Source organism: Allokutzneria sp. A3M-2-11 16, assembly GCF_024213555.1.
GTDB lineage: Bacteria > Actinomycetota > Actinomycetes > Mycobacteriales > Pseudonocardiaceae > Allokutzneria.
Genome location: NZ_JANAVO010000001.1, coordinates 393,042 through 449,004, shown reverse-complemented (window position 1 = coordinate 449,004; position 55,963 = coordinate 393,042). Strand labels below are relative to the sequence as shown.

57 protein-coding genes, 2 tRNA genes and 2 pseudogenes (1 of these 61 running past the window's edge) are annotated in these 55,963 nt (G+C 70.2%); 37 read left to right on the top strand and 24 right to left on the bottom strand.

Annotation, left to right across the window (positions count from 1 at the left end; genetic code table 11):
* Positions 1-653 carry the 3' portion of a fumarylacetoacetate hydrolase family protein gene (locus tag NLX83_RS02300; protein ID WP_254233190.1) on the top strand. Its footprint begins 127 nt before the window's first position, so 653 of the gene's 780 nt are visible here — the last part of the coding sequence; its start codon lies off the left edge, out of view; its stop codon occupies positions 651-653.
* 62 nt (positions 654-715) lie between these two features.
* On the opposite strand, the gene NLX83_RS02295 is transcribed toward NLX83_RS02300, so the two are convergent.
* Positions 716-1,954, bottom strand: a complete 1,239-nt coding sequence (locus NLX83_RS02295; RefSeq protein ID WP_308209262.1) for an FAD-dependent oxidoreductase — start codon at positions 1,952-1,954, stop codon at positions 716-718.
* Between the two features lie 365 nt (positions 1,955-2,319).
* On the opposite strand from NLX83_RS02295, the gene NLX83_RS02290 reads away from it, so the two are divergent.
* The 3 genes from NLX83_RS02290 to NLX83_RS02280 all read left to right on the top strand — a co-directional run bounded on the left by NLX83_RS02290 (position 2,320) and on the right by NLX83_RS02280 (position 3,403).
* A complete protein-coding gene (locus NLX83_RS02290) occupies positions 2,320-3,057 on the top strand; it encodes an HAD family hydrolase (RefSeq protein WP_254233188.1) in 738 nt (245 codons plus the stop codon).
* 171 nt (positions 3,058-3,228) lie between these two features.
* Positions 3,229-3,300 (top strand) — tRNA-Gln (locus NLX83_RS02285).
* Between the two features lie 30 nt (positions 3,301-3,330).
* Positions 3,331-3,403: transfer RNA gene (locus NLX83_RS02280), tRNA-Glu, on the top strand.
* A gap of 729 nt (positions 3,404-4,132) precedes the next feature.
* Here the strand turns inward: NLX83_RS02280 and NLX83_RS02275 are convergent.
* Positions 4,133-4,834: an IclR family transcriptional regulator gene (locus tag NLX83_RS02275; protein ID WP_168200852.1), complete on the bottom strand. Its 702-nt coding sequence runs from the start codon at positions 4,832-4,834 to the stop codon at positions 4,133-4,135.
* Between the two features lie 96 nt (positions 4,835-4,930).
* Between NLX83_RS02275 and leuC the strand changes: the two genes are divergently transcribed.
* From leuC to NLX83_RS02260, 3 genes are all read left to right on the top strand, one after another.
* Positions 4,931-6,334 carry a 3-isopropylmalate dehydratase large subunit gene (leuC, locus tag NLX83_RS02270; RefSeq protein WP_254233187.1) on the top strand — a complete coding sequence of 468 codons (1,404 nt, stop codon included), beginning with the start codon at positions 4,931-4,933 and terminating at the stop codon, positions 6,332-6,334.
* A gap of 18 nt (positions 6,335-6,352) precedes the next feature.
* Positions 6,353-6,955 (top strand): 3-isopropylmalate dehydratase small subunit, encoded by a 603-nt coding sequence (leuD, locus tag NLX83_RS02265; protein WP_254233186.1) that lies wholly within the window; start codon positions 6,353-6,355, stop codon positions 6,953-6,955.
* A 218-nt stretch (positions 6,956-7,173) separates the two neighbouring features.
* On the top strand, positions 7,174-7,803 hold the full coding sequence (locus NLX83_RS02260) for an HU family DNA-binding protein (protein WP_254233185.1): 630 nt from the start codon (positions 7,174-7,176) through the stop codon (positions 7,801-7,803).
* Positions 7,804-7,896: 93 nt separating this feature from the next.
* On the opposite strand, the gene NLX83_RS02255 is transcribed toward NLX83_RS02260, so the two are convergent.
* From NLX83_RS02255 to cofC, 4 genes are all read right to left on the bottom strand, one after another.
* Positions 7,897-8,811, bottom strand: coding sequence for an NUDIX hydrolase (locus NLX83_RS02255; RefSeq protein WP_254236051.1), 915 nt, complete (start codon positions 8,809-8,811; stop codon positions 7,897-7,899).
* A 5-nt stretch (positions 8,812-8,816) separates the two neighbouring features.
* Entirely contained in the window at positions 8,817-10,985 is a 2,169-nt protein-coding gene (locus tag NLX83_RS02250; protein ID WP_254233184.1) for an RNA degradosome polyphosphate kinase, read from the bottom strand.
* 85 nt (positions 10,986-11,070) lie between these two features.
* Entirely contained in the window at positions 11,071-11,289 is a 219-nt protein-coding gene (locus NLX83_RS02245) for a hypothetical protein (protein WP_254233183.1), read from the bottom strand.
* 81 nt (positions 11,290-11,370) lie between these two features.
* Complete coding sequence (gene cofC / locus NLX83_RS02240; protein ID WP_254233182.1) at positions 11,371-12,021, bottom strand: 2-phospho-L-lactate guanylyltransferase; 651 nt, start codon at positions 12,019-12,021, stop codon at positions 11,371-11,373.
* Between the two features lie 161 nt (positions 12,022-12,182).
* On the opposite strand from cofC, the gene NLX83_RS02235 reads away from it, so the two are divergent.
* From NLX83_RS02235 to NLX83_RS02220, 4 genes are all read left to right on the top strand, one after another.
* Complete coding sequence (locus NLX83_RS02235; RefSeq protein ID WP_308209261.1) at positions 12,183-13,037, top strand: lysophospholipid acyltransferase family protein; 855 nt, start codon at positions 12,183-12,185, stop codon at positions 13,035-13,037.
* Positions 13,034-14,044: an NAD(P)H-dependent glycerol-3-phosphate dehydrogenase gene (locus NLX83_RS02230; RefSeq protein WP_254233181.1), complete on the top strand. Its 1,011-nt coding sequence runs from the start codon at positions 13,034-13,036 to the stop codon at positions 14,042-14,044. Before NLX83_RS02235 ends, NLX83_RS02230 begins: the two co-directional genes overlap by 4 nt.
* The gene (locus NLX83_RS02225) at positions 14,041-15,147 is read left to right on the top strand and encodes a cystathionine gamma-lyase (protein ID WP_308209260.1); all 1,107 of its coding nucleotides are present in this window, start codon (positions 14,041-14,043) and stop codon (positions 15,145-15,147) included. The genes NLX83_RS02230 and NLX83_RS02225 overlap by 4 nt, the downstream gene beginning before the upstream one ends.
* Positions 15,148-15,361: 214 nt before the next feature.
* Positions 15,362-15,838, top strand: a complete 477-nt coding sequence (locus NLX83_RS02220) for a cysteine dioxygenase (RefSeq protein WP_254233179.1) — start codon at positions 15,362-15,364, stop codon at positions 15,836-15,838.
* Here the strand turns inward: NLX83_RS02220 and NLX83_RS02215 are convergent.
* The 3 genes and pseudogenes from NLX83_RS02215 to NLX83_RS42205 all read right to left on the bottom strand — a co-directional run.
* A complete protein-coding gene (locus tag NLX83_RS02215) occupies positions 15,828-16,010 on the bottom strand; it encodes a hypothetical protein (RefSeq protein ID WP_254233178.1) in 183 nt (60 codons plus the stop codon). The two genes, NLX83_RS02220 and NLX83_RS02215, sit on opposite strands and share 11 nt — an antisense overlap.
* A gap of 6 nt (positions 16,011-16,016) precedes the next feature.
* Positions 16,017-16,145, bottom strand: a pseudogene (locus NLX83_RS41720) (nitroreductase family deazaflavin-dependent oxidoreductase); the annotation flags it as partial.
* Between the two features lie 164 nt (positions 16,146-16,309).
* Positions 16,310-16,648, bottom strand: a pseudogene (locus NLX83_RS42205) (FAD-dependent monooxygenase); the annotation flags it as partial.
* Between NLX83_RS42205 and NLX83_RS41715 the strand changes: the two are divergent.
* Positions 16,605-16,772, top strand: a complete 168-nt coding sequence (locus tag NLX83_RS41715) for a hypothetical protein (protein WP_254233177.1) — start codon at positions 16,605-16,607, stop codon at positions 16,770-16,772. The pseudogene NLX83_RS42205 and the gene NLX83_RS41715 overlap by 44 nt on opposite strands.
* A gap of 131 nt (positions 16,773-16,903) precedes the next feature.
* Here NLX83_RS41715 and NLX83_RS02200 read toward each other — a convergent pair whose 3' ends face one another.
* The gene (locus NLX83_RS02200) at positions 16,904-17,575 is read right to left on the bottom strand and encodes a pyridoxamine 5'-phosphate oxidase family protein (protein ID WP_254233176.1); all 672 of its coding nucleotides are present in this window, start codon (positions 17,573-17,575) and stop codon (positions 16,904-16,906) included.
* Positions 17,576-17,645: 70 nt separating this feature from the next.
* On the opposite strand from NLX83_RS02200, the gene NLX83_RS02195 reads away from it, so the two are divergent.
* Complete coding sequence (locus NLX83_RS02195) at positions 17,646-19,091, top strand: aminotransferase-like domain-containing protein (RefSeq protein WP_254233175.1); 1,446 nt, start codon at positions 17,646-17,648, stop codon at positions 19,089-19,091.
* On the opposite strand, the gene NLX83_RS02190 is transcribed toward NLX83_RS02195, so the two are convergent.
* Positions 19,009-19,476, bottom strand: coding sequence for a GAF domain-containing protein (locus NLX83_RS02190; protein WP_254233174.1), 468 nt, complete (start codon positions 19,474-19,476; stop codon positions 19,009-19,011). The two genes, NLX83_RS02195 and NLX83_RS02190, sit on opposite strands and share 83 nt — an antisense overlap.
* A 69-nt stretch (positions 19,477-19,545) precedes the next feature.
* Between NLX83_RS02190 and NLX83_RS02185 the strand changes: the two genes are divergently transcribed.
* Entirely contained in the window at positions 19,546-20,652 is a 1,107-nt protein-coding gene (locus NLX83_RS02185) for a D-alanine--D-alanine ligase family protein (protein WP_254233173.1), read from the top strand.
* A gap of 35 nt (positions 20,653-20,687) precedes the next feature.
* On the opposite strand, the gene NLX83_RS02180 is transcribed toward NLX83_RS02185, so the two are convergent.
* Positions 20,688-21,326, bottom strand: coding sequence for a DUF3515 domain-containing protein (locus NLX83_RS02180; RefSeq protein ID WP_254233172.1), 639 nt, complete (start codon positions 21,324-21,326; stop codon positions 20,688-20,690).
* A gap of 76 nt (positions 21,327-21,402) precedes the next feature.
* Positions 21,403-21,636 (bottom strand): Lrp/AsnC ligand binding domain-containing protein, encoded by a 234-nt coding sequence (locus tag NLX83_RS02175; RefSeq protein WP_030430580.1) that lies wholly within the window; start codon positions 21,634-21,636, stop codon positions 21,403-21,405.
* Between the two features lie 97 nt (positions 21,637-21,733).
* Here NLX83_RS02175 and NLX83_RS02170 point away from each other — a divergent pair, with 97 nt between their 5' ends.
* A complete protein-coding gene (locus NLX83_RS02170; protein ID WP_254233171.1) occupies positions 21,734-22,702 on the top strand; it encodes a thiamine-phosphate kinase in 969 nt (322 codons plus the stop codon).
* Between the two features lie 62 nt (positions 22,703-22,764).
* Complete coding sequence (locus NLX83_RS02165; protein WP_374118756.1) at positions 22,765-23,247, top strand: GNAT family N-acetyltransferase; 483 nt, start codon at positions 22,765-22,767, stop codon at positions 23,245-23,247.
* On the opposite strand, the gene NLX83_RS02160 is transcribed toward NLX83_RS02165, so the two are convergent.
* Entirely contained in the window at positions 23,248-25,368 is a 2,121-nt protein-coding gene (locus NLX83_RS02160; protein ID WP_254233170.1) for a DUF4132 domain-containing protein, read from the bottom strand.
* Between the two features lie 127 nt (positions 25,369-25,495).
* Between NLX83_RS02160 and NLX83_RS02155 the strand changes: the two genes are divergently transcribed.
* From NLX83_RS02155 to NLX83_RS02140, 4 genes are all read left to right on the top strand, one after another.
* Entirely contained in the window at positions 25,496-26,017 is a 522-nt protein-coding gene (locus NLX83_RS02155) for a gamma carbonic anhydrase family protein (protein WP_254233169.1), read from the top strand.
* Between the two features lie 98 nt (positions 26,018-26,115).
* On the top strand, positions 26,116-26,829 hold the full coding sequence (locus tag NLX83_RS02150) for a hypothetical protein (RefSeq protein ID WP_254233168.1): 714 nt from the start codon (positions 26,116-26,118) through the stop codon (positions 26,827-26,829).
* 25 nt (positions 26,830-26,854) lie between these two features.
* The gene (locus NLX83_RS02145; RefSeq protein ID WP_254233167.1) at positions 26,855-27,529 is read left to right on the top strand and encodes a uracil-DNA glycosylase; all 675 of its coding nucleotides are present in this window, start codon (positions 26,855-26,857) and stop codon (positions 27,527-27,529) included.
* A complete protein-coding gene (locus NLX83_RS02140) occupies positions 27,514-28,695 on the top strand; it encodes an MFS transporter (protein WP_254233166.1) in 1,182 nt (393 codons plus the stop codon). The genes NLX83_RS02145 and NLX83_RS02140 overlap by 16 nt, the downstream gene beginning before the upstream one ends.
* 36 nt (positions 28,696-28,731) lie before the next feature.
* On the opposite strand, the gene rpmB is transcribed toward NLX83_RS02140, so the two are convergent.
* Positions 28,732-28,923 (bottom strand): 50S ribosomal protein L28, encoded by a 192-nt coding sequence (gene rpmB / locus NLX83_RS02135; RefSeq protein ID WP_030430573.1) that lies wholly within the window; start codon positions 28,921-28,923, stop codon positions 28,732-28,734.
* Between the two features lie 160 nt (positions 28,924-29,083).
* On the opposite strand from rpmB, the gene NLX83_RS02130 reads away from it, so the two are divergent.
* Together NLX83_RS02130 and recG are read left to right on the top strand one after the other, a co-directional pair.
* On the top strand, positions 29,084-30,751 hold the full coding sequence (locus NLX83_RS02130; RefSeq protein ID WP_308209259.1) for a DAK2 domain-containing protein: 1,668 nt from the start codon (positions 29,084-29,086) through the stop codon (positions 30,749-30,751).
* Between the two features lie 34 nt (positions 30,752-30,785).
* A complete protein-coding gene (gene recG, locus NLX83_RS02125) occupies positions 30,786-33,005 on the top strand; it encodes an ATP-dependent DNA helicase RecG (protein WP_254233165.1) in 2,220 nt (739 codons plus the stop codon).
* 74 nt (positions 33,006-33,079) lie between these two features.
* Here the strand turns inward: recG and NLX83_RS02120 are convergent, their stop codons facing one another.
* Together NLX83_RS02120 and NLX83_RS02115 are read right to left on the bottom strand one after the other, a co-directional pair.
* Positions 33,080-33,367 (bottom strand): DUF6355 family natural product biosynthesis protein, encoded by a 288-nt coding sequence (locus tag NLX83_RS02120; protein ID WP_254233164.1) that lies wholly within the window; start codon positions 33,365-33,367, stop codon positions 33,080-33,082.
* Positions 33,368-33,444: 77 nt separating this feature from the next.
* Positions 33,445-33,717 carry a DUF6355 family natural product biosynthesis protein gene (locus NLX83_RS02115; protein ID WP_254233163.1) on the bottom strand — a complete coding sequence of 91 codons (273 nt, stop codon included), beginning with the start codon at positions 33,715-33,717 and terminating at the stop codon, positions 33,445-33,447.
* A gap of 144 nt (positions 33,718-33,861) precedes the next feature.
* Here NLX83_RS02115 and NLX83_RS02110 point away from each other — a divergent pair, with 144 nt between their 5' ends.
* Positions 33,862-34,212 carry a hypothetical protein gene (locus NLX83_RS02110; protein ID WP_254233162.1) on the top strand — a complete coding sequence of 117 codons (351 nt, stop codon included), beginning with the start codon at positions 33,862-33,864 and terminating at the stop codon, positions 34,210-34,212.
* Here NLX83_RS02110 and NLX83_RS02105 read toward each other — a convergent pair whose 3' ends face one another.
* On the bottom strand, positions 34,213-35,265 hold the full coding sequence (locus NLX83_RS02105) for a hypothetical protein (protein WP_254233161.1): 1,053 nt from the start codon (positions 35,263-35,265) through the stop codon (positions 34,213-34,215). It lies immediately after the preceding gene.
* Positions 35,266-35,486: 221 nt separating this feature from the next.
* Between NLX83_RS02105 and NLX83_RS02100 the strand changes: the two genes are divergently transcribed.
* Both NLX83_RS02100 and NLX83_RS02095 read left to right on the top strand, forming a co-directional pair.
* Positions 35,487-38,864, top strand: coding sequence for a pyruvate carboxylase (locus NLX83_RS02100; protein WP_254233160.1), 3,378 nt, complete (start codon positions 35,487-35,489; stop codon positions 38,862-38,864).
* A gap of 49 nt (positions 38,865-38,913) precedes the next feature.
* Entirely contained in the window at positions 38,914-39,669 is a 756-nt protein-coding gene (locus tag NLX83_RS02095; protein ID WP_254233159.1) for an arginase family protein, read from the top strand.
* On the opposite strand, the gene NLX83_RS02090 is transcribed toward NLX83_RS02095, so the two are convergent.
* Together NLX83_RS02090 and rsmD are read right to left on the bottom strand one after the other, a co-directional pair.
* The gene (locus NLX83_RS02090) at positions 39,654-40,964 is read right to left on the bottom strand and encodes an MFS transporter (protein ID WP_254233158.1); all 1,311 of its coding nucleotides are present in this window, start codon (positions 40,962-40,964) and stop codon (positions 39,654-39,656) included. The two genes, NLX83_RS02095 and NLX83_RS02090, sit on opposite strands and share 16 nt — an antisense overlap.
* 207 nt (positions 40,965-41,171) lie before the next feature.
* Positions 41,172-41,726, bottom strand: a complete 555-nt coding sequence (gene rsmD, locus NLX83_RS02085; RefSeq protein WP_254233157.1) for a 16S rRNA (guanine(966)-N(2))-methyltransferase RsmD — start codon at positions 41,724-41,726, stop codon at positions 41,172-41,174.
* Between the two features lie 116 nt (positions 41,727-41,842).
* On the opposite strand from rsmD, the gene coaD reads away from it, so the two are divergent.
* The gene (gene coaD, locus NLX83_RS02080) at positions 41,843-42,325 is read left to right on the top strand and encodes a pantetheine-phosphate adenylyltransferase (protein WP_254233156.1); all 483 of its coding nucleotides are present in this window, start codon (positions 41,843-41,845) and stop codon (positions 42,323-42,325) included.
* Here coaD and NLX83_RS02075 read toward each other — a convergent pair.
* Positions 42,322-42,804: a GNAT family N-acetyltransferase gene (locus tag NLX83_RS02075; RefSeq protein WP_374118628.1), complete on the bottom strand. Its 483-nt coding sequence runs from the start codon at positions 42,802-42,804 to the stop codon at positions 42,322-42,324. The two genes, coaD and NLX83_RS02075, sit on opposite strands and share 4 nt — an antisense overlap.
* A 44-nt stretch (positions 42,805-42,848) precedes the next feature.
* On the opposite strand from NLX83_RS02075, the gene NLX83_RS02070 reads away from it, so the two are divergent.
* The 6 genes from NLX83_RS02070 (at position 42,849) to mutM (ending at position 46,653) form a co-directional block, all read left to right on the top strand.
* Complete coding sequence (locus NLX83_RS02070; RefSeq protein ID WP_254233155.1) at positions 42,849-43,277, top strand: ribonuclease domain-containing protein; 429 nt, start codon at positions 42,849-42,851, stop codon at positions 43,275-43,277.
* A 96-nt stretch (positions 43,278-43,373) separates the two neighbouring features.
* Positions 43,374-44,135, top strand: a complete 762-nt coding sequence (locus NLX83_RS02065; protein ID WP_254233154.1) for an ATP synthase F0 subunit B — start codon at positions 43,374-43,376, stop codon at positions 44,133-44,135.
* A gap of 98 nt (positions 44,136-44,233) precedes the next feature.
* Positions 44,234-44,821, top strand: coding sequence for a YceD family protein (locus tag NLX83_RS02060; RefSeq protein WP_254233153.1), 588 nt, complete (start codon positions 44,234-44,236; stop codon positions 44,819-44,821).
* Between the two features lie 2 nt (positions 44,822-44,823).
* Positions 44,824-45,006, top strand: a complete 183-nt coding sequence (gene rpmF / locus NLX83_RS02055) for a 50S ribosomal protein L32 (RefSeq protein WP_086825420.1) — start codon at positions 44,824-44,826, stop codon at positions 45,004-45,006.
* 21 nt (positions 45,007-45,027) lie between these two features.
* Positions 45,028-45,792: a ribonuclease III gene (gene rnc, locus NLX83_RS02050; RefSeq protein WP_254233152.1), complete on the top strand. Its 765-nt coding sequence runs from the start codon at positions 45,028-45,030 to the stop codon at positions 45,790-45,792.
* 15 nt (positions 45,793-45,807) lie between these two features.
* The gene (gene mutM, locus NLX83_RS02045; protein WP_254233151.1) at positions 45,808-46,653 is read left to right on the top strand and encodes a bifunctional DNA-formamidopyrimidine glycosylase/DNA-(apurinic or apyrimidinic site) lyase; all 846 of its coding nucleotides are present in this window, start codon (positions 45,808-45,810) and stop codon (positions 46,651-46,653) included.
* Between the two features lie 106 nt (positions 46,654-46,759).
* On the opposite strand, the gene NLX83_RS41610 is transcribed toward mutM, so the two are convergent.
* Positions 46,760-47,074, bottom strand: coding sequence for a LysR family transcriptional regulator (locus NLX83_RS41610; RefSeq protein ID WP_030430557.1), 315 nt, complete (start codon positions 47,072-47,074; stop codon positions 46,760-46,762).
* Between the two features lie 304 nt (positions 47,075-47,378).
* Complete coding sequence (gene asnB, locus NLX83_RS02035) at positions 47,379-49,208, bottom strand: asparagine synthase (glutamine-hydrolyzing) (RefSeq protein WP_254236046.1); 1,830 nt, start codon at positions 49,206-49,208, stop codon at positions 47,379-47,381.
* A gap of 349 nt (positions 49,209-49,557) precedes the next feature.
* Here asnB and NLX83_RS02030 point away from each other — a divergent pair, with 349 nt between their 5' ends.
* The 5 genes from NLX83_RS02030 (at position 49,558) to NLX83_RS02010 (ending at position 54,999) form a co-directional block, all read left to right on the top strand.
* Entirely contained in the window at positions 49,558-52,161 is a 2,604-nt protein-coding gene (locus tag NLX83_RS02030; protein WP_254233150.1) for a sensor histidine kinase, read from the top strand.
* Positions 52,158-52,841, top strand: a complete 684-nt coding sequence (locus NLX83_RS02025) for a response regulator (protein ID WP_254233149.1) — start codon at positions 52,158-52,160, stop codon at positions 52,839-52,841. Before NLX83_RS02030 ends, NLX83_RS02025 begins: the two co-directional genes overlap by 4 nt.
* A 123-nt stretch (positions 52,842-52,964) precedes the next feature.
* Positions 52,965-53,303 carry a hypothetical protein gene (locus NLX83_RS02020; RefSeq protein ID WP_254233148.1) on the top strand — a complete coding sequence of 113 codons (339 nt, stop codon included), beginning with the start codon at positions 52,965-52,967 and terminating at the stop codon, positions 53,301-53,303.
* Positions 53,300-53,905, top strand: a complete 606-nt coding sequence (locus tag NLX83_RS02015; protein ID WP_254233147.1) for a DUF3558 domain-containing protein — start codon at positions 53,300-53,302, stop codon at positions 53,903-53,905. Before NLX83_RS02020 ends, NLX83_RS02015 begins: the two co-directional genes overlap by 4 nt.
* Complete coding sequence (locus NLX83_RS02010; protein ID WP_308209258.1) at positions 53,905-54,999, top strand: PPE domain-containing protein; 1,095 nt, start codon at positions 53,905-53,907, stop codon at positions 54,997-54,999. The genes NLX83_RS02015 and NLX83_RS02010 overlap by 1 nt, the downstream gene beginning before the upstream one ends.
* Before the next feature lie 135 nt (positions 55,000-55,134).
* Here the strand turns inward: NLX83_RS02010 and NLX83_RS02005 are convergent, their stop codons facing one another.
* Positions 55,135-55,911 carry a maleylpyruvate isomerase family mycothiol-dependent enzyme gene (locus NLX83_RS02005; RefSeq protein WP_254233145.1) on the bottom strand — a complete coding sequence of 259 codons (777 nt, stop codon included), beginning with the start codon at positions 55,909-55,911 and terminating at the stop codon, positions 55,135-55,137.
* Between the last annotated feature and the right edge of the window lie 52 nt (positions 55,912-55,963).

Here is a 55,963-nt window from a genome sequence, read left to right as displayed (position 1 = left end):
GCTGGCCGCTGGCGGACACCCGGCTGCTCGCGCCGATCCTGCCCTCCAAGGTGATCTGCGTCGGCCGCAACTACGCCGACCACGCCAAGGAGATGGGCAACGAGGCCCCGGCCGATCCGATGATCTTCCTCAAGCCGTCCACCTCCGTTGTCGGCCCGAACGCGGAGATCCGGCTGCCCGCCAGCTCCGACCACGTCGACTTCGAGGGCGAGCTGGCCGTGGTGATCGGCCGCCCCTGCAAGGACGTGCTGGCCGAGCACGCGTTCAGCGCGATCCTCGGCTACACGATCGCCAACGACGTGACCGCGCGCGACCACCAGAAGCAGGACGGTCAGTTCGGCCGGGCCAAGGGCCACGACACGTTCTGCCCGCTCGGGCCGTGGATCGAGACCAAGCTGGACGTGGCGGACACCCGGCTGCGCACCGAGCTCGACGGCGAGGTGCGGCAGGACGGCCGGACCTCGCAGATGATCCACGACGTGCCCGCGCTCGTGGAGTGGGTCTCGCACATCATGACGCTGCTGCCCGGCGACGTGATCCTCACCGGCACCCCGGCGGGCGTCGGGCGGATGGACCACGGGCAGACGGTCTCGGTCACCGTCGACGGGATCGGCACCCTCACGAACCCGGTGGTGGCGAAGAAGAAGCGGTGAGGTTGGCCGCCGTGCGTTCGAGCACGGCGACCGTCCTCGGGTGCCGGGCTGCCGGCCGTCGATCAGCGGCGGCGGGCGAAGTCCGGCGCGTGCTCGGGAAGAACACCGATGCCGACCAGCGTCGCCGGGATCGCCTGGAGCCAGGGGAACCGCCGGACCAGGCGCAGCGGCAACGGCGGCCTGGTCGCCCGCAGCGGCGCTGCCTGGTTCTCGGCGGCCAGCGTCTTGCCGAGGATCTGCTTGTGGATCACCCGCTGCATGCCCTGCGTGATCGCGGTCGGCAGCCACCGCCGCCGCTGCACCCTGGCGAGGTCCTTGGCCCGCAGCGTTCCCCGGCGCAGCGGTTCCGCGAGGATGCGCGCCGCCGCGACCGCGTCCTGCACGGCGAGGTTGATGCCGACGCCGCCGACCGGTGACATCGCGTGCGCCGCGTCGCCGATGCAGAGCAGACCGTCGGTGTGCCACCGGGTCAGCCGCTCCAGCTTGACGTCGAGCAGCTTCACGTCGTCCAGCGACTCCACCGTGTCGATCCGGTCCCCCAGCCACGGGATCAGCCGCACGACGCGGCGGCGGAACGCCTCGATGCCCTCGGCGCGCACCTTCGCGTCCGAGCCCTTCCTGATCAGGTAGGCGCTCTGGAAGTACTCGCCGCGGTCGATCAGCACCGCGACCTCACCCCTGGTGAACCTCCCGAGCCCGCCCGTCGGGTCGTCCGCCTCGCGCGGCAGCCGGAACCACCACACGTCCATCGGCACACCGAACGACCGGCTCTTCAGCCCCGCTCCGGTGCGCGCGGTCGAGTGCCGGCCGTCGCACGCCACGACGAGATCCGCGTGCAGCTGCCCCGTCCGCCCGTCCGCCGCGCGGTACTCGACGCCCACGACCTTGCTGTCCCGCTTGATGAGCCGGGTCACCGCGGTGCTCATGCGGAGCGTGAACGTGGGCTCCTCCTTGCCCGCGTCGGCGATCAGGTCGAGGAAGTCCCACTGCGGCACGAACGCGATGTGCTTGTGCTTGCCGGGAATCCGGCTCATATCGCCGAACGGGGCGATGCCCGAGTCGAGCATCACCTGCATCCGGTCGACCTTGCGGTGCGGCACCTGTTCGAACCGCTCGCCGAGGCCGAGCTCGTCCAGCAGCGTCAGGGTCGACGGGTGGACGGTGTCGCCGCGGAAGTCGCGCAGGAAGTCCGCGTGCTTCTCCAGCACCGTGACCTCGACGCCCGCCCTGGCCAGCAGGAGTCCCAGAACCATGCCGGCGGGACCGCCGCCGGCGATGACGCAGGTCGTGTGCTCGGTCACCGTGATCACCCCTAATTTCAACAACGGTTGAATAAGTTCAGGGTGCACCCGGCCGAGGGTGGAGTCAAGGTCGGTCGCACGTGAGGAGGAGCCACATCTGGGTACCCCAGGGGTCCGGCGCGCCGAGATCGCGGGAAAGCGCGGTGGGGGAGACGCTTGCCGATGGGCTCGAATTGAAGGGGCGCAAGGCTTTCGCGTGACGCGGGTTGTGGTCACCGGTCGTACGGTTTCCCGGTTACTGCGCGTGCCCAGGGCAGGTTAAGCACTAACCGTTGTGCTCCGCTGGCTCTTGACCGAGCCAGCGAACATAACAATCACCTCCTTAGCCGAGTCAGAATCGGTTGGTAAGCGCGTAATCTCACCGGGTGACATCCGCCTTAGCTCCTATCGCCTCCTCCGAGAAGGTCGGACAAATCCGTGCTGTGTGCTTCGACATCGACGACACGCTGGTCGACTATGTGACTTCCTCACGGCGCGGGCTCGCCGCGCTGGTCGGTCACGACGACGCGTGGCCGTTATGGGAACGCGTTACCGAAATGCAGTTGGCGCGTTATCTCACCGGCGAGGTCGACTACGAAACCATGCGGCGTGAGCGGACCAGGGCCTTCTTCGCCGAGCTGGGCGTCGAGCTGGCCGACTCCGAGCTGGCGGGGCGGGAGGAGCTGCGGGTCGAGGCCATGCGGGCCGCCTGGGAGGTCTACGAGGACGTCTGGCCCTGCCTGGACTGGCTGCGGGCCGCGGGCCTGCGCATCGCCGCCATCACCAACGCCTCCGGCCCGCTGCAGCGGATGAAGATCGCCGACCTCGGGCTGGCCGAGGTGTTCGACCACGTGATCATCGCCGGTGAGCTGGGCGTCGCCAAGCCGGACCCGGCGATCTTCCACACCGCCACGGTGGCCCTCGGCCTGTCCCCCGAGCAGGTCATGCACGTCGGCGACCGGCTCGACCTGGACGCCGTCGGTGCCCGCGACGCCGGGCTGCACGGCGTCTGGCTGGACCGCGGCGACACCCACGCCCAGGTGCCTCCTGGCGTTCTCGCCATCACCAGCCTGGACGAGCTGCCCGAGGCCCTCGTCTGTGACGTGGCCCCCGTCGCCACGTGATCATCCCCTGATCAACTCCCCGGCCCCCTTCTGGCGCACTGACCTGCGGGTATGTGCGTGAAGGGGGCCGATTTGGAGGATCGTGGGGGCGTGGTCTAGTATTCATTTCAGCACGAGGGACGGCGCGCCGGAGACCGAAACCAGGTCCCCGGCACACCGCCTCGAATGCTGTGGGGTATGGTGTAATTGGCAACACAGCAGATTCTGGCTCTGCCGTTCTAGGTTCGAGTCCTAGTACCCCAGCAGGGCAGGATAAACACCTCCCTAGTTCAAGGCCCCGTCGTCTAGCGGCCTAGGACGCCGCCCTCTCAAGGCGGTAGCGCGGGTTCAAATCCCGTCGGGGCTACAAAGCGGGGAAGCCCGTACTCACGGAATGCGTGAGTACGGGCTTTTTCGCATTGCCCTGTGGGGGCCGGGCCCCCACGCCCCCACGCCGGCGGGCTTCGCCCCCGGACCCCCGGTCTGTGGTTCCGTTGGGCGTTACTCGGCTGCGCCTTCGTGGTGTTGGCTTCCAGCTTTTCTTTGTGCTGCTTGGGTTTTGTGGGCGTACTTGTGGGTAGTTCATTTTGGGGCTGATGGGCGCATTCAGGTTGCGTGGGGAAAAGGCGTAAATTTGTATGTCGTTTGTTGGGGTGGGTCTGTTACGGCGTATGCGGGTTCGTTATGTGGGGGTCAAGCTCCGCGCTGCGGTCGCATAGCGGGGTCCTAGGTGCCCGCTGAGCCCCGATAAGTGGCGAGAACGCCAGAAGCGCAACCCCGCTGGGACGGGAGCCGAGGTCGGCTTTACCTGGGGTGCGCGTGCCATACGCTCGTCGCGAGGGCCGGGGTTTCATCCCGTGCCCCTGAGAGGCCCAAGGGCACGCGCGAGGGGCCCCAGGTCAAGCCGACACCCAACGCGACCACCGGTCCCTGGACTCGGCCACCCTGGAAGCCCGGCCTGCTCGCCCTGGAAGTCCAGCGTGGTCCCAGTCTGAGTGAAGCGAACGGGAAGACCGGCGGCCGCGCGTGAAGAAGCCCGGCTTCCGCTGGGAGCGGGAAGCCGGGCCGGGATGAGCGGGAGTGGGTGCGGCGGGGGCTACATGCGGGACTGGAGGGCCTCGGCGGCGGCCAGGAGGTCGGCGGCCCAGCGGGCACCCGGACGGCGCCCTATGCGGTCCACCGGGCCCGAGACGGACACGGCGGCGACGACCGCGCCGGTGGCGTCCCGGACCGGAGCGGAAACGCTGGAGACGCCGGGCTCGCGCTCGGCGACGCTCTGCGCCCAACCGCGGCGGCGGACGTCCAGGAGCGTGCGCTCGCCGAAAACCGCGTCGGTCAGCACGGCGCGCTGGGTGGCCGGATCGGCCCACGCGAGGAGAACCTTCGCGCCGGAGCCCGCCGTCATCGGCAGGCGCGCGCCGACGGGAACGGTGTCGCGCAGACCGCTCGGCGGTTCCGCGCTCGCCACGCAGATCCGCGCGATGCCGTCCCTGCGGTAGAGCTGAACGCTCTCGCCGGTGATGTCGCGCAGCCGGGGCAGTACCGAACTCGCCGCGTCCACAAGGGGATCGGTCGCCCCGCCCGCGAGCTCCGCGAGCGCGCCACCCGGACGCCAACGGCCGTCCGCCCCGCGCTGCAACAGCCGGTGAACCTCAAGTCCCACAGCGAGACGGTGCGCCGTCGCACGGGGAAGACCCGTCCTGCTGCACAGCTCCGCCAAGCCACACGGGTCCTTCGCCACCGCGTGCAGCACTGCCACTGCCTTGTCCAAGACGCCGATGCCGCTATGCTGTCCCACAAGCCGATACTAACTTCCCATATTGCGGGAAGTCCAGCAGTGGTTCCCGCGCGGTCGCCGGGACCGCTCGCCAAGAAACCACCACGGAGAGAAGCGATGGCACGCACGCTCGCGGAGAAGGTGTGGGAGGCGCACGTCGTGCGCCGGGGCAGTGGTGACGAGCCCGACCTGCTCTACATCGACCTGCACCTGGTGCACGAGGTGACCAGCCCCCAGGCCTTCGAAGGCCTGCGGATGGCCGGGCGCCCCGTCCGCCGCCCGGATCTCACGATCGCCACCGAGGACCACAACGTCCCCACCGTCGACATCGACAAGCCCATCGCCGACCTCGTGTCCCGGACCCAGGTGGACACGTTGCGGCGCAACTGCGCCGAGTTCGGCGTGCGCCTGCATCCCATGGGGGACGCGGAACAGGGCATCGTCCACGTCGTCGGTCCGCAGCTCGGCCTCACCCAGCCCGGGATGACCGTGGTGTGCGGCGACAGCCACACCTCGACGCACGGCGCGTTCGGCGCGCTGGCGTTCGGCATCGGCACCTCTGAGGTCGAACACGTGATGGCGACGCAGACGTTGCCGTTGCGCCCCTTCAAGACCATGGCCATCACCGTCGACGGCGAACTCAAGCCGGGCGTCACCGCGAAGGACGTGATCCTCGCCGTCATCGCGCAGATCGGCACCGGCGGCGGACAGGGCTACGTCCTGGAGTACCGGGGAAGCGCGATCCGCGCGCTGTCCATGGAAGCGCGGATGACCGTCTGCAACATGTCCATCGAGGCGGGCGCGCGGGCCGGGATGATCGCGCCGGACGAGACGACCTTCGCCTACCTGAAGGACCGCCCGCACGCGCCGCGGGGCGAGAACTGGGACACCGCGGTGGAGTACTGGCGCACGCTGGCCACCGACGAGGGCGCGGAGTTCGACCACGAGATCCGGATCGACGCCGACGACCTGACGCCGTTCGTCACGTGGGGCACCAACCCGGGACAGGGCCTGCCGCTGCACGCCTCGGTCCCCGACCCGGCGCAGATCGCCGACGAGGGCGAGCGGCTGGCCGCCGAGAAGGCCCTGTCGTACATGGGCCTGGCGCCGGGGACGCCGCTGCGGCAGATCTCGGTCGACACGGTCTTCCTCGGCTCGTGCACCAACGGCCGCATCGAGGACCTGCGCGCCGCGGCCGAGGTCCTCAAGGGGCGCAAGGTCGCCGGCGGGGTGCGCATGCTCGTCGTACCCGGGTCGATGCGTGTGCGCGCACAGGCCGAGTCGGAGGGGCTGCACGAGGTCTTCCTCGACGCGGGCGCGGAGTGGCGCCAGGCGGGCTGCTCGATGTGCCTTGGCATGAACCCGGATCAGCTCACCCCCGGTGAGCGCAGCGCGTCGACCTCCAACCGGAACTTCGAGGGGCGGCAGGGCAAGGGCGGCCGGACGCACCTGGTCTCCCCGCTCGTCGCCGCCGCCACCGCCGTGCGCGGCACCCTCGCCTCCCCCGCGGACCTGGACTGAGAAGGGCGATTCACAACCATGGAACCGTTCTCCACCCACACCGGTGTCGGCGTCCCGCTGCGGCGGTCCAACGTGGACACTGACCAGATCATCCCGGCCGTCTACCTGAAGCGGGTCAGCCGCACGGGATTCGCCGACGGCCTGTTCGCCGCGTGGCGGGCCGACGAGCACTTCGTGCTCAACGACGACGTGTTCCGCGCGGGCAGCGTCCTGGTGGCAGGGCCGGACTTCGGCACCGGATCCTCCAGGGAGCACGCCGTGTGGGCACTTGCCGACTACGGCTTCCGGGTCGTCATCTCCTCCCGGTTCGCCGACATCTTCCGCGGTAACGCGGGCAAGGCCGGGCTGCTGGCCGCCCGCTGCGAGCAGTCGGACGTCGAGCAGCTGTGGAAGCTGCTGGAAACCGAGCCCGGGACGGAGATCACCGTCGACCTCACGGCGAAGACCGTCCGTGCGAAGGACTTCACGGCCCCCTTCGACATCGACGACTACACCCGTTGGAGGCTCCTGGAGGGCCTCGACGACATCGGCCTCACCCTGCGACACGCCCAAGAGATCGACTTTTTTGAACGTGATCGTCCGGCCTGGCTTCCGGTGACACAGCCCGCATCCGGGGCCTGAAACCGGGCGGATCTGCTACTGCCAAAGGGGATTGAGCAGCACTAATCCGTTTTTCCCTCCCAGGACAGGCCCCCCAGGGGTTGTAGCTCGGAAGGGCGCAATTCTCGCGTGCCGTAAAGGTTTTTGGGCGTGGCGTGTGGAGAATGCGCTCTGTTGGGCCTATCTTGGGCCAAGTAGTCGGCCCGACTGGGCCGTGACTGTCCTGGGAGGGACTGAAAGTGAACAAGGCCCAGCTGATCGAGGCGCTCGCGGAGCGCCTTGGTGACAAGAAGACCGCCAACACCGCTGTGGACGGTCTCGTGGACGTCATCGTCCGCACCGTCAACAAGGGCGAGAAGGTCACGATCACCGGCTTCGGCGTCTTCGAGAAGCGCGCCCGCGCCGCTCGCACCGCGCGCAACCCGCGCACCGGTGAGACCGTCAAGGTGAAGAAGACCAACATCCCCGCCTTCCGCGCCGGTACCACGTTCAAGGACGTGGTGAGCGGCACGAAGAAGCTGCCGAAGGTCGCCGCCGTGAAGAAGGCGACCATCGCGAAGGCCGGTACCCGCGCCACCGCCGCGGCCGCGAAGACCACCACGCGTGCCAAGACGACCGCGGCCAAGGCGCCGGCCACCAAGGCCGCCGCGAAGCCCGCCGCCGCCAAGAAGGCGACGACCAAGGCCGCCGCCAAGCCGGCAGCGAAGCCCGCAGCCAAGAAGGCGACCACGGCCAAGGCCGCCGCCAAGCCGGCCGCCAAGAAGGCGACCACCGCGAAGGCAGCTGCCAAGCCGGCCGCCAAGAAGGCGACCACGGCCAAGGCCGCGGCCAAGCCCGCCGCCAAGAAGCCGGCGCGCGCCAAGAAGTAGGACAGCTCACCGCCTCGCGCGGTGCCTGCTGACGAAGCGGGGCCCGGTCCGTCACGGACCGGGCCCCGCTTCTGCGCGTCCACTCAGGACAGATCAGTCGAATTCTCTGGGTAGGGGGCTGGCGAGGTAGTCGGCGGCGACGAGCGCCGGAGCGCCGCCGCCCGCGGTGGTGAAGGACAGCACCCACAGGCTGCCCTTGCGGGCGGCCAGCGCGGGCGTGACGACCCCGCAGGAGCGGGCCAGGTGCTCCACCACGTGCGGGATCACCCCGCCCTGGCTGCAGACAACCGGGGTGCCACCCTCCGCGGCGATCTCCAGCAGCCTGCCGACCCCCTCGGAGGGGTGCGGCCAATAGCCTTCCTCGCTCAGCAGTGGTTCTTCCCGGATCGCAACACCAAGGTCTTCTGCGACACCTTCGACGGTTTGCGAGCACCGTGCCCGCGGCGCCGAGAACACGCGGTCCGGACCGTAGAGCGGCAATAGCTCGCGAAGTGCCGCGGCCTGTTTCACACCGTTCTTACTGAGCGGCCGGAGGTCGTCGTCGCCTTCCCACTTCTCCCGCTTTCCGGCTTTGGCGTGCCGCACCAGGAGCAGGGTCGTGGTGTCCGGCGGAAGGGCGGTGAACGCGTCCAGCACGGTGCGGTCGGTGTCCCGGCTCAGCAGCGCGGCGGCCTGTTCCGGGCCCAGCCAGCGCAGCGCGTCGACCTCGTCGTTGGGCACGAACTCCCCGCCCGACACCCTGGCGGAGTAGTAGTCGACGACCTTCTGTCCACTTCGGCCGTCCACTGTGGTCACTGGGTAGCGGACCCGGCCGAGGCTCCTGCCCAGTACCGGGGCGAACCCGGTCTCCTCAAGGACTTCCCTGGCCGCCGTGGCCGGGGTGGTCTCGCCAGGGTCCTGCTTGCCCTTGGGCAGCGTCCAGTCGTCGTAGCGGGGACGGTGCACCACCGCGACCTCGGGCTTGCCCGAAGGGTCCCGCCGCCAGAGCACGGCCCCCGCCGCGTGGATGTCGTTCACGCCTTCGCCCCGTAGCGCCGCAGCATCTCCATCTGGAGGTCCAGCACCTTCTCCCCCTCCGCGGGGGACGGCGTCCAGCCACCGCCGGGGCCGAGCACCCAGCAGCGGGTCCCCTCGTCCATGGAGATGTCGAACATGGCCGAAAGGTCCCTGGTGAGCTTGGGATCGGTGACCCGCACCAGCACCTCGACGCGGCGGTCCAGGTTGCGGTGCATCATGTCCGCGCTGCCTATCCAGTACTCGTCGCAGCCCGCGAAGTGGATGACCCTGGAGTGCTCCAGGAACCGGCCGAGGATCGAGCGCACGCGAATGGTTTCGGACAGACCCGGAACCCCTGGTTTCAAAGAGCAGATACCGCGCACGACGATCTCCACCGGAACCCCGGCCTGGGATGCGCGGTACAGCGCGTCGATCACCTGCTCGTCCACGACGGCGTTGGCCTTGAGCCGGATTCCCGCGGGGCGCCCGGCCGCGGCGTGCCCGATCTCGCGCTCGATCCGCTCGACGATGCCGCGCCGAACCCCCTGCGGCGCCACCAGAAGGCTCCGGTAGGTGCTCTGCCGGGCGTACCCGGTCAGCACGTTGAACAGGTCCGTGAGGTCCGCGCCCACCGAGGGTTCCGCCGTCAGCAGGCCCAGGTCCTCGTACAGCCGCGCGGTCTTCGGGTTGTAGTTGCCGGTGCCGATGTGGCAGTAGCGGCGGATCGTGGAGCCCTCCTGGCGCACCACGAGCGCGGTCTTGCAGTGCGTCTTGAGACCGACGAGCCCGTAGACCACGTGCACGCCCGCGCGTTCCAGCGCGCGCGCCCACTTGATGTTCGCCTGCTCGTCGAAGCGCGCCTTCAGCTCGACCAGCGCCACGACCTGTTTGCCCGCCTCGGCAGCGTCGATGAGCGCGTCGACGATGGGGGAGTCACCCGACGTCCGGTACAGCGTCTGCTTGATCGCGAGCACGTGCGGGTCGGCTGCGGCCTGCTCGATGAAGCGCTGCACGCTGGTGGAGAACGCGTGATACGGGTGGTGCACCAGCACATCGCCCTCGCGCAGCGTCTTGAAGACGCTCTTCGGCGTCTCGCCCTCGCCGAAGGCCGGGTGCGTCGCGGGCACGAACGCCGGGTTCTTCAGCTGCGGCCGGTGCAGCGCGTAGAGCTGCCACAGGCAGTTGAGGTCCAGCAGACCCGGTACTTCGACGACGTCGTGCGGGTCCACGTCGAGCTCGCGGAGCAGCAGCTCCATCATGTGCTCGCTCATCGACTCCTCGACCTCCAGGCGGACCGGGGGACCGAAGCGACGGCGGGAGAGCTCGCGCTCCAACGCCTGCAACAGGTCCTCGTCCTGGTCCTCCTCCACTTCGAGGTCGGCGTTGCGGGTCACCCGGAACACGTGGTGCTCGCTGATCTCCATGCCCGCGAACAACTTGTCCAGGTGCGCGGAGATGAGGTCCTCCAGCGGCAGGAACGTCGCGGTGTCGGCGTCCTTGTCCAGCTCCACCCGCACCAGCCGGTGCACGTTGTCCGGGACCTTGATGCGGGCGAAGCGTTCCGTGCGGTCCTCGGGGTCCTTGACGGTCACCGCGAGGTTCAGCGAGAGCCCGGAGATGTAGGGGAACGGGTGCGCCGGGTCGACCGCGAGCGGGGTCAGCACCGGGAAGATGTGCTCGGTGAAGTAGGTGCCGAGGCGCAGTTTGTCGGCGTCGTCGAGGTCGTCCCAGCCGACGATGCGGATGTCGTGCTTCTCCAGCTCCGGCCGCAGCTCGTTGAGGAAGACGCTCGCGTTCTGCTCGACCAGGTCCTGGGTGCGGGTGGAGATCCGGGCCAGCTGCTCGCGCGGGGACTGGCCGTCCGCGCTGCGCACCGAGAGGCCGGTCTCGTCCCGGCGCTTCAGCCCGGCGACCCGCACCATGTAGAACTCGTCCAGGTTGGACGCGAAGATCGCCAGGAACTTCGCCCGCTCCAGCAGGGGTTCGGACGGGTCCTCGGCGAGGGCGAGCACCCTGGCGTTGAAGTCCAGCCACGCCAGCTCCCGGTTGAAGTACCGGTCGTCGGGGAGGTCGGTCGGCACGGCCAGCCTGGTGGCCGCGGGCGGGGGCGGGACGGAGCGCTGGTGCGCCGGGTCGCCACCCGCGGAACGGCCTACTGGTCTGCTCTCGCTGCTGTCCGGGCTCACGTTGTGCCATTGTTCCGCACCGCGGGCACAACAGCGCTGTTCGAGGCACTCGGAGTGGTGAACCTGTCACAGCGTCGAGATGAACTCATGGCTGTGCGGGCGGCAGGACGGCGACGATCGCGCCGTTCTCGTGCCGCAGAGCCACTCGCTGCCCGGCGCGAGGGGCGCGCCAACCACCCGCGCGCACCGCTTCGGCGGTGGCGTCGTGCAGCAGGCCGTTGTCGTCGAGCACGGTGACCGAACCGTCCGGTAGCACCGAGTGCACCGTCGCCTGGCGCGGGACCGCCTGGTCAGAAGCGCTCACGACTCGCACGATAGCCGTTGCGCGGCCCGCCAGGAAGATCATGTTCGCGGTCGTCCGATGTGGACGGCGCAGGGGAACCCACTACGGGCAGGGGCGGGGTGCGAAGAGGCGGTCGGAGGTGCGGGGGCCGAGGCCCAAGGAGGTCGCGATCGCCAGGTCCTCCTCGGTGTCGACGTCGCAGCGGAGCGAGGGCCACGCGCCGAGGAGCGGGCGGGCGCCCGTGGCGGTGTGGGCGGCCGAGGAGCCGGGGCCGAAACGCGGGTCCAGCTCGCCGCCGACACCGGCCAGCAACAGCGTCGTCCCGGTGCCCTGGCGGTCCGGGCAGTGCGCGCGGCCGCCGTCGGACGCGGCGATGGCGGCGCCCAACTCGGCTGCGCGGAGGGCGGGCAGATCGGCCTGGAGCGCCCCGAGCCGCGCACGGGGATCGGCCTCGCGGAGCACCCGCGCACCGTGCCGGAGCGCCTCGTTGAGGCCGATATCCGGGACATCCGGGATGGACTCGACGCCGATATCCCGCACGGCCGCGGCGACCCCGGCATCCGATGTGACGGCCACCACGCGGCGTACGCCCGGTGCCTCGGCCGCGGCGCTCAGCGTGTCCAGCGCCAACGCGAGCGCGAGGGCGGCGTGGGCGCCGGGATCACGGCCACCACCGTCCGCCGCACCGAGCAGCCGCGACTTCGCCCGGTGCAGCGACTTCACCGGGACCACCAGATCGACCTCATAGGACACGGTTCATCCTAGGACGTGTTTCACAGGTCCGTGTTCGCGATAGCCGGGCCGAGCCCGCCCCTGGCGGCGTCGTCGGAAAGCCCACGTACAACACCGGTACGCGGCCTTCCCGCCGTCTTGCCAGGAACGACCTCGATCCCGACTCTCATCGAACGAGACCTGTGAAACACGTCCGCCCCAAGTCCCGGTTCTGCGTCCGGCTGGACCTGACGGCGTTGCTCCGGGAAGACTCACCTCACCCCGCGCTCGGCGGGGCTGTGGACGGGAGGCAACGCGTGGCCAGGGAAAAAGGCGGCTTCTGGGTGGGCGTCGCCGCGGCGATCTTCTATCCGGGCACCAGGTTGCTGGCCAGGCGGAGCTTCGACGGCCGGGACAACCTGCCTCGCGAGGGCGGGGTGCTGCTGGTCGGCAACCACATCTCCCACCTCGACCCGCCCTTCGCGGCGGTGTTCGTGCACAAGGCCCGCCGGGTGCCGCGCTTCCTGGCCAAGGACAGCCTGTGGAAGATCCCGGTGCTCGGCCGCATCCTGCGCAACACCGGTCAGATCCCGGTGAGCCGGGGCAGCGCCGACGCGCGCAACAGCCTCGAAGCGGCCGACAAGGCGCTGATCGACGGCAAGGTCGTGACGATCTACCCGGAGGGCACGCTCACCAAGGACCCGGACCTCTGGCCGATGGTGTCAAGGACCGGGGTGGCCCGGCTCGCCGTCGAGCACTGCGTCAACGGCTCGATCCCGGTGCTGCCGCTCGTGCACTGGGGCACCCACCAGCTGTGGGACCACGAGCGCAAGCGGCTGAGCCTGTTCCCGCGCAAGACCGTCGTCGTCCGCGTCGGCGAGCCGCTGGACCTGTCGAAGTTCCGCGGCCGCGCGCTGGACAACGAGCTGCTGCGTGAGGTTACCGACCACCTCATGGGCGAGGTGCGCGATCTGCTCGCCGAGGTCCGCGAGGAGCAGGCGCCGACCGAGTTCTACTCGCCGCGCAAGGCCCGCAAGGACAAGCAGGAGGGCGAGTGAGCGCGCAGCGCATCGCCGTTCTCGGCGCGGGTTCCTGGGGCACGACCTTCGCCAAGGTGCTCGCCGACGCCGGCCGGGACGTGACGCTGTGGGCGCGCCGGGCCGAGGTGGCCGACGCGATCAACCAGCGCGCGGAGAACCCCGACCGCCTCCCCGGGATCACCCTGCCGGAGCGGCTCAAGTCCACTGTGGACGCCGAGGCCGCGCTGGACGGCGCCGAGGTGGTCGTGCTGAGCCTGCCGAGCCAGCACCTGCGGGAGAACCTGGCGGGCTGGCGGGAGCTGCTGCCGCCCGGGGTCACCCTGGTCAGCCTCTCCAAGGGCGTGGAGCTGGGCACCCTGAAGCGGATCAGCGAGGTCGTGCGCGAGGTCGCCGGGGTGCCGGAGGAGCAGGTCGCGGTGGTCTCCGGGCCGAACCTGGCGATGGAGATCGCGGTGCGGCAACCGACCGCCACGGTCATCGCCTGCCCCGACCACGACCGCGCCGTGCAACTGCAGCGCGCCTGCGCCACCGGGTACTTCCGGCCCTACACGATCACCGACGTGGTGGGCTGCGAGCTGGGTGGCGCCTGCAAGAACGTGATCGCGCTGGCCTGCGGCATCGCGGTCGGGCTGGGCTTCGGCACCAACACCGCGGCCTCGCTGATCACCAGGGGGCTGGCGGAGACCAGCAGGCTCGGCGCCGCGCTCGGCGCGGACCCGTTGACCTTCGCCGGGCTGGCCGGGCTCGGTGACCTGGTCGCGACGTGCTCCTCGCCGCTGTCGCGCAACCGCAGCTTCGGCGAGCGGCTCGGCCGGGGGGAGACCCTGGCGCAGGCGCAGGAGGCCGCGCACGGACAGGTCGCCGAGGGCGTGAAGTCCTGCTCGTCGATCCGGGAGCTGGCCACCCGCAACGGCGTCGAGATGCCGATCACCGAGGCCGTGCAGCGGCTGTGCGACGGTGAGATCGAGCCGCGCGAGATGGTCGCGGAACTGCTGGGCCGCAAGCAGAAGCCGGAGCGTTCGTGACTCAGGGCTGGGGTGACGGGACCCGGTGTGTCCACTCAGGACACACCGGGCCCGTTGTGGGGGAGCCGTTGCTGGCGGGGCCGGTCTTCGCGACGGCCTACCACCTCGACGGCGCCCCCGGCCGTCCCCAGCCGGACTACTACGCGCGGGCGGGCAACCCGACCTGGCGCGCGCTGGAGGCCGCGATCGGCGAGCTCGACGGCGGCGAGTGCGTGCTCTTCCCGTCCGGGATGGCCGCGATCAGCACGCTGTTGCGAGCTTTCCTCAGCCCCGGCGACACCGTCGTGGTGCCGTCGGACGGCTACTTCGCCACGCGCAGCTTCATCTCCGAGGAGATGGAGGTCTCGGTTCGCGAGGTGCCGACGTCGGGGCCGTGGCCCGACTTCGCCGGTGTTCGCCTGGTGCTGTTGGAGACGCCGTCCAACCCATGGCTCGACGTCTGCGATATTCGGTCCCTTGTGGACAGTGCGCATGCGGCGGGTGCCCTTGTGGCGGTGGACAACACGACCGCCACTCCGCTCGGTCAGCAGCCGCTCGCGCTCGGTGCCGACTTCGTGGTCGCCAGCGACAGCAAGGCGTTGACCGGCCACAGCGACGTCCTGCTCGGCCACGTGTCCACAGTGGACCCCGCGCTGGCCGAGCGGTTGCGCAGGGCGCGCACCCTCGGCGGTGCCGTGCCCGCTCCGTTCGAGACCTGGCTCGCGCATCGCAGCCTCGGGACCCTCGACCTCCGGCTGGCACGGCAGAGCGCCAACGCCGCCGTGCTCGCCGAGGCGCTGGGCGCGCACCCCGCCGTCCGCACCGTCCGCTGGCCCGGCCTGGCCGGAGACCCGGCGCACAAGATCGCGTGCGAGCAGATGCGGCGGTTCCCCGGCGTCGTGACGATCGAGCTGGCCGACGCCGCGACCGCGGACCGGTTCGTCGCCGCCGCGCGGCTGGTGGCGGCCGCGACCTCCTTCGGGGGACTGCGCACCACCGGCGACCGGCGCGCGCAGTGGGGCGACCCGGTGCCGGAAGGGCTGGTCAGGCTGTCCGTCGGGGTCGAAGACGCGGACGATCTTGTGGCCGATGTGATTCAAGCCCTTGATTCTGTGACGACTTGACGGACCGCATCGGCCTCCTGTTCGATTCAGGCATGTCTTCGCGCGCCATGACGCACCGGAAGGGCCACATCGCCCTCGTCCGGGTTGCCAGCGCGCTCTGTCTTTCGTGGTGATCCGCCCCGTCTGCTCCCGCGTGGCCGCACCGATCCCGTCCGCCTGACCGGCGACGTCGCGTGCGCCCGCACCCATCACCACATTCCTGAGGACCACGCTGATGTTCGCCGTTCCGCCCAACACCGTTCCCGCCGAGCGCCCCGCCCTGCTGCACCCCGCCAGGATCGCGCTCAAGATCGCCGCTGACCGCTCCCGCTGGGCGCACCGCCTGCGCTACGACCCCGCCGACCGCTGGGTGGGGCTGATCGAGAAGACCGATGAGCACGAGGTCTGGCTGATGAGCTGGTTGCCGGGCCAGCACACCGAACTGCACGACCACAACGGCGGCCACGGCGCGTTCACCGTGGTGCAGGGCTCCCTGGTGGAGCGCGTCGCCCGCGTAGGCGCGGACGGCAGGCCGGTCGAACTCGTGCACGCGCTGACCACGGGACAGACTCGGGTGTTCGGCCCGTCCTACGTGCACGAGGTGCGCAACTCCGGCCCGGACCCGGCCGTCAGCATCCACGTCTTCGGCCCGCGCAGGCAGGGGATGACGGAGTACCGCCAGGACCTGGTCAAGGGACCGGTCAAGTTCTAGGCGCGAACCGCAGGAACGGCAGCCGCTGCCCGACCTCGCGGTAGTCCTCGACGCTGCCGTCGACGCGGAAACCCATGAAGCGCATCAGGTTCCTGGCCGCGCCGGGGTGCCGAGGGGCGTAGCGGGCCATGACCTCGCCGCCTTCTTCGGTGCTCAGTGGTACGGCGGTCACCCGCATTCGCCGACTGCCGACCTGGACCGTGACGTCCGGAGTTTTGAGGACGTTGCGGTACCGGGCGGCACGGTCGCCGAAGCCGGAACAGACCGTGTAGCTGCCGTCGCCGTGGTTGTGCTCGACGACCTCGATGACGGCTTGAGCTGACCGGGCTCTCCTGTGCGGTACACCACGACCTGGCGGCCGGGCTCTGTGTAGTGCAGCCGCTCCGCGCCTATGCCGTAGTTGTCCTGCACGGGGAACGACGCCAGGTAGTAGCCGAGGTAGCGCTCGAACCTTTCTGCGGGCCCAAACACCAACTCGCGCGTTGTGGAGTGCACGCCGTCCGCGCCGACCAAGAGGTCGTAGGACTCCTGCATCCCATCGGTGAACGTGACATCGACACCGTTCGAGTCTTGCCGCACTTCGGTTATCGAGCGCTCGAACCGCATCTCGACTTCACCGCGCACGGCGTCTACGACGACCGGCGTGTGCCCGCGACGGTGCAGCCAGTCGGCGACCCGCTCGCGCGCCGTCCGCAGCTGGTCCCGCAGGACTTCGCCGAGCGCCGGATCGCGCATCGCCCCGGCGATCAGCTCCACGGCCAGCCGGGTGAGCGCGCCGTCCGTGACGGTCTCCGGGACGAGCCCGCGCAGGTCGTCGAGCGCCGCGCGCAGGTCGGGCGCGGCCAGGAACCGGTCGACGACAGGCGCGACGACGAGCTCTCCCGCCCTGGTCGCGATGGCCGCGTGCAGACCGGGCAGCCCGCCGAAGTGGTAGTGGATCAGCCCGACGTTCGCGCCCGCGTGCTCGGCGACCGCCCTGGTCGTGACGGCGGGCCAGCCCCCGTCCGCGAGCAGGGCCAGCCCGGAGTCGACCAGCTGCGCGCGGCGGCGCTGCCCCTTATTTGGTCACTCGCCCAAGCTGGCACCCCTGAGTGTCACGTGCGAGGGCGCGGCCACGCCCGGCGGCAGCAGCGGGCAGGGCTCCGGCTCGCCCCAGACCTGCCGCACCGGCAGGACCCCGGCCCAGCGCGAGTCCTCGGCCACGTCCTCCTCGTCGTCGACGGGCGGGCCGCGCCGGATCTTCACCGCGGCCTCGGTCAGCTCCAGCGCGAGCACGGACGTCGCCGCCAGCTCCTTGCGGTTCGGGCCGCGGGTGTAGTCCCACGAGCCCGGCGCGACCTGCTGGGTGATCACGGCGAGCGCGTGCAGCTTCTCGTCCGGGTCCTCGACGAGCCGGGCGCGCCCGTGCACCACGGCGGAGCGGTAGTTGGCGGAGTGGTGGAAGGCCGACCTGGCGTAGACGATCCCGTCCAGCAACGTGATCGCGACGGAGACCTCGGCGCCCGCGATCGCCGTCCGCAGGGTGCTCGCGCCGGTGGAGCCGTGCACGTAGAGCGTGTCGCCCTCCCAGCCGTAGCAGGTCGGCAGCACCACGGGAGCCCCGTTGATCACGACGCCGAGATGGCAGATCACCCCGGCGTCGAGCACCTCGTCGAGATCCGCGCGCTCCGTGGCCGCGCGCTGCTTGCCGCGCTGGATGGTGCTGCGTTCGGTCGGGGACAGCGGCGGTCTGGTCATGGCTCTAGCCTGTGCGGTGAAGTGGCATCATCGAATAGCCACCGCCGCATGACTTTGAGAGGCCACTGCTGTGTTGCCGGTCGAACTACCGATCGCGTTGGACCGCACGAACCCCCGCCCGCTCGCGGCCCAGCTCGCCGACGCGCTGCGCGCCGCCGCGACCACCGGGCACCTGCGCAGCGGCGACCGGCTGCCGTCGACGCGAGCCCTCGCCACCCACCTCAAGGTCAGCCGGACCGTGACGGCTGCCGCCTACGACCAGCTGCACGCGGAGGGCTGGCTCGACGGCAAGCACGGTTCGGGCACGTTCGTCACCGCTACGCCTCCCGCGCCAGGACCCGGTGCTGTCGCGGCGAAGCCCAGCGCGGAGTCCGGCCACGGCCTCGACCTCGCTCCCGGCGCAGGGTTCGGAAAGGGCATCGAGACCGCCGCGTGGCGCAGGGCGTGGCGTGCGGCTGCGGAGGCCGAACCGCTGCTGCGCCCACAGCGCGCCGGACTGCCCAGTTACCGCGCCGCGGTCGCAGAGCACTTGTTGCGCCACCGCGGCCTCGTAGTGCCCAATGCGCCAGAGGACGCGGTTCTCGCCACAGCGGGGACAACGGCCGCCGTAGGGGAGCTGGCCATGGCTGTGTTGCCTAGGGGCTCCGCGGTCGCGTTCGAGGAACCGGGATACCAGCGCGGCGTAGGTGCTTTCCGCGCTGCTGGGCTCCGCGTAGTGCCTGTGCCGGTCGACCAGGACGGGCTTGTGGTGTCGGAGATCCCTGACGAAGTCGTTGCCGTGTACTGCTCGCCCGCGCACCAGTACCCGCTCGGCGGCAGGCTTCCCGCCACGCGGCGCACGCAGCTGATCGAGCGTGCGCGCGCCAACGCCTGGCTGATCGTCGAGGACGACTACGACGGCGAGATGCGCTACGACGTCGCGCCGCTGCCTTTGCTGGCGTCGCTGGCTCCCGACGTGGTCGTGCACCTCGGCACCACGAGCAAGATCCTCACCGTGGGGCTCGGCACCGGCTGGATGGTCGCGCCCCCGGAGATCGCCGCGAAGGTGATCGAGCACCGCAACCTCACCGGCACCTCGCCCTCGGCGGCCGGGCAGCGGGTGCTGGTCGAGCTGGCCAGGCACGGCGACCTCGGCAGGCACCTGCGCAGGCTCCGCAGGGAACTGGGGGAGCGCCGAGCGTCGCTGGTCCTGGCCTTCTCCGAGGCGGGCATCCCGACCGTGGGCGACGAGGCGGGCGGGCACCTGGTCGTCCCGATGCCGTCCCTGGAGGCCGAACGCCAGGCGCTCGCGGAGGGGCAGCGGCACGGGCTGCTCCTCGACGGCCTCGAACGGCACCACATCGGCGTGCCCGCGTGGTTCGGCGTCGCGGTCGGCTACACGGCGTGCACCCGTCGCCAGCTCGACGGCGCGCTGCCGGTGCTGGTCGACCTGCTCAGTCGAGCGCGAGCTGCTCCTCGTACAGCGGAACCAGCTCCGTCGCGACCTCGAGCAGCTTCGCCACCAGCGCCTCGGTGAACACGCCGGGGCGGCAGTCCTCGACGTCGAGGGTGCCCAGGACGCGGCCCTCGACGACCACCGGGACGATCACCTCGGAGCCGATCTTGTCGCTGGCCGCGACGTAGCGCGGATCGCCCGCGACGTCGTTGCAGACCAACGGCTTCGCCTGCCGCACCGCCTCCAGCGTCAGGTTCTCCGCCAGGGGGAAGCGCGGGTGCGCGGGGCCGGGAAGGCCGCTCCACGCGAGCAGCTCCACCGCGCTCGCGGACGCCTGGTAGATCCCGACCCAGTGGAAGCCGGTGACCGAGCGGACGAGATCGGCGACGAGGCTCGCGCGCAGCCGAGGGCAGCCCGGTTCCCGGACCGCCTCCCGCACCTCGTTGACGAGCTCGCACTGCTGCACACCATGACGGTCTCACCAGGGTCAAGTCGGCTCGGAGGGCGGCGAGCGTCCCCCGGTAGGGTCACGGGCATGGCAGAACGCAGGACGAGGGTCGCGGTTGTTTTCGGTGGTCGCAGCACGGAACACGGGGTTTCGTGCGTGTCGGCGCGCAGCGTGCTGACCCACCTGGACGGCACCCGGTTCGAGGTCGTTCCGGTCGGAATCGCCCCGAACGGGGCCTGGGTGCTGGGCACAGATGATCCAAAAGCGTTGGAGATCCGTGACCGCAGCCTTCCGCAGGTGCCGGAGAACGGCACCGCTGTGGTACTGCCGGGCGATCCGACCAGACGCGACGTCGTGCTGTTGGAGCCCGGTCGCGCCGGTGAAGTGCTCTCCGGCGTCGATGTGGTCTTCCCCGTCCTGCACGGCGCGTTCGGTGAGGACGGCACCATCCAGGGCTTGCTGGAGATGGCCGGTGTGCCCTACGTCGGGCCCGGCGTGCTCGCCAGCGCCGCGTCCATGGACAAGGAGTTCACCAAGAAGCTGCTCGCCGCCGAGGGCATGCCGAGCGTGCCCTACGAGGTGCTGCGGCGCGGCCAGGCGACGCTGACCGCGGAGCAGCGGGACCGGCTCGGCCTGCCGGTGTTCGTCAAGCCGTCCCGCGCCGGCTCCTCCATCGGCATCTCGAAGGTGACCGACTGGGCCGAGCTGGACGCGGCGATCGAGCTGGCCCGGCGGACCGACCCGAAGGTCCTGGTCGAGAAGGGCGTCGTGGTCCGCGAGATCGAGGTCGGCGTGCTGGAGTTCCCGGACGGGCGGGTCGAGGCCAGCCTGCCCGCGGAGATCCGGATGCTGGAGAGCGCCGCCGCCGACTGGTACGACTTCGACTCCAAGTACCTGGACTCCGACCAGGCGTGCGAGGTCGACATCCCGGCGAAGCTGGACGACGAGCTGAGCGCGCGCATCCGGGCGCTGTCGGTCGCGGCCTTCCAGGCCCTGGACTGCCAGGGGCTGGCGCGGGTGGACTTCTTCGTCACCGCCGACGGCACGCCGATCATCAACGAGATCAACACGATGCCCGGCTTCACTCCGATCTCCATGTACCCCAAGACCTGGGAGGTCACCGGCGTGGACTACCCGACGCTGCTGACCACGCTGATCGAGACCGCCATCGCCAGGGGCACCGGCCTGCGCTGACCATTGTCGGCACGCACAACAGAAGTGGGGCGGTGTCAGCGAGTGGGAGTCGGGGGAATCACGTGCGGCGGGCCCTGCCCCGGCGGGGTGCCGACGAGGTCGGGGGAGCGCGGCGGCAGCGCCTTCGCGATCGTCGCCGAAACCTCTTGCAGCGGCCCGGTTCCCGCGTCCTTGGGCACGGTGAGGACCACGTACACCGGCCGGTCCACCGCGACCCAGGTGCTCACCCCGGGCTCGGCGATCTCCAGCCACGTCGCGCCGCCGACCACCAGCAGCGGGCTGGACTGGGTCAGCTCCGATGGCCTGCCGAGCCCGCAGCGCAGGATGATCGGGTCGACCTCGCGGCTGCCCCAGGCGACGGTGGCCACGGGTGCGGGTTCGGCGAGCTGCCTGCGCGGTAGCTTCGCGGCGTTGGAGGTCAGTTCGGCGGGCAGGCCGTCGAGCACCGCGCGGCACTCCGAGGTGCTCGCCCCGGGCGCGGGCACCGGGGGCAGGGTGAGCGGGCCGGTGCGGCGAGCGGTGGAGATCTCCTGCTGCTGCCCGGGATCGGAGTCCTCGGCCGGTCCGGAGAAGAGGCCGATGGCGCCGACCGCGACGGCCAGCAGCACCGGGAGCCCGACCGCCAGGATCACCAGCGGCCGAGGGAACGCGTTGTCCGTGGGCTTGTCGGGCACCCGGCTACTACAACATGCGCGCGGGCCGGGCGTGGTTGCGGGGGCGGTGCCCGGAAACCGTGACCGGCGCGGAGCTTTAGAGGTGCACCACTGGGCAGGTCAGGGTGCGGGTGATGCCGTCGACGCCCTGGATGCTGGCCACCACGAGCTGGCCGAGCTGGTCGACGGTTTCGGCCTCCGAGCGGACGATCACGTCGTAGGGACCGGTCACGTCCTCGGAGCTGATCACGCCGGGAATGGTGGCGATCTCGGCGGCGACGGCTGCTGCCTTGCCGACCTCGGTCTGGATCAGGATGTATGCCTGGACCACGGCGTGCCCCTTCGTCTTGAGCTGTCTGCACGGGGTAGGAACGTGCACGAAAAGCTACCCCAGCCGGGGGTCGGGTCGCTCAGGGTCGGAGGTGGGTGTGCGTCCGGAGCCGCCGCGTGACGCGGAGACGGTCGCCGGGCTCGGCGAGTTCGGGCTCATCCGCCGGGTGACCCAGGGCCGGGCGCAGCCACCGCCGACGCTGCTCGGGCCCGGGGACGACGCCGCCGTGGTGGCCGCGCCGGACGGCCGGGTGGTGGCCTCGACCGACGTGCTCGTCGAAGGGGTCCACTTCCGGTTGGACTGGTCGAATCCCGAGCAGGTGGGCCGCAAGGCGGTCGCGGTCAACCTCGCCGACATCGTGGCGATGGGTGCGGTGCCGACCGGGGTCCTCGTCGGTCTCGCGTGCCCCGGGGACACCCGGGTGGAGCTGGCCGACGGGTTGTTCGCGGGCATGTGGCAGGAGGCCGCGAACGCCGGGATCGGTGTGGTGGGCGGGGATATGGTCACGTCGGAGACCCTGGTGATCTCCGTCACGGCGCTCGGCGACCTGGAGGGCCGGGCACCGGTGACCCGCTCCGGAGCGCGGCCCGGCGACGTGCTCGCCTACGCCGGGCGTCTCGGCTGGGCCGCGGCCGGGTTGGCCGTGCTGGGCCGGGGATTCCGCTCGCCGGTGGCCGTCGTCGGCGCGCAGCGCGTGCCCGAACCGCCCTACGTGGCGGGTCCGCAGGCCGCCATCGCCGGTGCGACCGCGATGCTCGACGTTTCCGACGGACTGCTGGCCGACCTCGGTCACATCGCCCGCGCGTCGGACGTGGCGATCAACGTCCGCACCGAGGGTTTCGAGGTGCACCAACGCCTTCTGGACGTCGCGTCCGCGCTCGGCGCCGACCCGCTGCACTGGATGCTCACCGGCGGCGAGGACCACGCGCTGGTCGCGACGTTCCCCACGCCGGGGCAGGTACCGGACGACTGGCACCCCATCGGCTGGGTGGGCAAGGGCTCCGGCATCACCGTGGACGGCAGGCCCTACGAGGGGCCGACCAACGGCTGGGAGCACTGGCGCTGATAGGGATGCGGGAAATTGCATTCCTATCCACGTGCCTGGTCGCTTAGTGTGCGGGCATGGTGATGCTCGACTTGGAGCTGCGCGTCGTCGGCTACGACCACCCGGACGCGGCGAAGCTGATCTCGGAGGTCCAGCAGGAGTACGTCGTGCGTTACGGCGACGAGGACGTCACCCCGGTGGATCCCGCGGAATTCGCCCCGCCGCTGGGCCTGTTCATCGTCGGCTACCTCAACGAGGAAGCGGTCGTGTGCGGCGGGTGGCGCGCGCACGACAGCGACGATCCGCAGTTCCTGGACGGCGATGCCGAGATCAAGCGCATGTACGTGGTCGGCACCGCCCGCGGCAAGGGCCTCGCCAAGCGCATGCTCGTGGAGCTGGAGCGCACCGCGCGGGACGCGGGCAGGCGGCGCATGGTGCTGGAGACCGGTACGCAGCAGCCGGAGGCGGTCGCGCTGTACAGCGCCAACGGCTACGAGCGCATCCAGAACTTCGGCGCCTACAAGGACCATCCGCTGAGCCTCTGCTTCGCCAAGTCGCTGTACTGATCACCGCAGCTGCTCCGCGATCGTCGGATCGGTGATCGCGGAGTCCTCGGCGAGCAGCAGCGCCTTGCCCAGGATCAGGCGCAGCATCCCGTCTCCCTCGAACGGCAGCCACACCCCGCGACCGACGCCCTTGGCCTGCCGGGCGAGCACGCAGAGGTACTGGTCGTCCGGTTGCATCACCACGTTGCCGGAACCGAGGTGGATCCGGTAGCCGCGCAGGTCCCCGCGCACTTCGAGGAACCGGTCGGTCACGGTGCACCGCTGCGCGATCGGCAGCGCGGGCAGCACGCGCCGCAACACCTCCCGCCGAGTCGCCGCCGCCGTGGACAACTCGCCGAAGCCGTGGGAGTTCCAGTACTCGCGGTACGAGCTGTCGGCGCCGTCGTCCTGCCACGCGGGGTCGGAGCCGATGCTCGCACCGTCGACGAACAGCTCGACATCGCGCAGCACCTCGCTGAACACCAGTGGTGGGACGTCGGCCAACGGCAGCGGATCGCTGAGGTCGTCGACGTCGTCCCAGGGCGCGTAGCCAGCTCCCGCCGCGTAGGCGGTGTTCTCCGGGGCGAACAACGGGTAGAAGCGGATGTGCTCGGTGTCGACGTAGTGGTAGCCGCCCGATTCGGTGGCCGCCACGTCGAAACCGTCGCCGACTCCTTCCACCCACAGTTCGGCGCGCAACCCCCACTCCGGCAGTTCGCGCACCGTCGGCTGGCAGGTTGTGTCCATTGTGGACCTCGGTTGGTTCTGCCAGCCGCGCGCGGTGGCGATTGCGTGGAACCGCTTCTGCTTCAGGATGTGCGCGGTGAAGCGCGTGGAGAACAGTTCTGTGCTCCGCTCTGCCTCCGTCAGCGCGTAGACCTCGCGGTGCGCTTGCTTGAACGGTTGCACGATGCCCTGTTCGGTGAGCAGTTCGCGCCACTCAAGGACTTCGTCGGTCTCGTAGTCGACCGGGTGCCACAGCGCGACGTCGTCGGAGGCGCGCACCGGCACCGGTTGTCCGTCCAACCCGCGCAGCGCGCCCTCGTAGTACACGCACGCGCGCACACCGACGATCCAGATCAGCCTGCGCGCGATCGTGCCTACGAGCGGATGGTCCAGGTATCGCGTCCGCCACTGTTCGAAGTGCCAGACCCGGTGTTCGAGGAACAGTCGCTCCAACCGTGCCTTCTGCTCCGTGAGCGTCCCGTTGACGTCCTTGACGTGCGCGCGCAGTGCGCGGAGTTCGTCAGCGTTCTCCGTGCGCACGGAGGCGGGAACGGACTTGGTGGCCATACCGTCGTGATCGCGCCACCGCGTGCGCACCCCGGTCGGTTCGACCACCAGCTCCACTTCGGCGTCGCCGATCGCGCGGGTGCCCCGGCCCGTCGTGGTGAGGCCGAAGTGCGGGACCGCGATCTCCTCGATCTCGCCCCTGGTGATGCCCAGCGCGTCCGCCTTCACCGCCAGCGTCCGGTCGAGCAGTCGCAGCGTCGGCCTGTGGGTGATCCGGTTCGCCAGCCGCGCGATCTCCGCGAGCGCGGGTTCACTGTCCACAGTGGAGAGAACGTGCACCGCCGCGCCCGCCACCCTGGTGCGCCGCGGCTGCGCGTCGAGCGCGCCCGCCACGACCATGCCGAGCAGGCGCGGGCTGGTGTCCTCCTCCGGGGCGACCGCGCGCAGCCACAGCAGGCCGCGCACGGCGGTGTCGTTGTGCTCGTTGTGCACGTTGGCCGGACCGGGCGGTGCCGTCGCGAAGGTGGTGAGCCAGCGGTCGGTCCTGCCGAACACCTCGTCGGCGCCGAGCGCGTCCAGCAGCTCCCGCGCCCTGGCGCGCCACTTCTTCGCCGGGCGCGAGGTCACCAGCGCGAGCGCGTGCCGCAGCAGCTCCTCCCAGCACCGCGCGTGCTCCGGCGGCAGCGCGGCGACCTCGGCGATCGCCTGGTCCGCCCAGGGTTCGCCGGGGACCAGCACCGGAGGCCGCCGCACCTGGTGCGGCGCAACGGCTCGGGCGGCGTCGTGCGCCGTGGTCAGCCGGTCGCGCGCGTAGGCGAGCAACCGGCCCGGCAGTGCGCCCAGCCGGGCCAGCACGGTGCCCAGCCACATCCCTGGGCGGGCCGGGTTCTCCTGGAGTCGTGTCAGCACGTGTTTCACCGCCTCCTGCGCGTGGGTGGACCGTGCTGCCGTCGTCATCGCTGGTGAACTCAGTTCGTCAGCACGGGGCCGACGGTAGACAGGGGGTCTGACACTGAGCGGCCGGATACTGTGCGACATGGCCATTTACGCTCTCGGCGAGCTCGTACCGGACGTTCACCCCGATGCCTACGTGCACCCCGAGGCCACGGTGATCGGCAACGTCGTGGTCCGCGCGCACGCGTCGGTGTGGCCGCAGGCGGTGTTGCGCGGGGACTACGGCCGGATCGAGGTCGGTGAGCGCACGAGCGTCCAGGACGGAACCGTGGTGCATTGCACGCCGATCCACCCGACCCTGATCGGTGCGGAGTGCGTTGTCGGGCACAACGTGCACATCGAGGGCGCGACCATCGGCGACCGCTGCCTGATCGGCTCCGGGTCCGTCGTGCTCAACGGCGCGGAGGTCGGCGCGGGTGCCGTCGTCGGGGCCGGTGCGGTGGTGTCCTTCGGCGGGCGGGTGCCCAGCCGCCGCATGGCGCTCGGGGTTCCCGCGCGGATCCGGGAGGGCTTCGAGGTCGCCGAGGACAATGTGGACGTTCCCGTCGCCATGTACGTGGCCAACATCGGCGAGTACCGCACCAAGCTCCGGAGGTTGGACTGATCCACCAGTCGCTGCTGGACGCCGTCCTCGAAGAGAACGACAAGCTGCCGGAAGAGGGGAGTGACCGCTTCGTCGTCGGTCGGCCTGCCGAGGTCGCGGTGGCGGCGGAAGGGGTCGCCGCCGCCCGCGCCGGTCGGTTGGACGAAGCGGTCGCTCTGCTCGCGCGCGTCGACTACCAGCTCCTGGAACTGCGAGACCCCGTGCACGGCGACTTCCACATAGTGCGCGAAACGGCGTCTTATAAGCGTTGTTGGGGCTCCTACTACCTCCGCGCGGCTCCGTATCGCGATGTGGTCGTCGAGGTGCCGCATCCACGCCATGACAGGTATACGCCTGATTTCGGAGTAGAGGCACTTCATCGTTGCGAGGGCTCAGTTCTCCTTGTGGCAGGAACACACCGCTACGCGAACGGTCGACCGCGCAACGGTTGGGAACCACCATCGGACATGGCGCGAAACCCGTGCAGCCTCTTCCAGGCCGTGCACGAGCGGTTGACCACCGCGAGCACAGATGTGTTGCAGTACCACGGCTTCGTCGAGGACCACTATCCCGATGTGGTGCTCAGCAACGGAAGCGCGAGACCACACGCACAGTTGCACCGCATCGCACAACGGATGCGGGCGGTGGGCGTGCGCGCGGAAGTCTTCGACGGCGAGAACTGGCCTTCGGTTGGCGCTACGAAGAATCCGCAAGCCAGGCACACGAGGCGGATCGGCGGGCGGTTCTACCACATGGAGCACCAACCACGAGTGCGCGACGACGTTCGACTGCGCAATGCGATGGTCAATGCGGTAGCGGCAGAACTCGGGTGAACGCGGCCCGCTATCGTCACGGCCCGTGTCAGGACGACCGTTGAACGAAATCATGGATGCCGGTTGGGCGAAGGCCCTCGCACCGGTCGAGGACCGCATCACCGCGATGGGCGAGTTCCTGCGCGCGGAGATCACCGCGGGGCGGGAGTACCTGCCCGCGGGGGAGAACGTGCTGCGGGCGTTCCAACAACCCTTCGACGACGTGCGGGTGCTCATCGTCGGCCAGGACCCGTACCCGACTCCGGGGCACGCGGTCGGGCTCAGCTTCTCCGTCGCCCCCGGGGTGCGCCCGCCCGCCAGTCTGATCAACATCTTCAAGGAGTACGAGCAGGACCTCGGCCTGCCGCTGCCCTCGAGCGGTGACCTGTCGCCGTGGGTGGACCAGGGCGTGCTGCTGCTCAACAGGGCGCTGACGGTGGAGCCGCGCAAGCCCGCCGCGCACCGCGGCAAGGGCTGGGAGGAGATCACCGAGCAGGCCATCAAGGCGCTCGCCGAGCGGGACAAGCCGATGGTGGCGATCCTGTGGGGCCGCGACGCGCGCAACCTCCGGCCCACCATGCCGAACGTGCCCTGTGTGGAGTCCGCCCACCCGAGCCCGATGTCCGCGCACAACGGCTTCTTCGGCTCTCGCCCGTTCAGCAAGGCCAACAAGCTCCTTGAGGAGCAGGGCGCGGCGCCGGTCGAGTGGAAGCTCCCCTAGGGCGCGACCTCCTGCTCGTGGTGAGCGGGGTCGGCGTGTCCGTCTTCGGGACGATGCTGACCACGCTCACCCTGCTGCTCTCGCTCTCCGAGCACGGGCCGCTCGCGGTCGCGCTCGTCCTCGCGGCGGAACTCGTCCCGGTGGCGTTCGGCGCGCCCGTGGTCGGCCTGCTGGTGGACCGGCTGCCCAACCGCAGGCTGCTGATCGGAGCGCAGCTGGTGCAGGCGGCGGCCGTGGCCGCGCTGATCCCCGCGTTGGGCAGCGTGCCGCTCTCGGCGCTCATCGCGTTCTGCTACGGCTTCGGCACCGCGGTCACCAAACCCGCCGCGACGGCCCTGCTGCCCAGGATCACCGGCGAGGAGGGCGCGACCAGGGGCTACGCGGCGTGGGGGACCGCGTCGACGATCGGCATGCTGCTCGGATCGGGGCTCGGCGGTGTGCTGATCACCGAGGCGGGTCCCACCGTGGCGCTGCTCGTGGACGTGGCGACACTGCTCTTCCAAGCGGCGCTGTTGCTGTTCGTGCGAGCCGAGCGCGATCCCCGGCTGAGCACGCCGGAGCGCAAGCGCGGGGCCGCCGTCGCGGGGATGCGCCACCTCCGCGCCGACACGGTGCTCGTGGCCATCACGTCGGGTGGCGCGGTTGTGCTCCTGGCCACGGTGCTCGTGAACGTCGCCGAGGTCTTCTTCGTCACCGACGTGCTGCTGGCGGGTGGAGTGGTCCTCGGGATCATGGCCGCCTGCTGGGGCTCGGGGAAGCTGTTGGCCAGCCGGATCGCCGCGCGGGCGAGCGGGGAGCGTGCGCTGCTGCGGATGCTCGGCGCGGGCGGCGTGCTGATGGGCACCGCGCTCGTCGTGGCCGGATCGGTGCCCCATGTTGTGGTGGCGTGCGCGATGTGGGTGGTGGCCGGGATCGCGAACGGTTTCCAGAACCTCGGCACCCAGGCGCTGACCTCCCTGCGGTCTCCCGAGGAGCTGCGTGGGCGGGTCTTCGCGGCCGTGAGCGCGGTGATGACCACGTCCAACATGCTCGGCACGGTGGCCGCAGCCGGGGTGATCGCGGTGCTCGGGCCGAGGTGGACGCTGGTCGGCGGGGGGAGCCTGGCGCTGGTGGCGGCCGTGCTGACCTACCGCGTGGCGACACGCCGAACGGCCCGGGTGGACTGAGTCCGACCCGGGCCGTTGGAGCAGATCAGGGGTGCGTCAGCCGCGAACGACCTTGCCGGCCTTCAGGCACGAGGTGCACACGTTGAGCCGCTTGCGCTGCGAAAGACCGATCTTCGCGCGCACGGTCTGGATGTTCGGGTTCCACCTGCGGTTCGTCCTCCGGTGGGAGTGCGAGACCGACATGCCGAAGCCCGGCCCCTTGTTGCAGACGTCGCACACGGCAGCCATGTCGGGCGCTCCTTCAACCGTTGTCGTGCAATGAGAACTTCAAGGCCCAGGTGTGAGCCTTGGCATGGCTGTCACGGGCAGAATGCCGGACAGCCCGCACAGGTTATCCCGAGTCGGTCCGACCAACCAAACCGCCCCCCATCGGTACGCTCCGGTGCTGGTGATCGCCGACCACGTTCGACTGGCTGACGCGGGGATGGTGCGGGTGCTGGGAGTGCTGGACGCCGCTGCGGTGCGCCGATGGGCCGTGACCTGCGTGGACGCGCTGGAGGCGAGTCGCGAGGAGATCGACCGGATCAACGTCTACCCGGTCGCGGACGGCGATACCGGGACGAACCTGCTGCACACGATGCGCGCCGCGCTCGAAGCGCTGGTCAGGACGGACATCACGGACGCGGGCACGGCGGTCGCCGCGCTGGCCAGGGGAGCGCTGGCGGGGGCGCGGGGCAACTCCGGCGTGATCCTGTCCCAGGTGCTGCGCGGCCTGGCCGAGGAGTGGGCGGGCGCGACCGCCGCTGGCGGGGAAGGTATCAGGAAAGCCCTGGTCAGAGCCGATGCGCTGGCGACGGCCGCGGTGGCCGAGCCCGCCCCGGGCACGATCCTGACGGTGTTGCACGCGGCCGCGGTGGCGGCGCGCGAGTGCGACGGCGACGACCTGGCCGAGGTCGTGGTCGCCAGCTCGAAGGCCGCCGCGGACGCGCTCGCGGAGACCCCGAGGCAGCTCTCCGCGCTGGCCAAGGCCGGTGTGGTGGACGCGGGCGGACGTGGCCTGGTGGTCCTGCTGGACGCGCTCGCCGAGGTGGTCACGGGCGAACGCGTGGAGCGCGCGCTCGGCCCGCACCGCCTGCCGCGGCTGGCCGAGGACCTGCACACGGAGCGCGAGGGTGGCTCGACGGAGTTCGAGTACGAGGTCATGTACTTGCTGGACGGCGGCGACGAGCGGCGCACTACGACGTTGCGCGCGGAGCTGGCCGCATTGGGTGACTGCGTGTCCGTTGTGTCGGACGGCACACCGGACGGCGCAGGATTGTGGACTGTGCACGTGCACTGCAATGACGTGGGCGCGGCGATCGAGGCGGGTGTGGAGGCCGGCCGTCCACATCGGATCACCGTGGTCCGCTTCGCCGATCAGATCGAGGCGGCGCCGAAGCGCTTCGTGCGCGATCGCGCGGTAGTGGCCATTGTGGACGGTGAAGGCATCGCGGAGCTGTTTCGCAGTGAAGGCGCCGTAGTGGTCACCGTGCCGCCCGCGCAGCCGTTGGACACTGCGGACCTCCTTGCTGCCATTAGTGGCAGCCGCGCCGCGCATGTAGTGCTTTTGCCTAACTCCATGCATTTCAACGTCGTAGTGGACGAAGCGTGCGCACAAGCGACACAGGCCGGACAGGACGTGGTTGCGGTTCCTACGGCCTCGGCGGTGCAAGGTCTCGCCGCATTGGCCGTGCACGATCCTGCGCGCAGGCCGGGCGACGACGTCGTGGCGATGGCGGAAGCCGCTGCGGCGACCAGGCGCGGAGAGTTGCTGATCGCCCAGCGCGAGGCGTTGACGTGGGTCGGCCGTTGTCAGCCCGGTGACGTGCTGGGCATGGTCGACGGCGAGGTCGTGCTGATCGAGCCCGCCTCGGCGGTGACCTCGGCGGCTTGCCAGTTGGCCGATCGGATGCTCGCCGCGGGCGGGGAGCTGGTGACGGCGGTGCTGGGGGCCGGAGCCCCGGACGGCGTCGCCGAGGCGTTGGCCGAGCACCTCCGGCACACTCGGCCCGAGGTCGAACTGGCCGCTTATCCCGGTGGGCAGCTGGACGCGGTGCTGCTGCTGGGTGTGGAGTAAGAGACTGTCAGTGGGGCGCGGTTGAATGGTGTCGATGGCTTCCTGGGACGACAAGCTGGACCGGCTGCTGGGCGCGAAGAGCGGCAAGGCGCTGGAGTCCGCGCTCGAGCTGACCACCGTCGGCGATCTGCTGCGGCACTACCCGCGGCGCTACGCCGAGCGGGGTGAGCTGACGCGCATCGCCGACCTGGCGATCGGCGAGCACGTGTCGATCATGGCCGAGGTCCGCTCCTGCGTGACCCGGCAGATGGCGAGCAGGCCGGGGACGATCACCCAGGCGATCATCACCGACGGGCGCGCGCAGCTGAGCCTCACCTTCTTCAAGCAGAAGTACCACCAGACCAAGCTCCTGCCGGGCACGCGCGGCATGTTCTCCGGAAAGGTCTCGCAGTACAACAAGAAGCTCCAGCTGACCCACCCCGACTACAAGCTGATCGGCGACGAGGAGGACGGGTCGGCGCTGCAGGAGTTCGCCAGCGGGCTGATCCCGGTCTACCCGGCGTCGAAGGACCTCCAGACCTGGACGATCGCGAACTGCGTCCGGCAGGTCCTGGACCAGTGGGACGGCGTCGCCGACCCGGTACCGGAGGAGATGCTCACCGAGGCGGGCCTGTCGGGGTTGTCCGAGGCGCTGCGCCGCATCCACCAGCCGAACAGCTGGGCCGAGGTGACCATCGCCAAGCAGCGGCTCAAGTGGGACGAAGCCCTCGCGCTGCAACTGGTCTTCGCGCAGCGCAGGCATTCCGCGGTGAGCCGTCCCGCGCCGAGCTGCCCGCGCAGGGGCGACGGGGTCGCGGCCGCCTTCGACGAAGTGCTGCCGTTCACGCTGACCGACGGCCAGCGCGAGATCGGCGAGTTGATCTCGGCGGACATGGCCACCGACCACCCGATGAACCTGTTGCTGCAGGGCGAGGTCGGCTCCGGCAAGACGCTCGTGGCGCTGCGGGCGATGTTGCAGGCGGTGGACGCGGGCCGCCAGGCAGCGATGCTCGCGCCGACCGAAGTCCTTGCCGCGCAACACGCCCGGTCGCTCGCCGAGATGCTGGGCGACCTCGCGCGGGCCGGTGAGCTCGGCGCGCCGGACGTCGCGACCAGGGTCACGCTGTTGACCGGGGTGATGGGCGCGAAGGAGCGCAAGCAGGCGCTGCTCGACGCCGCCTCCGGTGCCGCGGGGATCGTGATCGGCACGCACGCGCTGATCCAGGACCGGGTGAGCTTCGCCGACCTGGGCCTGGTGGTCGTCGACGAGCAGCACCGCTTCGGCGTCGAGCAGCGCGACGCGTTGCGCACGCGCGCGGCGGGCGGTGGCAGCCCGCACATCCTCGTGATGACCGCGACGCCCATCCCGCGCACGGTCGCGATGACCGTCTACGGCGACTTGAAGGTGGCCGCGCTGCGCGAGCTGCCGAAGGGGCGCTCGCCGATCTCCACCTCCGTGGTCCCGGCGGCGGAGAAACCCAGGTGGCTGGACCGCACGTGGCAGCGCATCCGCGAGGAGGTCGCGAAGGGCCACCAGGCGTACGTGGTCTGCCCGCGCATCGGGGAGTCCGAGGGCGATGAGGACGAGGCGCCGCCGAAGAAGTCCAAGGGCGCCAAGGAACCGAAGGAACCCAAGGAAGCCAAGGAGGAGAGCGACCGCCGCCCGCCGCTCGCGGTGATGGACGTGGCGCCGCGGCTGGCGAGCGGACCCCTGCGCGGGCTGAGGGTCGGCGTGCTGCACGGCAAGCTCCCCACGGACGAGAAGGACGCGGTGATGCGGGCCTTCGGCGCGGGGGAACTGGACGTGCTGGTCGCGACGACGGTGGTCGAGGTCGGCGTGAACGTGCCCAACGCCACCGTGATGGTGATCATGGACGCGGACCGGTTCGGCGTGAGCCAGCTGCACCAGCTGCGCGGGCGGGTCGGCAGGGGCAGCGCTCCCGGGCTGTGCCTGCTGGTCAGCGAGATCCCGGCGAACACGACGACCCGGCAGCGACTGGAGGCGGTGGCGGCGACCACGGACGGCTTCGAGCTGGCCCGGCTGGACCTGGAGTTGCGCCGCGAGGGCGACATCCTCGGTTCCGCGCAGTCGGGCAAGCGTTCAACGCTGAAGATGCTGTCGCTGCTGCAGGACGAGGACGTGATCGAGGCCGCCAGGGTGGCCGCCGACGACGTGGTCGCGGCCGACCCCGAGCTGCTGAGCCACCCCGGGCTGGCCGGGATGGTCTCCGACCTCATCCACGAGGAGCACGCGGAGTTCCTGGAGAAGAGCTGATCCCGTCGTGCGGAAATCAGCACAGTGCCGCGAGCCCCGGGACAACTGCCACGGAACTCATCTCCCCTTCTCCTTCATTTGCATTTCGCGCCCTCGTACCAGGCGTTCTGAACTTTCGCGGTGTAGTCGAGCAACGTGCTGCCGGGCAGGACGCACTGGGAGTAATCAGGTTCTGTCTTGCGGTCCACGTAGATCCAGATCCAACTGCCGTCGTTCGTGCAGTGCCCGTAGTAGGCGAATCCGTTCGTCTCGTAGTAGCCGCACGGGTAGTCCCATTTCATCGCCTGTGCGCTCGCGGGGGCGGGAAGCGTCAGTGCTGTGAGGGCCAGAGCGACCGCTGCGAGGGCAGGGGCGATTCTCATGTTTCACCTTTGCTTGTGGACAATGCACAAGGCATGCGGAGCTCCTGGAGAAGTCCTGACGCCCGCGGTGGCGAAGATCAGCAGCGTAGGCCGATGTACCAGGCGTTCTGGATTCTTGAGACCGCGCCGAGGAAAGTCTCGCCGGGTCCGACGCACAGCACCTTCCCATCCTCGGTCCTGTAGTCCACGACGATCTTGATATTGCCCGCGCTCGCGCAGTGGTTGTACCAGGCGCCATCGCCTTCCTCGAAGTAGCCGCAGGGTGAATGGGCCTGCGAGGCCGCGGAGGCTGTCGGTGCCAGTGTGGTGAGTGCCAAGGCGACCATCGCGACGACTGGAGCGATTCTCATGTTTCACCTTCGGTCGATGTCCATTGTCTTCAGTGGGCAGTGAAGAAGGTGGTAAGCACGGTTGTCAACGTGCTTCAAGCGTAATGTGCGTCGCGCACGAAAAGGGCAGGCGCCGGGGTAGGCCGCTGTGGTGCGATGGGACGCATGAGCGCCGAGGTGAACCGTCCCTTCCGATGGGACCTCGTGCGCCGTCGCATGTACACCAGTCCGAAAACCCACCGCTGGCACCAGAGCGCACAGTGGACCGCCGAACTGCCCGCGAGCGCGATCGCCAGGCCAAGCTCACCAGTTCTGTTCGCCCGGTGGTCCTGGGCCGATCCGGAAGCCGCGGTCCCTGCGCACGACGCCAGAACCCGTCAGGCGCTCGCCGAAGCCGTCGCCCTCGTCGAGTCCGGCCGTACCCGGGAAACCCGCGAGCGGCTGGTCAGGGCCATCGCCGCCGAGCCCGCGTTCGCCGAACCGTGGCTGCGCGCACTGGTCAACCAGCTGCGCTGACTACTCGCAGCGGGGGCTGGCGGGGCCGCCGAGCACGTGCGCCGGGCCCCACGTGCCGCTCGGCGCGGTCTGCGCCCGGACCATGACCGCCTCACCCGCCGGGGCGAGCGTGAACAGCTCCAGCCGTCCGTCCACTGTGGACGTCACGCTGGGCGAGCACACCGCGCTGGCGCCGTCGAAGGTCTGCCAGGGGCCCCATCCGGTCGCGGTTTCCCTGCGGTGCTGCACGCTGCTCGCGTCGCGGCCGACGACGAACACCTCTAGCCGCCCGTCTGCGTTGCGCCCCACCGAGGGCCGTCCCGTCACCGGCTCGGAGAACACCGTCCACCCGTCGCGCAGCTCGTTCACGCGCTGGTCGGCCGTCACGAACACCACCACTCCGCTCGGCGTCGCCGTGGCGACCGGGGAGTGCGCGTCGGCGGGGCCACCGAGCGGGGTCCACTGGCTCCACCCGGCCGGGGTCTGCGTCCGCCCGAAGAGCTGGCCGGAGAGGGTGGTGAACACCCGCAGCTGTCCGTCTCCGCCCCGGGCGACCGCGGGCAGGCCGGAGCCTTCACCGAAGTCCTCCCACGGGCCCCAGCCCGCACCGGAACGCGCGCGGTGCAGCAGTTTCGACCCGCTGTGGGCCACCGCGAACAGGTCCGTCCCGCCCTCCGCGGCCACCGGGGCCGATGCCGCCGAGCCGAAGTCCTCCCACGGTCCCCACGTGCCGTCGCCGAGCTGGGCCCGGTGGCGGATGCGCTCACCGGCCCGGCCGTCCCTGCGGTCGAGCGCGAAGACCTCCAGCAGTCCCGCCGCGTTCCGCACCACGGTCGGAGCGCCCTCGGTGGGAGTGCCGAACTCCGCCCACGGCCCCCAGGCGCCGCCGGGCAGCTGCTTCCGGTGGTGCAGCGCCGCGTTCGGCGGGGCGGGAGCGAACATCTCCAGCAGGCCGTCCTTGCCCGCGGCGACGGCGGGGCTGGTCGCGGCCGCGTAGAGCGGGTAACCGGCCTGGGCTGGCACCCCGACCAAGCCGAGGACCAGGGACACGGACAGAGCCAGTGCGAATCGCATCTCATCTCCCGCGAATAGGACCGCGAGGACGGGTATCCGCATCGGCGCGCGCTGAAACCAGTAATACGGCCAGTGATCGGAACCACAGTCCGTTGGCAGTCGCGCGGGCCGGGGGAATCGATCAGGATGAAGTCCGTCACCTGGGACGACCCTCCCGCACAGCGGGAGACGACGATACGGTGCCACGACCGACCCCGAGGCACGATCCGTGAGGAGCCGGCATGTTCGCGAAGGTCCTCGTCGCCAACCGAGGAGAGATCGCCATCCGGGCGTTCCGCGCCGCCTACGAACTGGGCGCGGGAACGGTCGCGGTGTTCCCGCACGAGGACCGGAACTCGTTGCACCGCCTCAAGGCGGACGAGTCCTACGAGATCGGCGATCCCGGCCATCCCGTGCGCGCGTACCTCTCCGTCACCGAGGTGATCAAGGCGGCGCGCAAGGCGGGCGCCGACGCGATCTACCCCGGCTACGGCTTCCTGTCGGAGAACCCGGAGCTGTCGCAGTCCTGCAAGGACGCGGGCATCACCTTCGTCGGCCCCAGCGCCGAGGTGCTGGAGCTGACCGGGAACAAGGCCCGCGCCATCGCCGCCGCGCGCGAGGCGGGGCTGCCCGTGCTGGAGTCCTCCGCCCCCTCCGACGACGTCGAGGGGCTGCTGGCCGCCGCCGAGAACATCCGCTTCCCGGTCTTCGTCAAGGCGGTCGCCGGTGGTGGCGGGCGCGGCATGCGCCGGGTCGAGGAGGCAGGCGGGCTGCGCGAGGCGCTTGAGGCCGCGATGCGCGAGGCCGAGTCGGCCTTCGGCGACCCCACGGTGTTCCTGGAGCAGGCCGTCGTCGAGCCCAGGCACATCGAGGTGCAGATCCTGGCCGACGCCAAGGGCAACGTGATCCACCTCTTCGAGCGCGACTGCTCGGTGCAGCGGCGGCACCAGAAGGTCATCGAGATCGCCCCCGCGCCCAACCTCGACCCGGACCTGCGCGCGAAGATCTGCGCGGACGCGGTCTCCTTCGCCAAGCACATCGGTTACGTCAACGCGGGCACGGTGGAGTTCCTCGTCGACCGCAAGGGCAACCACGTCTTCATCGAGATGAACCCGCGCATCCAGGTCGAGCACACCGTGACCGAGGAGGTCACCGACGTCGACCTGGTGCAGTCGCAGATGCGGATCGCCGCCGGGGCGACCCTGCCCGAGCTGGGGCTGACCCAGGACTCCGTCCGCCTGCGCGGCGCGGCGCTGCAGTGCCGCATCACCACCGAGGACCCGGCCAACGGCTTCCGCCCGGACACCGGCCGCATCACCGCGTACCGCTCCCCGGGCGGCGCGGGCATCCGGCTCGACGGCGGCACCGCGCACGCGGGTGCCGGGATCAGCGCGCACTTCGACTCGATGCTGGTGAAGCTGACCTGCCGCGGTCGCGACTTCGCCGGAGCCGTCCGCCGCGCCCGTCGCGCGATCGCCGAGTTCCGCATCCGCGGTGTCTCCACCAACATCCCGTTCCTCCAGGCGGTGCTGGACGACGAGCAGTTCCTCGCGGGCCAGGTCACCACGGCGTTCATCGAGCAGCGCCCGCACCTGCTGACCGCGCGGCACTCCGCCGACCGCGGCACCAGGCTGCTGACCTACCTCGCCGACGTGACGGTGAACAAGCCCAACGGCGCGCGTCCGTCCACTGTGGACCCGGTGCAGAAGCTGCCCGCGGTCAACCTGCTCGACACCCCGCCCGCGGGCTCGCGGCACAAGCTCGTCGAGCTGGGCCCGGAGGGCTTCGCCGCGTGGCTGCGCTCCAACCCCGCGGTCGGCGTCACCGACACGACCTTCCGCGACGCGCACCAGTCGCTGCTGGCCACCCGCGTGCGCACCAAGGACCTGCTGGCGGTCGCGCCGCACGTGGCGCGCTCCACGCCGGAGCTGCTGTCGCTGGAGTGCTGGGGCGGCGCGACCTACGACGTCGCACTGCGCTTCCTGGCCGAGGACCCGTGGGAGCGGCTGGCCGCGCTGCGCGAGGCGGCGCCCAACATCTGCCTCCAGATGCTGCTGCGCGGTCGTAACACGGTGGGCTACACGCCGTACCCCGAGGCGGTGACGCGCGGCTTCGTCGAGGAGGCCACCGCGACCGGCATCGACATCTTCCGGATCTTCGACGCGCTCAACGACGTCGAGCAGATGCGCCCGGCGATCGAGGCGGTCCGCGACACCGGATCGGCCGTCGCCGAGGTGGCGCTGTGCTACACCGCCGACCTCGCCGACCCGGCCGAGCAGCTCTACACCCTCGACTACTACCTGCGGCTGGCCGAGCAGATCGTCCGCGCGGGCGCCCACGTGCTGGCGATCAAGGACATGGCCGGCCTGCTCCGCCCGCCCGCCGCCGCGACGCTGGTCAAGGCGCTGCGTTCGGAGTTCGACCTGCCGGTGCACCTGCACACCCACGACACCGCGGGCGGCCAGCTGGCCACCTACCTCGCCGCGATCCAGGCGGGCGTGGACGCGGTGGACGGCGCGACGGCGTCCATGGCGGGGACCACCTCGCAGCCCTCGCTGTCGGCGATCGTCGCGGCGACCGACCACACGGAGCGGGCCACCGGCCTGGACCTCCAGGCGGTCTGCGACCTGGAGCCGTACTGGGAGGCGGTGCGCCGCATCTACGCGCCGTTCGAGTCGGGCCTGGCCTCGCCGACCGGTCGCGTCTACCACCACGAGATCCCCGGCGGGCAGCTGTCCAACCTGCGCCAGCAGGCGATCGCGCTCGGCCTCGGCGACCGGTTCGAGGAGATCGAGTCCACCTACGCCGCCGCCGACCGGATGCTCGGCCGCCTGGTGAAGGTGACCCCGTCGTCCAAGGTGGTCGGTGACCTCGCGCTGCACATGGTCGGTGCCGGGGTGGAGCCCGCGGACTTCGAGGCGAACCCGGGCAGCTTCGACATCCCGGACTCGGTGGTCGGCTTCCTGCACGGCGAGCTGGGCAACCCTCCCGGTGGCTGGCCGGAGCCGTTCCGCAGCCGCGCGCTCGCGGGCCGGAGCGCCCCGCGCAAGATGGTCGAGCTGACCGACGACGACCGCCGCGGCCTGGAGACCGACCGCCGCAAGACGCTCAACCGGCTGCTGTTCCCCGGCCCGGCCAAGGAGTTCACCTCGCACCGCGAGGCGTACGGCGACACGAGTGTGTTGCGCAGCAAGGACTTCTTCTACGGCCTGCGTCCGGGTGAGGAGTACTCGGTCGACCTGGAGCAGGGCGTGCGGCTGCTCATCGGTCTTGAGGCCATCGGTGAGGCCGACGACCGCGGTATGCGCACGGTGATGGCGACGCTCAACGGGCAGCTGCGGCCGATCTCGGTCCGCGACCGCTCGGTGGCCGCCGACATCCCGGCGGCGGAGAAGGCGGACCGCGCCAACCCCGACCACGTGCCCGCGCCGTTCGCCGGGGTGGTCACGCTCGCGGTGGCCGAGGGCGACCAGGTCGAGTCGGGCCAGACGGTGGCCACGATCGAGGCGATGAAGATGGAGGCCGCGATCACCGCACCGAAGGCGGGCCAGGTCAAGCGGCTGGCCATCGGCAAGGTCCAGCAGGTCGAGGGCGGGGACCTGCTCATCGAGCTGACCTGAGCCGGAAATGTGCGTGTGCGCGGGACCCGCGCACACGCATACTCCGGCCATGCGCATTCACGCCGTACCCCAGTTCCAAGGAGCGCTCGTCGAGAGCCGGGCCAGGCTGCCGTCCGGCTGCCGTGCCCTCGCCGGGCTGGCCGGGCGGGTGCTCGGCGCCGAGGTGACCGAGGTCCCCGTCGGCACCGGCACCTCGCCCACCGTCGGCGGCATCGCCAACCACGAAGTGCTCCTGGCCCACCAGGACGCCCAGCGAACCGCACTGTCCGAAGTGGACGAACCGGTGCTGACCATCGGCGGGGACTGCTCCGTCGACCTGGTGCCGGTGCGGCGCCTCGGAGACGACGTGACGGTGCTGTGGTTCGACGCGCACGCCGACCTCAACACCCCGGAGTCCTCCCCGTCCGGCGCGTTCCACGGCATGGTCCTGCGTTCGGCCATGGGGGAGCGCGAGGTCGTTCTCGTGGGCACGCGCAGCATCGACGACGGGGAACGGCCGCTGATCGGTGAAGGCAAGCGGGTGGCCCTGGTCGAGTGTGGGGACCTGGCTCCGCGCAACCGCCAGGTGTACCTGCACATCGACCTGGACGTGTTGTCCCCCAACGAGTTCAGCGGCATGACCTATCCGGAGCCGGACGGGGTCGCCATCGATGCGCTGGTCCGCCAGGTCCGGCAGCTCAGTCCTGAGTGGACGGTCGTCGGCGCCGCCATCACCGAGTGCGTCACCGCGGACGAGGCCGAGCTCGCCAAGCTCATCCCGTTGCTCGAAGCGGTGGGCGAGGTGCTCACCTACGGCGACCGCTGAGGCCAGCGCGGGTGCACGCGGTCGATGGCGAACTCGTGCGCGTGCACCCATCCTCGTCCGGACGGCACCGCGTTCAGCAGGTGCGGGTCGTCCGGGGCGAGGTTGTCGTGCACATGCTCCACTGTGGACGGATCGTGCACCGGCCACACGCGCGCGGCGAACACCATCCCGCCCGCGGCGACCATCGCCAGCAACAGCAACGTGATCGGCATTCCCGCCCAAGCGCCCAGCGACCCGGCGAGCAGATAGGTCACCAGCCAGCCGCCGTGCGACACGGTGAACTGCGCGGCGAACAACCTCGGCCAGCCGCCAGGCTCCGCCGACCGCCGCACCAAGCGACCGATCGGCGTCTGCACCGCGGCTCCGGCCAATCCCAGAGCGGCCCACGCGCCAAGCACCACGGCCCACGACAAAGTCAGAAAAGCGCTCGCCGCCAGCACGAACACCAGCACACCAGCACCACTGAGCATCACGTGCCGCTCGCCGCACCAGGACAGCACGCGAGGCAGCAGCAGCGCCGCGAGGATCGAGCCCGCTCCATAGGCGCCGAGCGTCCACGCCACGAAGGAATCGCCCAGCCCCAAGCCTTCGCGCACCACCACAACGGTATTCACGAGCACCATCGATCCAGCCGCTGCGGCCGCGAGGTTGAGCCCCACCAGCGCGCGCAGGCGGGGCGTCGCGAGGTAGACGCGCAGTCCGCCAACTGACGTGCTCGCGGACTCAACGGGCTTGGGCAGCACCACGCTCAGCACAAGCACGGCGGACGCGATGAAGCCGATCGCGGTCCCGACGAACAACTGGCTCGCCCCGACGACCGTGAGCAGGGCGGCGGCGAGCACCGGGCTCAGCAGGCTCTCCAGCTCGTAAGCCAAGCGCGACAACGACAACGCCCGCGTGTAGTCCTCCTCGTCCGGGAGCACGCTCGGGATCGTCGCCTGGAACGTCGGCGTGAACGACGCGGAGGCGGCTTGCAGCACAACGATCAACGCGTAGACCTGCCACACCTCGGTGACGAACGGCAGCGCCAAGGCGACAACCGCCCGCACCGCGTCCATCGCCACGAGGAACCCGCGCCGGGGCAACCGTTCCGCGAGCGCCGTGGCCAGCGGGGCGAAGAACACGTAGGCCACCATCTTGATCGCCAGCGCGATGCCCAGGACCAAGCCCGCGTCGCCCCCGGCGAGGCGGTGCGCCAACAACCCGAGCGCCACCGTCGCCAGCCCGGACCCCACGAGCGCGACCACCTGGGCGACGAAGAGCCGCCTGTAGGTCCGATTCCCGAGCACGCTCACACTGGCAACATACGACGCGAAACCCGTTGCGACGACGGTGCAACTGCCCCTCTGTGGCAACAACGCCCACCACCATCCACAGTGGACTCTCCACCCCCGTTTATTCCCTGAATGAGTCATTGAGGTACTTGAGCGCCCTCAATGACTCATTCAGGGCACTTCAACGGAACAAACGCGGCATTGGCGGAGACGGAGGTGGAGTGTGAGTCAGGCGTGTTCGGCCCAGTGGACGGCGGTGTCGCCGTAGCGGCGGGTGCGGAGCGGGACGAGCGGTGATGGCCACGCCGGGTCCCCGCTCCGCACGGCGCGTTCGACCACGACCACGGTGCCGGGCGCGGTCCACCCCGATTCGACCAGCACGGTCAGCGTCCTGTGCAGCGCCTCGTTGGTCAGGTCGTAGGGCGGATCGGCGAAGACCACGTCGTACGGCGTGCCCGTGCCCGTCGACAACACCGTGTCCGCCGTACCGTTCCGCACGTCCGCGCCCGGCAGTCCGAGGTCCGCGGCGTTGCTGCGGAGGACCTCTCCCGCTCGGCGGTTGGACTCCACGAAGGTCGCCGCCACCGCTCCGCGGGACAACGACTCGAAGCCGAGCGCGCCCGAACCCGCGTAGAGGTCCAGAACCCGCGCGCCGTCCAGGTCCACCAGTGCTTCGAGCGCGCTGAACAGCGCTTCCCGCACCCGGTCCGACGTCGGCCTGGTTCCCTTGGGTGGCACCGCGAGCCGGCGTCCGCCCGCGGTCCCGGCAACGATTCGCGTCACCGGGCAATACTCCCACCGGCGGTGGTGCTCCGTTCGGCCGGTGAGCCCGGGTGACACTTCCCACTCGCCGCGACCAAGCGGTGGCGCGATATCCGAATCCTGTTACGGTCCCGCCCATGAGGCGTGCCGTTTACCCCGGCTCCTATGACCCAGTGACCAACGGCCACTTGGACATCATCGAGCGGGCGGCCGGTCTGTTCGACGAGGTCGTCGTCGCTGTGATGATCAACAAGAACAAGCGCAGCCTGTTCACCGTCGAGGAGCGCATGGAGATGCTCCGCGACGTCACGCCGCACCTGCCCAACGTGCGCATCGACTCCTGGTACGGCCTGCTGGTGGACTACTGCAAGGCCAACGAGGTCCAGGCGATCGTCAAGGGCCTGCGCGCGGTCAGCGATTTCGAGTACGAGCTGCAGATGGCGCAGATGAACCAGCGCCTCTCCGGCATCGACACGATGTTCATCGCCACCAACCCGGTCTACAGCTTCCTCTCCAGCTCGCTGGTCAAGGACGTGGCCACCTACGGCGGTGACGTCTCGCACCTGCTGCCGCCCGCGGTCGACGAGCGCCTCGCCGCCCGCCTCGCGGAGACCCGCTAGAGCGCGAGCTTCATGCCGACGTGGCTCGGCGTGAACCCGATCCGTTCGTAGAACCGCCGCGCGTCGGCCCGGGTGGCGTCGGTGGTCAGCTGCACCAGGCCGCACCCCCGCTCCCGCGCCCGCTCGACGCCCCAGCGGATCATCGCTTCGCCGAGACCCGAACCCCGCTGGTCGTCGCGCACCCGAACGGCCTCGATCTGACAGCGGGACATTCCCAGCCGGGACAGACCGGGAATGAAGCTCAGCTGCATGGTCGCCACCACCTCACCGCCGTTCTCGGCGACCACCAGGAGCTGGTTCGGATCGGCGTCGATCTCGGCGAAAGCGCGCAGGTAGGCGGGGTCGCCGGGGCTCTCCCGGAGCGCCCCCAGCGGATCGTCGGCGAGCATGCGCACAATCGCGTCCACATCGGTTGAAACCGCTCGGCGAAAACTTCCTACTTCCGTATGCACGTGGTTTTCCCGCCTTCGAAAGTTCATATCGATGTCTGTGGACGATCATGGGAGATCGTTACCGTCCGACCATGAAGCCGATCACAGCACGCGTTGCGCAGACCCTGCTCGCGGCCGTCCTGGTGGCACTGGGCGCCCTGGCCCCCGCCGTCGCTTCCGCCGCCCCCGCCGACGCGCGATCCATTGCGGCCCAACCGGCCTGCGGGGACACCTCCTCCTACACCAAGAAGAACCTCTCGGCCCTGCCCCGCGAGGCGACCGACACGGTCAACCTCATCAAGAAGAACGGGCCCTACCCGTACCCGCAGGACGGCACCACCTTCGGCAACCGCGAGAACCTGCTGCCGAAGTGCGCCGCCAACTACTACAAGGAGTTCACGGTCAAGACGCCCGGCATCGGCCACCGCGGTGCCAAGCGGATAGTGACCGGCTCCGGCAACGAGTTCTTCTACACCGCCGATCACTACAAGAGCTTCGTCCTCGTCAACGTCAACGCCTGAATCACTGCCTGACACGCGTGGTGAGATCCCGCCGTCCGGCCCGTCGACACGGCAGACTGGACGCTGGACAGTCGACTGCGGGGCGAGGAGTGGCACGTGTACCGGGTCTTCGAGGCGCTTGACGAGCTCGTCACGATCGTCGAGGAGGCGCGCGGCGTTCCCATGACCTCCGGGTGCGTCGTTCCGCGGGGTGACGTCCTGGAACTGCTCGACGAGATCCGGGACGCGATCCCCGGTGAGCTCGACGACGCACAGGACGTCCTGGACCACCGCGACGACGTGGTCAACAAGGCCGCGCAGCAGGCAGAGCACAGCATCACCAGCTCCCGTGCCGAGGCCGAGCAGACGGTCACCGAGGCCCGCGAGGAGGCCGACCGTCTGCTCGCCGAGGCCAGGGCGCGGGCCGAGCGCATGGTCGCCGACGCCGAGGCCGAGGCCGAGCGGATCGCCGCCGCGGCCCGGCACGAGTACGAGGACGCGGTCGGCCGGGCGGAGTCCGAGGCGGACCGGATGATCCAGGCAGGCCGCGCCTCCTACGAGCGCTCCGTCGACGAGGGCCGCGCCGAGCAGGCCCGCATGGTCGACCAGACCGAGGTGGTCCGCGCCGCGCACAGCGAGTCGGCCCGGGTGGTCGACGCCGCCAACCAGGAGGCGGGCCGCCTCCGTTCCGAGTGCGACGCCTACGTGGACAGCAAGCTCGGCGAGTTCGAGGACCTGCTCGGCCGCACGCTGCGCACCGTCGGCAAGGGCCGGGCCCAGCTCCGCGGCCGGGGCGGCCCGAGCCACGACACCGTCTTCGACTACGCCGAAGAGGAGCCGGCCGGCCCTCGTCCCACCCGGCACCGCGGCGGTTACTGACCCGGCGGGCACCGGGAACGGATTTCGTTCTTGGAGGTCGCGTCCCGTACCCTGGGCGGGCTGGCCGCCAACCGACCACGGCCGCACACCTCACACTCATGTCTGATCGCAACAGAACCACGCAGCGGCCGCCGACCGGACCGTGGGTCATCGACACCCGGGACCTGGGGCGGCGCCCGGGCTCCAGCCGTGGTTACCACCGGAAGTTCGAGGCCACCGGCGACGTCGGCATGGTCGACGTCATCGGCATCCCCTCGGGCGCCGAGGTCGAGTTCGACGTGCTGCTGGAGTCCGTGGTCGAGGGCGTGCTCGTCACCGGTACCGTCAGCGGGCCGACGGTGGGGGAGTGCTCCCGCTGCCTGGACCCGCTCAGCGGTGAGGTCGAGGTCCGGGTCACGGAGCTGTTCGCCTACCCGGACAGCGCCACCGAGGCCAGTACGGACGAGGACGAGGTCAGCAGGCTCGTCGACGACCTGCTCGACCTGGAACCGGTCGCGCGCGACACCATCGTGCTGACCCTGCCCGCCGCTCCGCTGTGCACCCCGGACTGCCCGGGGCTGTGCGTGGAGTGCGGTGAGAAGCTGGCCGATCTCGGCCCGGACCACGGGCATGAGAAGATTGACCCTCGCTGGGCCGCGTTGCAAGGGCGGTTCGGCGAGGCTGGAAACAACTCAGAGGAGAACTAGTCGTGGCCGTCCCCAAGCGCAGGATGTCGCGGTCCAACACCCGCTCGCGCCGCTCCCAGTGGAAGGCCAGCGCCCCGAACCTGGCGACCTGCTCCAACCGCGCCTGCCGTGCGCCGAAGCTGATGCACGTGGCCTGCCCGCAGTGCGGTCAGTACGACGGCCGCCAGGTCGTCACCCCCGCCTGAACCAGGCGGGGAGACTAGATCGTGGGGAGCAGACCGTCGCGGGGACCCGCGCCTGATCGCGCCCCGCTGCTGGAAGCGCTCGGTGTCGGACTCGGCATCGAACTGCTCACGCTGGCACTGACGCACCGGTCCTACGCCTACGAGAACGGCGGTCTTCCGCCGAACGAGAGGCTGGAGTTCCTCGGTGACTCGGTGCTCAGCGTGGTGATCACCGATCACCTGTACCGGGCGCACCCGGACCTTCCCGAGGGGCAGCTCGCCAAGCTGCGCGCCAGCGTGGTCAACATGCACGCGCTGGCCGGAGTGGCGCGCACCCTCGGTCCGGGTGGGCTCGGCGCGCACCTGCTGCTGGGCAAGGGCGAGGAGCTCACCGGCGGCAGGGACAAGCCAAGCATCCTGGCCGACGGCCTGGAAGCGGTGATCGGCGCGGTGTACCTCGAGCACGGCATCGAGACCTCGCACACCCTCGTGCACCGCCTCTTCGACGGACTGCTCGAGGAGGCCCCCCGGCGCGGTGCCGGCCTGGACTGGAAGACCAGCCTCCAGGAGCTCACCGCGGCCGCCGGGCTCGGCGTTCCCGAGTACCGGGTCTCCGAAGAGGGGCCGGATCACCGCAAGGAGTTCACCGCCACCGTCATCGTCGGTGGCAAGCCGCAGGGCACCGGCGAGGGCCGCACGAAGAAGGAAGCCGAGCAGAAGGCCGCCGAGGCCGCCTGGCGCATCCTCTCCGAGCAGGTTCGCCTGGCCGCCGAGGGTGACGAGGGTGAGGCGGACGCCGCCTCCTGATCGAGGAGGACGGGCGTGCCGGAACTTCCCGAGGTCGAGGTCGTCCGCGCTGGACTGGAACGGCATGTCGCGGGCCGGACCGTCGACCGCGTCGAGGTGCTGCACCCGCGCGCGGTGCGCAGGCACGTACCCGGCCCGGTGGACTTCGCCTCCCGGTTGAGCGGCAGGCGCTTCGACGCCGCCCGCCGCCGCGGCAAGTACCTGTGGATCGAGCTGGACGGCGCCGCCGACGCGGTCGTCGCGCACCTCGGCATGAGCGGCCAGATGCTGGTCCAGCCCGTGGGCACGCCGGACGAGACCCACCTGCGGGTGCGCGTGCGCTTCGCCGACGACGGTCCGGAGCTGCGTTTCGTCGACCAGCGCACCTTCGGTGGCCTGGCGCTGACCGAGCTGGTGGCCGGGCTGCCCGTGCCGATCGCGCACATCGGCCGCGATCCGCTGGACGCCGAGTTCGATCTCGCCACCGGGGTGGCCGCGCTGCGCGCCCGGCGCACCGAGGTGAAGCGGGCCCTGCTGGACCAGACGGTGGTCTCCGGCATCGGCAACATCTACGCCGACGAGGCGCTGTGGCGGACGAAGCTGCACTGGTCGCGCCCGGCCAACGGGCTGACCAAGGCCAAGGCGACGGAGTTGCTGGAGGCGGCGACCGACGTCATGCGGGAGGCACTGGTCGCGGGCGGCACCTCGTTCGACGCGCTCTACGTCAACGTCAACGGGCAGTCCGGCTACTTCGACCGCTCACTGGCGGCCTACGGCCAGGAGAACAGGCCGTGCGGGCGCTGCGGCACCGCGATCATCCGCGAGTCCTTCATGAACAGGTCGTCCTTCTCCTGCCCGAAGTGCCAGCGAGCCCCTCGCTGAGCGTGCCCACGGCATACGCGAGGGGCGGCCCCTTCGGGACCGCCCCTTCACGATCGTTCTCATCGGCCCGTGACCTGCTGCCGAACGGTCACGGGGAAGGTTGTTCTCAGCTGGAGCGCAGCTGGCTCGTCGCCCACTCGAAACTCGTGGTGGGCACGGGCTCGTTGTTGCGAACCGACAGCTCCTTGATGCTGTCGATCAGCATGAGCACCGCTCGAACCGAAGGCAAGATCATCTGTCCCTCTCGGGTCAACCTCGCACCCGCTGGATCGCGGGTGAAGAGCTTGGTACCGAGAGACTGCTCCAGGGACTTGATCTGGTAGCTGATCGCTGGCTGGGAATAACCCAAGGACTTTGCGGCCAGGTCCATGCGACCTAGGTCCGCGATCGAGACGAACGCTCGAAACTCCCGCTCGTGCATCCGAATCCTCCCCCAGGGGTCACCGCGCTGTGATTACCCCGGCTTCATCCAGGCAGAACTTCACCAACAACACCGGATAATCAGGACATTACCAACGTGTCACGACTAAGTCCATCAATCGGGGTCTCAAGCGCCCGACCGGAGTACAAAATTTGCTCCGGTTCACCCGAGGGTGACTGTTTGCTCGCCTGAACGGGTTACTACTCAGGTGTCATCCGTTCAGAGGAGGACATCGAACGCCTCAGGGCCGATCGCCGTGTGCGTTTGTAGCCGTTCACAACTTTCTCTTCTGGGTGAGGCGCAGTCAAGTTAGGTGTAGCTCAAGTCGGTGAGAACCTAGCCACGCAGCGATGTCTAGCAGGCGTTCTGTGAACAGTCGGTCCACACGATTGAGTGAGCCAGGCTCCCTGGAAACGATTTCACGGGCCCAGGCCGTATCAATAATGTTGAAAGTTGGATTACTCCGATCGTTCAACAATTCTTCAACCTGCTCCTGCAGGGCCATCACGTATTTGAGCTCCTGGGTGGACGGGTACGGGCTCTTGCGCCGCTCCAGCACCGACCGGGGGATGACGTCCTGGACGGCGGAGCGCAGCAGGCTCTTCTCCCGCCCGTCGTGGGTCTGCATCGCCCACGGGGCGTTGAACACGTACTCGACCAGGCGGTAGTCGCAGAACGGCACCCGGACCTCCAGGCCGACCGCCATGCTCATCCGGTCCTTGCGGTCGAGCATGTACGGCAGGAACCGGGTCAGGTGCGCGTAGGAGATCTGCCGCATCCGCCGTTCGTGCGGGTCCTCGCCAGCCAGCACCGGTGACTCGGCGCGCGTGGCCGCGTAGCTGTCCTTCAGGAACGTGCCGATGTCCAGCTGGTCGCGCAGCTCCTTGCGCAGCAACGGTCGCCCGACGCTCTGCTGCCCGCCGGGCCCGGAGACCCACGGTTGCAGCTTGCCGCGCTGGATGCCCGGGTCGTGGAACCACCAGTAACCGCCGAAGACCTCGTCGGCCGACTCGCCGGAGATCGCCACCGTGGAGTGCTCCCGCACCGCCTTGGACAGCAGGTAGAGCGAGTTGTCCATGTCGCCGAGGCCGATCGGGATGTCGCGTGCGGCGACCGCGGCCGCACGCACGGCCGGATCGGCGAGCGTCGAGTGGTCGAGCACGATGTCGGTGTGCTCGGTGCCGACGTGGGCGGCCACGTCCTTCACGAACGGGGCATCGGGGCTGTCCTGGAGCACGTTGGCGGTGAAGTTGTCCGTCTGGCCGACGAAGTCGACCGCGAACGTGCGCAGCGGGGTCAGGTGCTGCGCGGCCAGCCCGGTCAGCGCGCTGGAGTCCAGGCCGCCGGACAGCAGGACGCACTGCGGCACGTCCGAGACCAGCTGGCGCCGCACGATGTCGTCCAGCAGCTCCCGGACCCGGCCGCAGGTGGCCTCGACGTCGTCTTCGTGCGGCTTGGCCTCGAGTTGCCAGTAGGTCCGTTCCCGCAGGCCGGAGCGGTCCATGACGGCGAGCCTGCCGGGCTTGAGCTCGCGCATCCCGGCCCAGACGGCCTCGCCGACGGTCTTGCTGTACGCGAAGAGCTCCCGCAGCCCGTTGAGGCCGATGCGGCGCTTGGCCAGCGGGTTCGCCAGGATCGCCTTGGGCTCCGAGCCGAAGAGCACCCCGTCCGCGGTGCGGTAGAGGTAGAGCGGTTTCACCCCGAGGCGGTCGCGGACCAGCAGCAGGCGCTCGGCGCGCGCGTCCCAGATCGCGAAGGCGTACATGCCGTTGAGCCGGTCGACCAGCGCGTCGCCCCACTCCAGGTAGGCGCGCAGCACCACCTCGGTGTCGCTGGCGGTGCGGAACGCGTGGCCCCGGCGGCGCAGCTCGTCCCGCAGCTCGACGTAGTTGTAGACCTCGCCGCTGTAGGTCAGCACCACCTGGCCGTCCGGGGTGTCGGCGGCCATCGGCTGCGCGCCGCCCTCGATGTCGATCACCGCCAGCCTCCGGTGGCCGAGCGCCGCGTGCTGGGCCAACCAGGTGGCGCCCGCGTCCGGGCCACGCTCACGCATCGTGGCGGTCATGGCCTCCAACGTGGCCTGTTCGCAGGTCAGGTCGCGTGCAAAGGCCACCCAGCCGGTAATGCCGCACACGTCGACCTCCTCGTCGTCCGGACCCGCGCCCTTCACGCGAAGTGAAAAATACATTCCTCATGGCGTGAAATGAATCAGCGCGGTTGAAGGTGATTAGTCCGTTCGTGCGGCCACAGCCGAAGCGTGGTCGCAGACGGTGGCCTCATCGGCGTGAGGCCTCCCGCCCTGGGTGAAGGTTCGTGGTTGCCGCCGTCACACAGAGTGTAAGGAGCCCGTAAACGCCGAGGTAGTCCTCGTCAAGGACGTGTCAGGGACCGTTATCTAAGCCCAGCCGAACGGCACGCTTGCGCCGGTGCTCCATGACCACCCCGCTCCCGTTGATCTCCCTGATCCGGCCGGAGAACTTCTGATGACGCCTGATGCGCCGACTGTGCGCAAGCTCAACGCCGCCGGGGCGGTGCGCGGGGCACCGGTGGCGGAGACTGGGCCGGTGGAGTCCGGCAACCGACGCAGACGCGGTGAGCTGCGCATCTACCTGGGCGCGGCCCCCGGGGTCGGCAAGACCTTCGCCATGCTCGGCGAGGCCCACCGGCGCGCCGAACGGGGGACCCGCGTCGTGGTCGGTTTCGTGGAGACCCACGGCCGGGCGAAGACCGCGGCACTGCTGGAGGGTCTGCCGGAGGTGCCGAGGCGGCGGATGAGCCACCGCGGCCACGACTTCACCGAGATGGACGTCGACGCGCTGCTCGCGCTGCGGCCCGAGGTCGCGGTCGTCGACGAGCTGGCGCACACCAACGTTCCCGGCTCCCGCAACGCCAAGCGCTGGCAGGACGTCGAGGAGCTGCTCGACGCGGGCGTCGACGTCCTGTCCACGGTGAACGTCCAGCACATGGAGAGCCTGAACGACGTCGTGCAGCGGATCACCGGCGCGGCGCAACAGGAGACGGTGCCGGACGAGGTCGTGCGCCAGGCGGAGCAGGTCGAGCTGGTCGACGTCACCCCGGAGGCGCTGCGCAGGCGGATGGCGCACGGCAACATCTACCCGGCGCACAAGGTGGACGCCGCGCTCGGCAACTACTTCCGGCCCGGCAACCTGACCGCGCTGCGCGAGCTGGCGCTGCTGTGGGTCGCCGACCAGGTCGACGTCGCGCTCCAGCGCTACCGCGCGCAGCACCGGATCACCGACACCTGGGAGACCCGGGAGCGCGTGGTGGTCTCGATCACCGGCGGCAAGGAGAGCGAGACGCTGATCCGCCGCGCCCGGCGCATCGCCAACCGCGCGGGCGCCGAGCTGCTGGCGCTGCACGTCCTGCGCAGCGACGGCCTTGCCGGGGTCCCCGCCGCCGCGGTCAGCCGCTGCCGCAAGCTCGCGCGCGACGTCGGGGCGAGCTTCCACACCGTGGTCGGCGACGACGTGCCCGCCGCGCTGCTGGACTTCGCGCGCGGGGTGAACGCGACGCAGCTGGTGCTCGGGACCTCGCGGCGGTCGCGGCTTGCGCGGGTCTTCGACGAGGGCGTCAGCTCGCGCGTCGTGCAGAACTCCGGGCCGATCGACGTGCACATGGTCACCCACGACGAGGCCGGTGGGACCTTGCGGCAGCAGGGAGCCAAGCGCGACGCGCTCGCCCCGTGGCGCAAGATCCTCGGCTGGGTGCTCGCCGTGGTACTGCCGTCCGGGGCGACCGCGCTCGGTGTTGCGTTGCAGCCCGAGCTGATCCTGTCCACCAACGTGATCGATTACTTCCTGGCGATCGTGGTGGTCGCGCTGGTCGGCGGGCTCGGACCGGCGCTGCTGGCCTCGATCGGCTCCGCGCTGATGCTCAACTTCTTCTTCACCGAGCCGCTGTTCACGCTGACGATCTCCGCGCAGGAGAACGTCATCACGCTCGTCGCGATGGTGGTCGTCGGCATCATGGTCGCCCTCGTCGTCGACCGCGCCGCGCGCCGCGCCGGGCAGGCCGCCAGGGCCCGGACCGAGGCCGCGCTGCTGTCCTCCTACGCGCACACGGTGCTCACGCACCCCGAGCCGGTGCAGCGGTTGCTGGAGAAGGTGCGCGAGAACTTCGGCCTGACCTCGGTCGCGCTGCTGGAGAAGAGCGGCGGTTCGTGGAAGCGCGTCGCGGTCGTCGGCGTCGACGCGTGCGACCGCCCGGGGCAGGCCGATGTCGACATCGCCGTGACTCCCGACGTGCACCTCGCGCTCCGCGGGCGGGCGTTGGCCGCAGCCGATCGCAAGGTGCTCGAAGGCGCTGCGGGACAAGCACTTCTGGCGCTGCGGCAGCAGCGTCTGTCCGCGCAGAGCGCAGAGGCGCAGCGCAAGGCCGAGACCACCGAGCTGCGCACCGCGCTGTTGTCCGCAGTGGGACACGATCTGCGCACGCCGTTGACGTCGATCAAGGCGTCCATCGGCAGCCTGCGCGATCCCGAGCTGGCGCTGTCCGACTCCGACACCGCGGAACTGCTTGAGGCAATAGAGGAATCCGCTGATCGGCTGGCGAAGCTGGTCGACAACCTGCTCGACTCCTCGCGCCTGGCCACCGGCGCGGTGCGGCCGCGGTACCGGCCGACCGGGTTCTACGAAGCCGTCGCCCGTGCTCTGTCCTTTATGGACGGACATGCCCGGGTGAAGGTGGACGTGGACGATCGGCTCCCGTTGGTGCGGGCCGATGTCGGGCTGCTGGAGCGGGTGATCGCGAACGTGGTGGACAACGCACTCCGGCACGGCGGCGGTGCGGTGGAGGTGCGTGCGAGTGCGCACGCCGCGCTGGTCGAACTGCGCGTCGTGGACTACGGGCGCGGCCTGCCGAAGGGCGCCGCCGACGAGGTGTTCGCGCCGTTCCAGCGGCTCGGCGACTCGTCCAGCGGGGTGGGACTGGGGCTGAGCGTCGCCAAGGGCTTCACCGAGGCGATGGGGGGCACGATCCGCGCCGAGGACACCCCGGGCGGCGGGCTGACGATCGTGATCTCCTTGCCGGTGCACGGGGATCACGCGGGAGAGGCGGGAACGCGGTGACCAAGGTCCTGGTGGTCGACGACGAGCCGCAGATCGTGCGCGCGCTGCGGATCAACCTCGCCGCGCGCGGCTACGAGGTGCTGACCGCGCACGACGGCGCGTCCGCGCTGAAGGTCGCCGCCGAGGACCGGCCCGACGTGGTCGTGCTCGACCTCGGGCTGCCCGACCGCGACGGCACCGAGGTGATCGCGGGCCTGCGCGGCTGGACGAGCGTGCCGATCCTGGTGCTCTCCGCGCGGACCGACTCCTCCGACAAGGTCAGGGCGCTCGACGCGGGCGCCGACGACTACGTGACCAAGCCCTTCGGCATGGACGAGCTGTTGGCGCGGCTGCGCGCTGCCGTGCGCCGCGCCGCGCATCCGACAGACGAGGGCGAGCTGGCGGTCGTGGAGACCGCGACGTTCACCGTCGACCTGGCCGCGAAGCGCGTACACCGCGACGGTGCGGAGGTGCACCTGACGCCGACCGAGTGGGGCGTGCTGGAGATGCTCGTGCGCAACCGCGGTCGCTTGGTGGCGCAGAAGCAGCTGCTCCAGGAGGTGTGGGGTCCCGCGTACGCGAAGGAGACCCACTACCTCCGCGTCTACCTGGCGCAGCTGCGCCGCAAACTGGAGGCCGAGCCTTCCCGTCCGCGCCACCTGATCACCGAACCCGGTATGGGCTACCGCTTCGAACCCTGATTTAGGCAATTGCCAGGCTCGGGGTCCTTCGATCTCGTGTCGTACTCCCTCATGGTGGGCCCAGCGCCGTGCTCTGTTCGTTACCCTGCTCGTGGGCCAGAGACGCAGGGGAGGCGTTTTCGTATGTCCAAGCAGTACGTGCGCGTCGGGGGATGGCGCATCGACCTGGATCAGGTCCCCGCCGCCATCAAGATCTTCAACGACGCCCTGGACAAAGCAGAGAAGTTGACTGCGCGCGCCAAGGGGGAACTGCAAGTCGAAGCGATGGGAGGGGACGACGTCAGCACCGGCCTTGCCGTAGAGGTGAACAAGCGCCATCTCGGCGGCCAGGGCAGCACGGCATGGGCTACAGAACGCTTCCGTGACGAGCTGGTCAAAGCTGTCGCGCAACTTGAGTCCGCCAGGCGTCATTACGCGCGTGTGGAGAGCGCTAGTCGACAGGTCCTGGGCGGGCACGGTTGATCCCCATTCGTTTTGCTGGCCAGCTCTCGTGCGGCGTCGTCCTGATCGCGGCGGCTCTCGCTGGCTGCACTGTCGACCACGTTGGTGCGGCCGTTCCACAGAGCGCAGTTCCGTCCAAGACCTCGGCGAACAGCGCTCCAGGCCCTGGCAGGCCACGAGAGGTCAAAATCAACTCGGTGCGCCCGTGTGAGCTGTTCACCGAGGAGAACCGTCGAGAATTTAAGATCGACCGGCCTTTCGCAGAGGAGAAGGACATCTTCTTCGGGTCCCAGGTCTGCGATTTCTTGGGGAGGGCTGAGAAAGTGACGATCTCGGTCAACATGCTTCTTGATCGCGATATGGATGCTTTTGCGCCAGGCAAGACTCCCGCTCACACTCGCAGCATTCGCGTTCAGGGATTCTCGGCTTACGAGGCTTATGTAGACGGCCGACCCGGCAATTTGGCGTGTGGAGTCAACGTGGGCGTGGCCCAGGGGCAGGTGCTCCGCGTTCAGGCGACTGAACAAGGGCGCTATGAGAATCCGCTGACGCAGGAAGAGGTCTGTCGTCGGGCGACGCGCGGCGCGGAACTCGCGCTCGGCAATCTTCTCGCTCGTGGTTGATGCGAGCGACAACGACACGGGGGGACGACGTGGACGTTAACCGCAACTGGATGGCTATCCCGCACCAGAGTCTGTACGAGGGGCTTCACGCGGGGCCCGGTCCTAACGGGCATCTGGCTTCGATGCTCTACACGGCCAAGCTCATGGAGACTCTCGGCGAGGCCAGCAACAGCCTGTCGAGCGCGCTGACTGCGCTGGGCGCGGTCTGGGAGGGCGAGGCTGCCGAGCGGGCGACGGGGAAGATCAGCTCGCTGAGGTCGTGGACGGCGTCGGCGTGCCGGAGCACGCACGGGCGGGGCCAGAGCGTCGCCGATCAGATGAACGCGTTTGTGCATGCGCGGAATTCGATGCCGGAGCCGAAGAAGGTGCCGTCGCTGGAGGAGTTGGGCAACAGCAACGCGTTGCGGGACCTTTTCCAGCTGAAGGAGGACCGGGAGGTTCTCGAAGGTGCGGCGAATGAGGCGCATCGGGAAGCGGCGCGGGTGATGCAGGCGTATGCGGACGCGGTGAACAAGCCGGTCCCGGATTACGACGAGCCGCCGCGTTTCGATGGTGGGAATCCGGGTGGGCCGAAGCCTGGTCCGGATCCGATCGGTGGTGGTGGTCGAGCGATCACGCGGCCGAGGGGCGGGGATATCGGCGCGGGTCAGAACATCGGTGAGAACGTCGACGGCGGTGGGGTCACGGTGCCGCCGATTCCGGATCAGCGTGGTGACCTCGGTTTGGATGTGCCGGACAACAGGTTCGGTGAGGTGCAGCAGGCCGGGTACACGCCGCCGCCGAAGCTGGGTGAGGTCGGCGGGTTGAGTTCGGTCGCGGGGCCGGGCGCGGCAGTGACCGGTGGTTCGGGTGCCGCGGTCGGCGGCCTGGTGCCGCGCGCGGGTGGGCCGTTGAGCACGCCGAGCCAGCCGGTCCCGCCGAGGCCGACGCCGTCCCCGGTCAAGCCGACAACGGCAGCGCGGCCGGGGTTCATGCAACCCGCGCTCGGCACCAGCCAGCGCGAGGAAGACCAGGAACACGAGCGCAAGTACGACATCACCGAAGACATCGTCGGTGAGCTGCCGATGGTCGCCCCACCCGTGATCGGCGAATGAGGTTGCCCGGTCTTCAAGGACCCCCGACCCCGGTCCCAGCGGTCGCCCACTGACCCCAACCCCGGGGTTGGGTGCGGTTAGAGACGTTTCCGGGCGGGGTTGGGGGGACTTGAAGACGGGGGAACCCGCGCTGGGTCAGACGGGCGGGACGATCTTGGTGTAGCGGTCGAGGACCGCGCGGTCGCCGGTGATGGCGAGGTGATCCGCGGGGATGCGGTTCCAGAGGAACAACAGGAGGTCCGAGGCCGTTCCCGCGAGTTCCACGTGGGCGGGGGCGTCCACGTAGCGCGCCTCGTCGCCGGTGAACTCGACGGTCCAGCCGCGCCGGCCATCGGTCAGGCGCACGCGCTCACCGGCTCCGTCCTCGGCGGGCCGCATGTGCCGCCACGCGGGGACGAGCAGTTCGAAATGCTCGGTGATGGCCAGCGCGGCGTGCTCGTCGTCGATCGGCCACGCGTCACCGAACGCGTTCTGCGCGTCCCACCGGTGCAACGCGGCCTCGGTCGTCTGCATCCGAATCCAGAACCCGACGGTCTGGTCCGCGGTCCACGTCCACACGGGTGTGTCCGGAGCGTCCGCGCGGAAGACGTCGTGAAGCGCGGCGGCGCCCTCCGCGAACCAGTCGGCCAGCCCGGCGGGCAGGGGGCCGTGGTTCGGCGCCTCGTCCAGGCTCGGCCAGCGTTGCCAGTCGGGGTGCCGCACGCGGAACTGCGTCCCGTGGACATCGGGCGGGGCGGTCAGCCGCTCGGTCACGATCGACGTCACCACGCGGTGCACGTAACCGAGGTGGAGCACGAGATCGGTCAGTGTCCACTGTGGACAGCTCGGCACGATCGGGGCCTGCCCGTCTGCCCGCCGCACAGCGCCCTCGAACGCCCCGGCCTCACGCTGGAAGCACGTCAACCACTCCATGCCCCCAGCGTCCCACCGCGTTCGCCGCGCCGCCCGCACTTCTGCCCCAAGG

Bases quoted from the DNA above. Each gene is read 5' to 3' on its own strand.
- leuC (WP_254233187.1), top strand. From the start codon at position 4,931: ATGGCACGCACGCTCGCGGAGAAGGTGTGGGAGGCGCACGTCGTGCGC.
- leuD (WP_254233186.1), top strand. From the start codon at position 6,353: ATGGAACCGTTCTCCACCCACACCGGTGTCGGCGTCCCGCTGCGGCGG.
- NLX83_RS02220 (WP_254233179.1), top strand. From the start codon at position 15,362: ATGTTCGCCGTTCCGCCCAACACCGTTCCCGCCGAGCGCCCCGCCCTG.
- NLX83_RS02200 (WP_254233176.1), bottom strand. From the start codon at position 17,575: ATGACCAGACCGCCGCTGTCCCCGACCGAACGCAGCACCATCCAGCGC.
- NLX83_RS02185 (WP_254233173.1), top strand. From the start codon at position 19,546: ATGGCAGAACGCAGGACGAGGGTCGCGGTTGTTTTCGGTGGTCGCAGC.
- NLX83_RS02165 (WP_374118756.1), top strand. From the start codon at position 22,765: ATGCTCGACTTGGAGCTGCGCGTCGTCGGCTACGACCACCCGGACGCG.
- NLX83_RS02155 (WP_254233169.1), top strand. From the start codon at position 25,496: ATGGCCATTTACGCTCTCGGCGAGCTCGTACCGGACGTTCACCCCGAT.
- rpmB (WP_030430573.1), bottom strand. From the start codon at position 28,923: ATGGCTGCCGTGTGCGACGTCTGCAACAAGGGGCCGGGCTTCGGCATG.
- recG (WP_254233165.1), top strand. From the start codon at position 30,786: ATGGCTTCCTGGGACGACAAGCTGGACCGGCTGCTGGGCGCGAAGAGC.
- NLX83_RS02120 (WP_254233164.1), bottom strand. From the start codon at position 33,367: ATGAGAATCGCCCCTGCCCTCGCAGCGGTCGCTCTGGCCCTCACAGCA.
- NLX83_RS02115 (WP_254233163.1), bottom strand. From the start codon at position 33,717: ATGAGAATCGCTCCAGTCGTCGCGATGGTCGCCTTGGCACTCACCACA.
- NLX83_RS02110 (WP_254233162.1), top strand. From the start codon at position 33,862: ATGAGCGCCGAGGTGAACCGTCCCTTCCGATGGGACCTCGTGCGCCGT.
- NLX83_RS02105 (WP_254233161.1), bottom strand. From the start codon at position 35,265: ATGCGATTCGCACTGGCTCTGTCCGTGTCCCTGGTCCTCGGCTTGGTC.
- NLX83_RS02100 (WP_254233160.1), top strand. From the start codon at position 35,487: ATGTTCGCGAAGGTCCTCGTCGCCAACCGAGGAGAGATCGCCATCCGG.
- NLX83_RS02095 (WP_254233159.1), top strand. From the start codon at position 38,914: ATGCGCATTCACGCCGTACCCCAGTTCCAAGGAGCGCTCGTCGAGAGC.
- coaD (WP_254233156.1), top strand. From the start codon at position 41,843: ATGAGGCGTGCCGTTTACCCCGGCTCCTATGACCCAGTGACCAACGGC.
- NLX83_RS02075 (WP_374118628.1), bottom strand. From the start codon at position 42,804: ATGAACTTTCGAAGGCGGGAAAACCACGTGCATACGGAAGTAGGAAGT.
- NLX83_RS02070 (WP_254233155.1), top strand. From the start codon at position 42,849: ATGAAGCCGATCACAGCACGCGTTGCGCAGACCCTGCTCGCGGCCGTC.
- NLX83_RS02060 (WP_254233153.1), top strand. From the start codon at position 44,234: ATGTCTGATCGCAACAGAACCACGCAGCGGCCGCCGACCGGACCGTGG.
- NLX83_RS41610 (WP_030430557.1), bottom strand. From the start codon at position 47,074: ATGCACGAGCGGGAGTTTCGAGCGTTCGTCTCGATCGCGGACCTAGGT.
- NLX83_RS02030 (WP_254233150.1), top strand. From the start codon at position 49,558: ATGACGCCTGATGCGCCGACTGTGCGCAAGCTCAACGCCGCCGGGGCG.
- NLX83_RS02020 (WP_254233148.1), top strand. From the start codon at position 52,965: ATGTCCAAGCAGTACGTGCGCGTCGGGGGATGGCGCATCGACCTGGAT.
- NLX83_RS02010 (WP_308209258.1), top strand. From the start codon at position 53,905: ATGCGAGCGACAACGACACGGGGGGACGACGTGGACGTTAACCGCAAC.
- NLX83_RS02005 (WP_254233145.1), bottom strand. From the start codon at position 55,911: ATGGAGTGGTTGACGTGCTTCCAGCGTGAGGCCGGGGCGTTCGAGGGC.